Annotated in this window: 34 protein-coding genes and 1 tRNA gene; 20 read left to right on the top strand and 15 right to left on the bottom strand. The window is 65.5% G+C overall.

All coding sequences use genetic code 11. The features are described 5' to 3' along the window. Positions 1 to 121 precede the first annotated feature (121 nt). A complete protein-coding gene (locus V5A20_RS02990) occupies positions 122 to 3,130 on the top strand; it encodes a DUF748 domain-containing protein (RefSeq protein ID WP_332326677.1) in 3,009 nt (1,002 codons plus the stop codon). Positions 3,131 to 3,360: 230 nt separating this feature from the next. On the opposite strand, the gene V5A20_RS02985 is transcribed toward V5A20_RS02990, so the two are convergent. Further along, on the bottom strand, positions 3,361 to 4,503 hold the full coding sequence (locus tag V5A20_RS02985; protein WP_332326676.1) for a serine hydrolase domain-containing protein: 1,143 nt from the start codon (positions 4,501 to 4,503) through the stop codon (positions 3,361 to 3,363). 186 nt (positions 4,504 to 4,689) lie between these two features. Between V5A20_RS02985 and ggt the strand changes: the two genes are divergently transcribed. Next, positions 4,690 to 6,489: a gamma-glutamyltransferase gene (ggt, locus tag V5A20_RS02980; RefSeq protein ID WP_332326675.1), complete on the top strand. Its 1,800-nt coding sequence runs from the start codon at positions 4,690 to 4,692 to the stop codon at positions 6,487 to 6,489. A 216-nt stretch (positions 6,490 to 6,705) separates the two neighbouring features. Here ggt and purF read toward each other — a convergent pair whose 3' ends face one another. Together purF and V5A20_RS02970 are read right to left on the bottom strand one after the other, a co-directional pair. After that, positions 6,706 to 8,235 carry an amidophosphoribosyltransferase gene (gene purF, locus V5A20_RS02975; RefSeq protein ID WP_332314947.1) on the bottom strand — a complete coding sequence of 510 codons (1,530 nt, stop codon included), beginning with the start codon at positions 8,233 to 8,235 and terminating at the stop codon, positions 6,706 to 6,708. 222 nt (positions 8,236 to 8,457) lie between these two features. Continuing rightward, entirely contained in the window at positions 8,458 to 9,372 is a 915-nt protein-coding gene (locus V5A20_RS02970; RefSeq protein WP_332326674.1) for a carbohydrate kinase family protein, read from the bottom strand. 244 nt (positions 9,373 to 9,616) lie between these two features. Here V5A20_RS02970 and V5A20_RS02965 point away from each other — a divergent pair, with 244 nt between their 5' ends. Then, complete coding sequence (locus V5A20_RS02965; RefSeq protein ID WP_332314945.1) at positions 9,617 to 9,904, top strand: hypothetical protein; 288 nt, start codon at positions 9,617 to 9,619, stop codon at positions 9,902 to 9,904. A gap of 34 nt (positions 9,905 to 9,938) precedes the next feature. Here V5A20_RS02965 and V5A20_RS02960 read toward each other — a convergent pair whose 3' ends face one another. The 5 genes from V5A20_RS02960 to V5A20_RS02940 all read right to left on the bottom strand — a co-directional run bounded on the left by V5A20_RS02960 (position 9,939) and on the right by V5A20_RS02940 (position 15,009). Further along, entirely contained in the window at positions 9,939 to 10,418 is a 480-nt protein-coding gene (locus V5A20_RS02960; RefSeq protein WP_332326673.1) for a hypothetical protein, read from the bottom strand. A gap of 18 nt (positions 10,419 to 10,436) precedes the next feature. Further along, positions 10,437 to 11,807, bottom strand: coding sequence for a sodium-dependent transporter (locus V5A20_RS02955; RefSeq protein WP_332314943.1), 1,371 nt, complete (start codon positions 11,805 to 11,807; stop codon positions 10,437 to 10,439). Positions 11,808 to 11,949: 142 nt separating this feature from the next. Continuing rightward, on the bottom strand, positions 11,950 to 13,332 hold the full coding sequence (locus V5A20_RS02950) for a sodium-dependent transporter (RefSeq protein WP_332314942.1): 1,383 nt from the start codon (positions 13,330 to 13,332) through the stop codon (positions 11,950 to 11,952). A gap of 190 nt (positions 13,333 to 13,522) precedes the next feature. After that, on the bottom strand, positions 13,523 to 13,786 hold the full coding sequence (locus V5A20_RS02945; protein WP_332314941.1) for a hypothetical protein: 264 nt from the start codon (positions 13,784 to 13,786) through the stop codon (positions 13,523 to 13,525). Further along, the gene (locus V5A20_RS02940) at positions 13,786 to 15,009 is read right to left on the bottom strand and encodes an alanine dehydrogenase (protein WP_332314940.1); all 1,224 of its coding nucleotides are present in this window, start codon (positions 15,007 to 15,009) and stop codon (positions 13,786 to 13,788) included. Before V5A20_RS02940 ends, V5A20_RS02945 begins: the two co-directional genes overlap by 1 nt. Positions 15,010 to 15,289: 280 nt before the next feature. Here V5A20_RS02940 and V5A20_RS02935 point away from each other — a divergent pair, with 280 nt between their 5' ends. The 3 genes from V5A20_RS02935 to lysS all read left to right on the top strand — a co-directional run bounded on the left by V5A20_RS02935 (position 15,290) and on the right by lysS (position 18,678). Then, positions 15,290 to 16,219 (top strand): Rossmann-like and DUF2520 domain-containing protein, encoded by a 930-nt coding sequence (locus V5A20_RS02935; RefSeq protein ID WP_332314939.1) that lies wholly within the window; start codon positions 15,290 to 15,292, stop codon positions 16,217 to 16,219. Positions 16,220 to 16,389: 170 nt separating this feature from the next. Next, entirely contained in the window at positions 16,390 to 17,007 is a 618-nt protein-coding gene (locus tag V5A20_RS02930; protein WP_332314938.1) for a hypothetical protein, read from the top strand. A 126-nt stretch (positions 17,008 to 17,133) separates the two neighbouring features. Continuing rightward, positions 17,134 to 18,678, top strand: a complete 1,545-nt coding sequence (gene lysS, locus V5A20_RS02925) for a lysine--tRNA ligase (protein WP_332326672.1) — start codon at positions 17,134 to 17,136, stop codon at positions 18,676 to 18,678. 280 nt (positions 18,679 to 18,958) lie between these two features. Here the strand turns inward: lysS and V5A20_RS02920 are convergent, their stop codons facing one another. Both V5A20_RS02920 and rpsT read right to left on the bottom strand, forming a co-directional pair. Next, positions 18,959 to 19,933, bottom strand: a complete 975-nt coding sequence (locus tag V5A20_RS02920; RefSeq protein WP_332314936.1) for a PKD domain-containing protein — start codon at positions 19,931 to 19,933, stop codon at positions 18,959 to 18,961. Between the two features lie 323 nt (positions 19,934 to 20,256). After that, positions 20,257 to 20,511 carry a 30S ribosomal protein S20 gene (gene rpsT, locus V5A20_RS02915; protein WP_332314935.1) on the bottom strand — a complete coding sequence of 85 codons (255 nt, stop codon included), beginning with the start codon at positions 20,509 to 20,511 and terminating at the stop codon, positions 20,257 to 20,259. A gap of 291 nt (positions 20,512 to 20,802) precedes the next feature. Between rpsT and V5A20_RS02910 the strand changes: the two genes are divergently transcribed. From V5A20_RS02910 to V5A20_RS02850, 13 genes are all read left to right on the top strand, one after another. Continuing rightward, positions 20,803 to 21,654, top strand: coding sequence for a M23 family metallopeptidase (locus tag V5A20_RS02910; RefSeq protein ID WP_332326671.1), 852 nt, complete (start codon positions 20,803 to 20,805; stop codon positions 21,652 to 21,654). 96 nt (positions 21,655 to 21,750) lie between these two features. Further along, positions 21,751 to 22,206, top strand: coding sequence for a bactofilin family protein (locus V5A20_RS02905; protein ID WP_332314933.1), 456 nt, complete (start codon positions 21,751 to 21,753; stop codon positions 22,204 to 22,206). Between the two features lie 51 nt (positions 22,207 to 22,257). Then, entirely contained in the window at positions 22,258 to 22,569 is a 312-nt protein-coding gene (locus tag V5A20_RS02900; protein ID WP_332314932.1) for a hypothetical protein, read from the top strand. Positions 22,570 to 22,816: 247 nt separating this feature from the next. Then, the gene (locus tag V5A20_RS02895) at positions 22,817 to 23,080 is read left to right on the top strand and encodes a hypothetical protein (protein ID WP_332314931.1); all 264 of its coding nucleotides are present in this window, start codon (positions 22,817 to 22,819) and stop codon (positions 23,078 to 23,080) included. Positions 23,081 to 23,135: 55 nt separating this feature from the next. Continuing rightward, positions 23,136 to 24,368, top strand: a complete 1,233-nt coding sequence (atpB, locus tag V5A20_RS02890) for a F0F1 ATP synthase subunit A (RefSeq protein WP_332314930.1) — start codon at positions 23,136 to 23,138, stop codon at positions 24,366 to 24,368. Between the two features lie 99 nt (positions 24,369 to 24,467). Continuing rightward, positions 24,468 to 24,698 carry an ATP synthase F0 subunit C gene (atpE, locus tag V5A20_RS02885; RefSeq protein WP_011403674.1) on the top strand — a complete coding sequence of 77 codons (231 nt, stop codon included), beginning with the start codon at positions 24,468 to 24,470 and terminating at the stop codon, positions 24,696 to 24,698. Positions 24,699 to 24,960: 262 nt separating this feature from the next. Next, the gene (atpF, locus tag V5A20_RS02880; protein WP_332314929.1) at positions 24,961 to 25,470 is read left to right on the top strand and encodes a F0F1 ATP synthase subunit B; all 510 of its coding nucleotides are present in this window, start codon (positions 24,961 to 24,963) and stop codon (positions 25,468 to 25,470) included. 58 nt (positions 25,471 to 25,528) lie between these two features. After that, positions 25,529 to 26,101, top strand: a complete 573-nt coding sequence (gene atpH / locus V5A20_RS02875) for an ATP synthase F1 subunit delta (RefSeq protein WP_332314928.1) — start codon at positions 25,529 to 25,531, stop codon at positions 26,099 to 26,101. 59 nt (positions 26,102 to 26,160) lie between these two features. After that, positions 26,161 to 27,822, top strand: a complete 1,662-nt coding sequence (atpA, locus tag V5A20_RS02870; RefSeq protein ID WP_332326670.1) for a F0F1 ATP synthase subunit alpha — start codon at positions 26,161 to 26,163, stop codon at positions 27,820 to 27,822. A 454-nt stretch (positions 27,823 to 28,276) separates the two neighbouring features. Beyond that, positions 28,277 to 29,203 carry an ATP synthase F1 subunit gamma gene (atpG, locus tag V5A20_RS02865; RefSeq protein ID WP_332314926.1) on the top strand — a complete coding sequence of 309 codons (927 nt, stop codon included), beginning with the start codon at positions 28,277 to 28,279 and terminating at the stop codon, positions 29,201 to 29,203. A gap of 85 nt (positions 29,204 to 29,288) precedes the next feature. After that, positions 29,289 to 29,378 (top strand) — tRNA-Ser (locus V5A20_RS02860). Between the two features lie 96 nt (positions 29,379 to 29,474). Further along, positions 29,475 to 30,953, top strand: a complete 1,479-nt coding sequence (locus V5A20_RS02855) for an NAD(P)H-binding protein (RefSeq protein ID WP_332326669.1) — start codon at positions 29,475 to 29,477, stop codon at positions 30,951 to 30,953. A 69-nt stretch (positions 30,954 to 31,022) separates the two neighbouring features. Further along, positions 31,023 to 32,288, top strand: coding sequence for an ATP-dependent DNA helicase (locus V5A20_RS02850; RefSeq protein ID WP_332314924.1), 1,266 nt, complete (start codon positions 31,023 to 31,025; stop codon positions 32,286 to 32,288). Between the two features lie 74 nt (positions 32,289 to 32,362). Here the strand turns inward: V5A20_RS02850 and V5A20_RS02845 are convergent, their stop codons facing one another. Then, positions 32,363 to 33,586 carry a dipeptidase gene (locus V5A20_RS02845; protein WP_332314923.1) on the bottom strand — a complete coding sequence of 408 codons (1,224 nt, stop codon included), beginning with the start codon at positions 33,584 to 33,586 and terminating at the stop codon, positions 32,363 to 32,365. Between the two features lie 74 nt (positions 33,587 to 33,660). Then, positions 33,661 to 34,467 (bottom strand): helical backbone metal receptor, encoded by an 807-nt coding sequence (locus V5A20_RS02840; RefSeq protein ID WP_332314922.1) that lies wholly within the window; start codon positions 34,465 to 34,467, stop codon positions 33,661 to 33,663. A 135-nt stretch (positions 34,468 to 34,602) separates the two neighbouring features. Between V5A20_RS02840 and V5A20_RS02835 the strand changes: the two genes are divergently transcribed. Further along, positions 34,603 to 35,673, top strand: a complete 1,071-nt coding sequence (locus tag V5A20_RS02835) for a cobalamin-independent methionine synthase II family protein (protein ID WP_332314921.1) — start codon at positions 34,603 to 34,605, stop codon at positions 35,671 to 35,673. A 1-nt stretch (position 35,674) separates the two neighbouring features. On the opposite strand, the gene V5A20_RS02830 is transcribed toward V5A20_RS02835, so the two are convergent. The 3 genes from V5A20_RS02830 to V5A20_RS02820 all read right to left on the bottom strand — a co-directional run. Then, on the bottom strand, positions 35,675 to 37,153 hold the full coding sequence (locus tag V5A20_RS02830; RefSeq protein ID WP_332314920.1) for a UDP-N-acetylmuramate--L-alanine ligase: 1,479 nt from the start codon (positions 37,151 to 37,153) through the stop codon (positions 35,675 to 35,677). 30 nt (positions 37,154 to 37,183) lie between these two features. Continuing rightward, on the bottom strand, positions 37,184 to 38,371 hold the full coding sequence (locus V5A20_RS02825) for a CNNM domain-containing protein (RefSeq protein WP_332314919.1): 1,188 nt from the start codon (positions 38,369 to 38,371) through the stop codon (positions 37,184 to 37,186). Between the two features lie 223 nt (positions 38,372 to 38,594). Then, positions 38,595 to 41,291: efflux RND transporter permease subunit (locus V5A20_RS02820; RefSeq protein WP_332326668.1), on the bottom strand; the 2,697-nt coding region annotated here is incomplete at its 5' end.

Raw genomic sequence — 41,291 nt, 5'->3', positions numbered from 1 at the left:
CGCTCGCCTGGCGCAGACGGGGTCGGATCGGATGTCTGTGTAGTGGGTTTTAGAGAGCCCGAGTGCACGTCTCTTCTGTGCCCTGCCTCTTTCTTCACGCGAGGGTCCCCGTCCACCCATCATGTCTGACTCCAGTCCTGACGCCTCTTCGCCGCGCGCCGTGCCCTCTCGTACCCGGCGCGCCCTCAAATGGGGCGGGGGGCTTCTGGGTGGGCTCGCCGTTCTGGTTCTGGTCGCGGCCCTCGTGCTGCCCCGCCTCTTCACGTCCGAGCAGCTGAAGGGATACGTGGTCCCGCCCCTGGAGGAGGCCACCGGGCGGCAGGTGGAGATCGACACGATTGGGCTGCGCGTCCTGCCCACGCCCGCCGTCCAGGTCACCGGGTTTCGCCTCGCCAACGCCGAGGGCTACGGGCCCGCCCCGGCCGTGGAGGCCCGTGCACTGAACGTGAACGTGGCCCTCTGGCCCCTGGTGCTGCTGAACATCCGGCCCACGGCGGTGGCCCTGGAGGCGCCGGTGGTGCGCTACGAGGTGGGCGAGGACGGGGCGACGAATTTCGACGACCTGGGAGCAGCCGACACGACCGCGACGGCAGACGAAGAGTCTCCACTGGCGGGCATTCCGGTGTCCAATTTTGGCGTGTCCGAGGCACGTCTGCGGTACACCGACCGGTCCAGCGGGCAGGCCCTCAACGTTGACTTCGACGCCCAGCTTAACGCTCTCCCCGACGGGGCTGCCCTCACGAGCGCGGGGACGGTCGACCTGCGGTCTGTACGGGCGCTGTTGCCCAGCGTGGGGCCCGACACCCTTGTCGTGCAGGAGGCAGAGGCGAGCTACGATGTCCGCCTGGATCCCGCCGCCGGCCGGCTTGACCTCCGACGCCTCGAGCTCGACACGGCGCCCCTGGTGGTGTCGGTGGATGGCACCGTCTCGGGACTGAACGCACAGCCAACGGTCGACCTCACGTTTGAGACCGGACGCACCGACCTGGCCGAAATCGCGGGGTTCGTGCCGGCTGCGGCGGTAGAGGGGCTGAATCCGCAGGGATCCGTGGCGCTGGAGGGGAGCCTCTCCGGCCCGCTCTCCGAGACGATAGATGGGGCGGAGGGCCTTTCCCTGACAGCCACCGGGCAGCTCGCCGAGGCCGGCGCGGATTATGAAGGGACGGCCCTGCTTCGAGACTTGAGCGCCGACCTGTCGCTCGGGCTCGACTCGGTGGCCGTCCGGTCGGTCGATGGGCAATTGCTCGGGGCCTCCCTGGCCGGCGGCCTGTCGGTGCGCGACCTTGGAGCGGAGCCGCAGATTGCCCTCCAACTCAAAACCGGAGCGATGAACGTGGCGGACCTTGCGGCCTTTGCGCCGCCGGAACAGGTTGGGGAATACGCCCCACAGGGCACCCTCCAGCTCGATGCGTCGGCCCGGGGGCCGCTGCCCTCGGATGCGGCTGCACTGCAGGCCCTCACGATCAACGGGGCCGGCCGGCTTGCTGGGGTGGGCGTTGACTACAAGGGAGAGGCGCTCCTTCGCGACCTTCGGGCGGGGCTCGGGCTTTCGGGCACGGCAGCCTCGGTCCAGAACCTCGACGGCCAGCTTCTGGGCCGCTCGGTCTCGGGGGCGGTCCGTGTACGCGACCTCTTTGGCAGTCCGCAGGTCGACGGGCAGCTGGCCGGAACGGCGGACCTGCCCCGGCTTGTGGCCCTTGCGGGAGATGAGGCCACGGCGAAATCGGTGGAGGGAGAGGCCGACTACGACGTGCGCTTCGAGGGTCCGATTGACGCGCCCGACGCCATCCGGCCCACCGGGACGGTCCGCCTCACGGATGCGCAAGTGCCGTACGAATCATTCCGGGCCCCTGTCGAAATCCCCGACGCGACCGTACAGCTTACCGGCACGGGCCTCTCGATGGACCGCTTTGCCGTCCGCTCCGGCTCCGAAACCGTGACCCTCCAGACCAGGATGCGGGACCTGTTTCCCGTGTCGACGGGCCTGGCGGAGTCCGATCCGGCACTGTCGGCCACCTTCACGCTCACCAGCGATCGCCTCGATCTAGTGGCCCTCTACCCGGAGGCCCAAGACTCGGACGTGACGTACTCGCAGCTCTTTGCCGCCCACCTGTCCGGGTCGAGCATGGACGGCACCTCGCCCGAGGACGTGGCGGAGACGCTCTACGGAGATGTCGATCTCCCGGCCTACGCCGTGGACGGACGCGTCGAGATTGGGACCCTGCTGAACGAGCCCCAACGCTTCGACGATCTCGCGTTCGACGTGCAGATGGACGACCGGCGGCTGGACGTGCAGAACCTGACGGCCACCACCTACGGCGGCACCCTGGCCGGCTCACTGACGCTCGATCAGCGCGGGACAGCCTCCACGTCCGCGGCCTCGAACTCCGAATCCGTCTTGCTTGCCTCCAACGCGCTCGGCCAGGCCCCCCGGGTCGCTGCGCCCGCCTCCGCGCTCACGTACGACGTGGAGCTCCGGGAGGCCGAGGCTGGAGCGGTGATCGACGACTGGACGACGCTGGGGCGCCTCGTGACGGGCACGCTCACCCTGGATGCCGACGGCGAAACCGCCCTCACGGAAGGACTCTTGCCCCAGGCGGACGCCTTTACCGCGATCGGGCAGTCGCTCGTGGCCGACGGCGGGCTCTCGCTCAATGTGGGGCCGGCCCAGGCGCTTGTGGAGGCGCTGAATCTGCCCTCGGCGTCGTTGAAGCAGTTTGAGCGCCTCGGCGGGCCGTTTGCCATTGAGAACGGTCAGTTCCGACTGAAGGCGTGGGACTTCGGAGGGGCCCGATTCGACGGGACGCTGGACGGGGCGCTGGGCCTGGGCGGCGGGGTGGACTTAGAACTGAGGCTGGAATTGCCCCTTTCGGTGCTCAACGACTCCGGCGTGCCTGCGCGTCTGAGAGGGGGCGACGGGCAGCTTGGGTCTCTCCTCAGTACGCTGGCGGGCGGCGACGCCGGCGCCGAGGCCGTGCCGGTGACGGTCCGGCTGAGCGGCACCATGCGCGAGCCCGCCGTCAAAATCCTCAATAAAGACGCCATCACCTCGAAGATTCAGTCGATGGCCAAAGAGGAGGGCCTCAACCGCCTCCGAAATCTGTTCGGGGGCGACGGGGAGGGAGGGTAGCTCAGGCATGCAGAAGCGATGCCCAGTGCAGCGTCAGTCGTGAATGTACGGGTGCGTGCGACCTCAACATTCGATTTCTGTCGCGTCCTCCTGAGTGAAAGCGAACGATCTCTTCGGGAAAACCGCCGTCGTCGAAGAGGCTCTTCGCCTACGCTCAGAGCGACCTGCCTTGACATGTTGAGGTCGCACTGGAGGCGCACAGCTTGAGGATTGACAGTTCACTAAAGTGCCTACCACCCAAATACGGGCCGAGGCACGGAGGGCCACGCGATGGAGCCGGGCGGGCCTTGCGCGGCGGGGATGATGTGCTCCGCCAGCAGCCGCAGGAGCTGCTCGTTGTGGTCGTTTCCGCCCGAGGGGCGGGTCCGAAGCGACGAGGTGCACACCACCACGAGGTCGAGCCGCGGGACGACGAAGATGTACTGCCCGCCGTAGCCCCAGGCAAAGGCCACCCGCGCCCCGCCAAACGTGTGCGTGAACCAGAGGTAGCCGTACTGGTGATCGCGATACGTGGAGCGCACGTAGGTGCGCCAGGAGAGGTCGATCCAGTTCGCCGGCACCACCTGCTGTCCGCCGAAGCGTCCCCCATTCAGGTACATCTGGCCGAACCGAAGCATTCCGCGGGGCGTGAGGGCCAGGTTGTTGCCGCCGAAGTAGCGGCCCGCGGGAGACTGCTGCCAGCTCCGGATGCGCACGCCGAGCGGGTCAAAGAGCCGCTCCTGCGCAAATGCGCGGAGCGACTGGCCCGAGGCTTCGGCCAGGACGGCGCCGAGGATGTGCGTGGTCCCGGTGCTGTAGATCATCTCGCCCCCCGGGCGGTCGACCATGGGGCGCCGCAATGCATCGGCCACCCAGTCGGCGCTGGAGACCCACGCCCCGTAGTTGTCGAAGCTCGTCGACTCAAGCCCTGTCTGTTGCGTGAGCAGGTGGTCGACCGTGATGCGCCGCTTGCGGGGGGCGTCGGCCAAGAGGGTGGGGAAGAAGGGGCCGATGGGCTGGCTCACGCCGTCGAGAACGCCATCTGCGAGGGCGATGCCGGCAAGGGCGCTCAGCACACTCTTGCTGGCGGACTTTAGGTTGGCGGCCTGGTTGGGGCCCCGTCCGTTGAAGTACGCCTCGGCCACAGTCGTTGAGCCGCGGGCCACGATCAGGCCGGTGAGGGGCGGGGCGAGGGCCCTGGCCCGGTCCACCGCGTCGGCGAGCGCAGCAGCGTCGAAGCCGTGGGCGCCGCCCGGATGGGCCCGCCACGTGACCGTCGTCGCGCTGGCCTGTCCGTACGTTGGCCCCCTGGGCAGGAGGAGGCAGGCCATCACGATGGCGCAGGCGGCAGGCAGGGCCCCGGTGTGGGCATGCGTTCCCGTGAAGGTAGGCATCGTGGCAAGAATCAGTGCATGGGTCCGACGACGTCCGCGTACTTTCCCGCCGAAATCGTGTTCGCCGTCCCCCTCTCTCCCGCAGTCCGGATCAGGAGACCGTGCGCAGCTGGGTGGGGTTGCCATTCGCAGGGGAGACACCTACGTTTGGAAACGCCCTTATCCTTGTCTCACCCCCACCGCTCCATGCCGCTCCGTTCAAAGGCTCGTGCCTTCAGCCTCGCGCTCCTGCTCACGATCACGGCCGTCGGCCTTTCGGCCTGGACGACGGCCCCGTCTCCGTCCCCGGCTGCCGAGTCGCCCCCGGCGTCCGCGACGGCGCCCGTCCCCGAGTACGCCGAGAACGGGATGGTGGTGGCCGCCAAGGAGCGGGCCGCCGAAGCCGGTGTGGCCATGCTGGAAAAGGGCGGCAACGCCGTCGACGCCGCCGTGGCCACCGGCTTTGCACTCGCCGTGGTGCATCCCTGGGCCGGCAACATCGGCGGGGGTGGATTCATGGTGATTCGCCAGCCCGATGGGACGGTGACCACGATCGATCACCGCGAGGACGCCCCCAGCGGGGCGACGCAGGACGTGTACCTCGACGATGAGGGCAACGCCGTGCGGGCTCGGAGCCGGCGCGGCCACCTCGCCTCCGGTGTGCCCGGGACCGTCGCGGGCCTGCTGAAGGCGCTTGACGAGCACGGCACGCTCGACCGTGCGACTGTGATGGCCCCGGCCATCCGGCTGGCCCGAGACGGCTTTCCGCTGCATCCGTCCCTGGCGCAGGACCTGAACGAGAGCTACGACGATTTCGCGGCGTTCCCGATTACCAAAAAGTACTTCACCAAGGGCGACTCGACGAAGACGTACCGGCCGGGGGAGCGGTTCGTGCAAGAAGACCTTGCTCAGACGCTGACGCGCATTCGCAATCAGGGGCGAGACGGGTTCTACGAAGGCGAGACGGCCGCGCTCATCGCCGATCAGTTTGCAGAGAACGGGGGGCTGATCGACGAGCAGGACCTGGCCGAGTACGAGGCGGTGGAGCGCGACCCGGTGAGTGCTACCTATCGGGGCTACACCGTGCACTCGATGGGCCCACCGTCCTCCGGGGGCGTCGCCATCGCGCAGCTCCTGAACGCCGCCGAGCGAAAGCCGATCGGCCAGATGGGCTTCAATTCCAGCCGGACGGTCCACTACCTCGGCGAGGCCATGCGCCGCGTGTACGCCGATCGGGCGGAGTGGCTTGGGGACCCCGACCACGTAGACGTGCCCACGGACGGTCTCGTCCGAAAGGACTACATGCGGAACCGCATGGCGTCGTTCGATTCTATGCGCGTCACGCCGAGCGATTCGGTGAAGGCCGGGCAGCCGGTGCTGGCGTCCGAATCGATGGAGACGAGCCACTACTCCGTGGCCGACAGCAGCGGCATGGCGGTGAGCGTGACCACCACCCTGAACAGCGGCTACGGCTCGAAGGTGGTGGTCGACGGGGCCGGCTTCTTCATGAACAACGAGATGAACGACTTCGTGCTGAAGCCGGGCGTGCCCAACATCTACGGCCTCTCTGGCACGGAACAGAACCTGGTGGCGCCGGACCGCCGCATGGTGTCGTCGATGTCGCCGACGATCGTTGAGGACCCGCAAGGGCGTCCGTTCATGGTCATCGGGGCGCCGGGCGGCTCCACGATCATCACGACCACCTTCCAGGTCATTACGAATGTCATCGACCACGGCATGAACATCCAGGAGGCCATCGCGGCCGGGCGCATCCATCACCAGTGGAAGCCGCGTGTGCTCAGCTACGAGAAGAACACGCTCCCCTACGACGTGCGCTGGAACCTGCGGGCCCGCGGCTGGGAGGTGACGCAGGGCGTCTTTGGGGGCATCCCGCAGTGGGGGCGGGCCCAGGGCCTCCGGGTCAAGCATCCGAGTCGACCGGATCAGACGTTCACCTTTCGGGGCAGCTCGGACCCGCGGGGCACCGGAGCGGCGGTGGGGTTTTGATCTTCAGGGGCCGAGCTTTCAGGATAGATCCATGCTCGGCGTCGGGACAGGCGCCAGTCTACGCTGAATCGTGATGCGTGATGAGTGATGCGTGAGGACGGTCGTTTCTGACGATCACGCGTTACGCATCACAATTCACGTATAACGCTTCACGCTCCCAGAGACACCGCCGATTCTCCACCGGGCAGGGAAGTTTCGGAAGGGGGAGGCGTGGGCTTACGCCCGCGGCGCCGGCGCCTGCCAGTCGAACTCTTCCTTGCTCATGTCCTCGTCGACCGGCACCGGGTAGTCGCCCGTGAAGCAGGCGTTGCAGTAGCTCAGGTCGCTGTGGTTGGCCCGCTTCACGGCCTTCATCAGTCCCCCCACCGACAGGTACGCCAGCGAGTCGACCCCCAAATAGTCGCGCATCTCGTCGATGCTGTCAAACTTGTTGGCGAGCAGTTCGTCGGCGTCGGGAAAGTCCATGCCGTAGAAGCAGGGACTGATGACCGGGGGAGAAGACACGCGGAAGTGGACGCTCTTGGCCCCGGAGTCGCGCAGCATGCGCACGAGGTAGCGCGCGGTGGTCCCCCGCACGATCGAGTCGTCGAGCACCACGACCGTGCGGTCCTCCAGGAGGCCCTGGACGGTGTTGAACTTGCAGCGCACCTTCATCTCGCGGCGGTCCTGGCCGGGGGCGATGAAGGTGCGGCCCACGTAGTGATTGCGGATGAGGCCGAGGTCGAACCGGCAGCGCCGCCCCATGTCCTGGCATTCCTCCGCGAAGCCGAGGGTGGAGGTGTTGGCGGAGTCGGGGACTGGCACCACGATGGGCGTCTTCTCGTCGTCCTCCGCTGCCTCGGGGATGGGGGCCTCGTGGGCCAGCTGCACGCCGAGCTGGCGCCGCACCTTGTCGACCATCTCCCCGAAGATTTGGGAGTCGGGCCGCGAGAAGTAGACGTACTCGAAGACGCACTGGCTGACCCCGTGCTTCGTCGGAATCTCGTGGCTTTCAAAGTCGCCGCCGTTCACGCAGCCCTCCCGGTCGATCACCAGAATTTCCCCGGGTTCGATGTCGCGCACGTACTCCGCGTCGATCATGTCGAAGGCGCACGTCTCGCTGGCCACGCAGTAGGCGGGGCCCTCGTGGCGCTCCGGCGTCTCGAGGCGGCCCAGCGCGAGCGGGCGAAACCCGTTCGGGTCGCGGACGGCAATCATGTGTTCGTCCGTCATGAGGAGCAGCGAGTAGGCGCCCTCGATCTGCATGAGGGCGTCGACGATTTGATCGAGGTGATTCTGCCGGCGGCTCTGCGCCGTGAGGTGCAGGATGAGCTCGCTGTCGCTGGTGCTCTGGAAGAGGGTCCCGCGCTCGCTGAAGCTCTTGCGGAGCTCTTTGGCGTTCGACAGGTTGCCGTTGTGGGAGAGGGCAAGGTTGCCCTTTCGGTGGTGCACCACGAGGGGCTGAATGTTGTCCCGATTGGCGGAGGCCCCGCTTGTGGAATACCGGTTGTGGCCGATGCTGGCGTCGCCCAGCAGCTTCTTGCTGAAGAGGGCCGGGTCGTCAAACACGTCGAGCACCAGCCCGAAGTCCTTGTGGACTGGCATCACCGGCTCCTCCCGTTGCTCGTCGTAGGTGGAGGTGACGATTCCGGCGGCCTCCTGGCCCCGGTGCTGCAGGGCGTGCAGGCCGTAGTAGGTGTGCCGGGCGGCCTGGGGATGATTGCAGATGCCGAAGATGCCGCAGTGCTCTTGGACGGCGTCGCTCATGGGGCAGGGGCGAGGGCAGGCCGCAGACGGGTGGGACGGGCGCTGAGTACCGACGTTTCGCGACCAGCACGGGCCCGATGGTCGCGTTCACCGAAACTAGGGATGGACCCGGATGATCCCAACCTTTCGGGGCCGGTGGGGTCTAGTTCTCAAAATTCTCGCCTGACAGCTCGTCGTTCGTCCCCTACGTCGGCCCTGTGGGGGACAAGGGGGCCGTCGTCGTTACTCTGTCCGCGAGTGGTTACGCCTCTCGAGGTCGAGGTGGAGGAGTCCGTCCAGCCCGTCAAAGTTGTAAGACGGAAAGGCCCCGGCGCGCGATGACACATAGGCGCCGAGCCGGTTCGCAAGGTCAAGGAGCGCATCGCCGGTCCGCTCCTCCAGAAATCCGGCGAGAAAGGCCGACAGGAAGGCGTCGCCCGCGCCCACCGTATCCGCGACGTCCACGGCGTAGCCGGAATGGTGCCAGCACTGCCCCTCGGCCCACAGCCGGGCCCCGTGGCCGCCCCACGTTACGCACACCGCCCGGCACCCAAACGCGTCCGCCAGGTCGGCCATCGCGCCCTCCGGAGCGTCCCTGAGCCCGAACCACGCTCGCATCCGCCGCAGCTCCGCGTCGTTGAGCTTCACCACGTCGGCCGCCCGGAGCGACGCCTCAATGACGCCCCGATCGACGTATGGGGGGCGAAGGTTCACGTCGAATACACGCAGGCCCACCGCTTCGCAGAGGCGCTGAATGGTCTGCCGGGACGTGGGGGCGCGCTGGGCGAGGCTGCCGTACACGAGGGCCTCGGCGTGATGGGCGTGTTGGGCGAGGGCGTCAGTGAAGGCGATCGCGTCCCACGCTGCGGGCTCGAGAATGTCGTAGTCCGGCTCGCCGGGCTCGCCGGTGTCGACCTGCACGAAGCCGGTGGGGAGTGCGTCGTCGACTTGTACCGGGTCTGTGGCCAGACCACGAATCTGTGCGCGCCGGAGCGCCTCCTGCCCGAGCCGATCGTGTCCCACGCGGCTCGCAAAGACGGGGGACCGCCCCAGGGCCTGGAGGTGAGAGGCCACGTTGAAGGGGGCGCCGCCGAGGAAAAGCCCGTCGGGCAGGGCGTCCCAGAGAACCTCGCCAACACAGAGAATCTCGCTATTCATCGGACGCGTGAGGACTTAAAGACACTCGGGTTTGTTTTTTTTGAGGACCCCGGAGAAGACAGCCATGAAGACAAAAAGGGGCGGGCCTGTCGTCCACTCACAGTGTTGCCGCGTCGCGCCGAATGGGGAGCGCGAGAGGTCATGGCGTTGCTCTACAGCGGCGACGAAATCGGTCAGCTCCACGACTTTTCGTACCTGACCGACAAGAAAGACCGACGACAATCGATGGGCATACCGTCCGCCGATGGACTGGGACCGAGCCCTTCTTCGGTACAAAGAAGAACGGATCGAACAGCGCCTGTTTGACGGCGTCCAGCAGCTTGCGGAGGTCCGGAAGCGACTCGACGCACTCGGTCCCCTTTCGGCCGATGGCTATCCGGTTTGGCGAACAGAGATCGACGTGCCGGAGGGGGCGTACTTCGGGTTTCGGTGGGTCAAAAAACGAGACGGACGGGTCATCGAGTGGGCCCCGCATCTCTACGCCGCTCGGGCCGGAGACGGCGTTCTGGGTCCGGTGGGGACATCCGGCTGAGGGGCATGCCGCGGAGGGCCGCTGGCCGGACCCGTCACAGCAGAACGACCCCCACGGCCAGCCCAATCCCCACGGCATCTGCCACGAGGTCTTTCCCGCTGGCCCGCCCGTCGACGCGGGACGCGTCGTACAGCTCCTTCGTGATGCCCAGGGCCCCACTTGCGGCCGCCGAAAGGGGAAGCGCGTCGCCCTGGGACCAGTCGGCCTTGCGGACGAGAACGTACTGCGTCGAGAGCGTCCAGAGCCCGCTGAACACGACGTGCCGGGCCTTGTCACGGGCCCACCACTGATCGCGAGGGCGAGGAGGCCGCTCGGGCGAGCGGCCCGGCGGCACGAGAATCTCGACCCGGAGCGCCGTGAGGGTGGCCGGGAGGTCGGCGGAGGCGAGAGAGGTCGAATCCGTAAGGAGAGCAGCGGCCCCTTGGGCGTCGGCGGGGACCGCAGACATCCCGAGCAGCACGAGGGCCAGTACGCCGATCCGAAGCCGGAATGCCGAGAGACGCGTGGAGGCCATTCGTCGAACGGGAACGTGTTACAGCGTGCCGGTCAGGTACCCCATGACGATGCCAAAGACGACCACCGGGATCACGTACCGCATGCCGAAGATCCAGACCCGCAGGACACCGTCGGACAGGGTCGTGCTGCCCTCACGGAGCTCTTCGGCCGCCCGGTCAGCCCCCCACACCCACCCAATGAAGATGCTCAGGAAGAAGGCGCCCACCGCCAGCCCGGCACTCCCGATGAGATAGTCGAGGACGCCGAGCACGTTGGTCTGGCCGAACAGGCCGCCCTCCCCGAAGAGATAGGTCAGGTCGCTAAACGCGCCCACCGCCCCGAAAGACAGGGCCGAGGGGATCGCCATGAGGAACGTGATGGCCCCGATGATGAGGACCGACTTGCGGCGAGACCAGTCCGTTTCGTCCACGAAGTAGGAGACCACCACCTCCAGCAGAGAGATGCTGGAGGTGAGCGCCGCGATGGAGAGGAGGACGAAAAACAAGAATCCGACGATGCCCCCAAGCGGCATTTGGGCAAACACTTCGGGCAGTACCACGAACACCAGGGCCGGGCCGGTGGCCGGGTCGGCGTCCATCGCAAACAGGGCCGGGAAGATCATGAACCCGGCCATGAGGGCAATCATCGTATTGAACAGGACCACGTAGGCTCCGGACACAGCGATGTCTTCCCGCTTGGGCAGGTACGAGCCGTAGGTGATCATGGCCCCCATCCCGAGGCTGAGGGTGAAGAACGCCTGTCCGAGGGCGGCAATCACGAGGTCGAAGCTGATCTGCGAGAAGTCGGGCACCAGGTAGAAACGAAGCCCCTCCGCGGCCCCCTCCAGGGTGACGGCCCGGACGATGACGAGCAGAATCAGCACGAGCAGGACGGGGAGCAGGATCTTGGCCCACCGCTCAATGCCCTGCTCCACGCCCCCGACCACCACGAGAAGCGTGAGCAGCAGAAAGAAGGACAGCAGTCCGATGTTGAGCCAGGGAGCAGCGGCAAATTCTTCGAAACCCATGGACGGGGCAATGACGTCCTTCACCGCGTACCCCACGGCCCAGCCGGCCACGACGCTGTAGTAACTTAGAATGATGAACCCGGCGAGCACGCAAAAGCCGCCCACCAGAATCCAGGCGGAGCCCCCCCCGGTGATGGATTTGATGGCGCCGACCGGGTTGCGTTGACTGTTCCGGCCGAGCGACAGTTCGGCGAACAGGTAGGGCATCCCGATGAAGAGGATGCACAGCAGGTAGATGAGCACGAACGCCCCGCCCCCTCCCTCGCCGGCCAGGTAGGGAAAGCGCCAGATGTTGCCCAGCCCGATGGCGGACCCGGCGGCGGCAAAGATGAACCCGATCCGGGACGACCACTGCTCACGGTCGGTCGAGGTCGTACTCATGGAAGGCGTCGAGGGGCTCGTGGGAGGAAGAAAGAGGGCTCGGCCCGCGGAAACGGACCTGTCACGATACACATCGCCCGAAGTTAAAAGGTGACGGACGTGATCGCAATTCCCACCTGCCGGGGCACAAGGAGCGGCCGCGTCACAGCACGTCGTAGAGAAGGTCGATGACCAGTACGGCCAGAATCGTGATGGGGAAGGCGTACTTGATCGCGGCACACCACACCGGTCCGGCCACGCGCCCCACCGTGTGTCCGGTGCCGGATCGCAGCTCCGTGAGGGCCTTCTCGGCGCCCCACACCCACCCGACGAACAGGCTCAGGAGGGCGGCGCTGAGGACGAGGGCCACGCTCCCCCAGAGGAAGTCCATGACGTCGAGCATGCCCGGGCTGGGCCCGAAGAATCGATCCCCAACGAGCCACGACAGGTCACTGAGGGCCGGTACGGCGCCCTGCGACAGGGCCGACGGCAGGCCGAGAGCAAACGCGAGCCCGCCGGCGCCCCAGGCCGCCGCGCGGCGGGACCAGGGCGTCTCGTCGACGAGATACGAGACGAACACTTCCAGCAGCGAAATGCCCGACGTAAAGGCGGCGATGGCAAGGAGGAGAAAAAAGAGGGTCCCGACGAACGATCCGAGTGGCATCGCCCCAAACACATCGGGCAGCACCACGAACACGAGTGAGGGCCCCTCCGCCGGATTTTGTCCCATCGCGAAGACCGCCGGAAAGATCATCAGGCCCGCCATGAGGGCAATCAGCGTGTCGAAGGCCGCCACGTATCCGCCAGAGACGATCAGGTTTTCGTCGTCGGGCAAGTACGAGCCGTACGTGATCATCGTCCCCATGCCGAGGCTGAGAGAAAAGAAGGCCTGGCCAAGGGCCTCTACGACCACGAGCCCTGACACCTTTGAAAAGTCTGGCGTGAGGTAAAAGTCGAGCCCGGCGCCCGCCCCGGGCAAGGTGACGGATCGAAAGATGATGAGGCAGAGAAGGACAAACAACACCGGCATCAGGATCTTTGCCCACCGCTCGATGCCTCGTCGAACCCCCCCGGCAACCACCCCAGCCGTGGCGAACAGAAAGCCCCCGAACAGGGGAACGACCCACAGCGGGTCGGCAATGACGCGGGCGAAGACCGCGTCGGGCGCCTCAGCAGCGACAAGATCCCGCAACACATATCCCACGGCCCAGCCGGCCACCACCGCGTAGTAGCTGAGGATGGCGAGGCCCGCCACGACACAGAGGCCGCCGACGAGCGGCCAGGGCGACCGGGCATCGATGGCCCGGATGGCGCCCACCGGGTTCCGTTTGCCGTTGCGGCCAAGGGCGAGCTCCGCAAACAGGTACGGCACGCAGAGAAGAACCAGGCAGGCGAGGTAGATGAGCACGAAGGCGCCGCCTCCGTTGTCCCCCGCCTTGAAGGGAAACCGCCAGATGTTGCCCAGTCCGATGGCTGACCCCGCTGCGGCGAGGACGAAGCCGAGCCGAGAGCTCCACTGCTCCCGCTCCGGGGAAGGAAGGGCCATTTCGAGACAGGCGGTTGAACGAACAGGGGAACCGCGCCGAGCACGGTCCAACGGCCGGGGGACGTCCGGTAGGGCGTGGGCAGTCAGACCGCGAAGATAAAAGGTGGGCCCCCTGAACACAACGACGCAGGTCGGGGAGGGCGGGCCTCACCGCGGAAAATCACGGAAAACAGAAACCGGTCCGAATGGGCTACGCGGTCCACGCGTCTCGGTCCGGGTACTGGTCGCGGTCATGATACGAATGAAGGCGAGGCACTCCCTGCGCGAGGTAGAAGGGCGGACGGGCCGGGAGGTCTTTGGCCGAAAGGCGCACCACCTCCACGTCGCCGGAGGCTTTGTACAGCTTCAGACGGCCAACCCTTGTGTCCGCGGCACCGAGATCGTAGAGGCAGTAGCGGGGGGTTGCGTCCACCTTCTGGAGGACGACGGTGAGGGCCATCGGGGCGGGGCGCACTAGATGCCGGAGGCGATGAGCAGTTCGATGTCGCGGTGGCTCATGCCGAACATCGACGCCAGGCTCTGCTTCGTGAGGTGTTGCCGGTAGACGTACGTGCCGTTGCGCAGCCCCTCGTCGCGCCACAGGGCCTCGTTGATGGAGCCGGCCTCGCCGATGCGGAGAAGGTAGGGGACGAGGACGTGCGTGAGGGCGTAGGAGGCGGTCCGGGCCGCGTTGGAGGGCATGTTGGGCACGCAGTAGTGAATGATGTCGTGCCGACGGTAGACCGGGTCAGAATGGGTGGTGGGGCGGCTCGTTTCGACGCAGCCGCCCTGGTCCATTACGGCGTCCACGACCACGCCGCCAGGGGACATGGACTGCACCATGTCCTCCGTGACGAGCAGGGGGGAGCGCTCGCCGCCAGTCACCATGGCGCCCACCACCACGTCGGACGAGTGAACGGCCTGGCGGAGGTAGTGGTCGCTCGCGACCGCGGTGGTCACGCTGCGGTCCAAGGTGTTTTCCAGGGTGCGCAGGGACCCGAGTTCCGTGTCGAGAACAATGACGTGGGCCCCGTACCCGAGGGCAGTGCGGGCGGCCCACTGGCCCACAACATCGGCCCCCAGAATGACCACGGTGGCGGGGGGCACGCCGGAGATGCCACCCAGCATGACCCCCTTGCCGCCCTCGTTGCTCTCCAGGTAGCGGCCGGCAATCTGAATGGCCATCGACCCCGTGATCTCGTGCATCATGCGCACAAGGGGAAAGGTCCCGTCCGGGTCCCGAATGAACTCGAACCCGATGCCTGTGATCTTGTGGCGCATCAGATGGTGTAAAAACTCGGGGGTCGTGCCCCCGAGGTTCAGGGCTGAGAGCAGAATCTGTCCCTCCTGTAGGAGGTCCCTCTCATCTTCGCCGGGTGGGCCCACCTTTACGACGAGATCGCTTCGATCGTACAGGTCTTCTGGGGCGGAGACGAGCTCGGCCCCGGCGTCGACGTACTCGTCGTTCTGAAAGTGAGCCTCGTGCCCGGCGCCCTCCTCCACGTATACCTCGTGTCCGTCGGCGACGAGGGCCCCCGCACCACTCGGGGCCAGGGCCACGCGCTGTTCTTCGTTGCCCACCTCACGGGGGACACCGATCCGAAGCGACTCGTGTTCGTCGTCCTGCGTCAGCGGCTTTTCCTGGGTCATCAAGCCGCGTTCGCGCTCGAAGCCCTGCTGTAGGGAAGGAATCTCCATAGAGACAATTGGGGTCCCGCAACGTACGTCCAGGTTGTGGCGTAGAAGCCCGAAAGGATGCGCGACGGGCACGCAAACACCGCAATCTATGAAAGCAACTCCGCTTTTGCACACTGGACCTCGTTCTAGAGGAAGAGAAGAGGGAATGTTGGGTGAAGAGAACGGGCCTGCGGCCCCGCGAAGCTCCTTGTCGCCGCGAGCAGAACGGTAGACCTTTTCCGGTCCGGCTCCTATGTTCGAACCGGTCACCTGTCCGTGCATCCATCCGCATCGTTCTCAAATGCCTGCCGCCTCTTCCCCCGGTCCGATCGCCATCATTGGGGCGGGGGCCGTCGGGACGACCCTCGCACGCAGCCTCACAGCGAATGGGCAACGCATCGAAGCCGTGGTGAGCCGGGATGAGGAGGAGGCCCAAGACTTGGCGGATCGGGTGGGGGCACCAGTGGCCGGGGCGACGGCCGCGGTGCTTCCGCCGAGCATCCGGTTTGTGCTGATCTGCGTTCCGGACGATGCAATTGCGGGGGTGGCCGAGGCCCTGTCGCGCCGTGACCATCCGTGGGAGAAGACCGTCGCCGCCCACACGTCTGGGGCGAGGCGGGCCGCTGTCCTTACTCCCCTTGACCAGCGGGGGGCCGCGACCATGAGCTTTCACCCGGTGCAGACGTTCACGCCCGAGACGCCTCCCGAAGCGCTGGAGGGCATCGCCGTGGGACTTGAGGGAGAGGATCGCGCCATTGCTGCGGGCACGGCCCTGGCCGAGGCGCTCGGGGCCCGCCCGGTCCGGCTGACCGCCGGGGAGAAGGCGCGGGTTCACTGTGCTGCGGCCCTCGCCTCCAACGGCCTCGTGGCCCTCTTGTCGGTCGTAGAGGAGGTGTTTGGGGCGTCGGAGGCGAACCTTTCTCAGGGGGCGGGGACGGATCTCGTCGCGCCGCTCGTGGAGCACACCTGGGCCAATCTCAAGGAGGGATCCCCGGAGGAGGCGCTGACCGGTCCCGTGAGGCGCGGCGACGTGGGCACGGTCCAGGCCCACCTCGATGCCCTGGATGACGAAACCCCGCACCTTGTGCCCTTCTACACAGCCCTGTCCACCGAGATGGTGCGCGTGGCCGTACGGGGCGGACACCTGTCCAGGGAGCAGGCAGAGGCGCTCCTGGCCGTCCTGCGAACCGCTGCGACCGCCTCGGAAGAAGCCGCTGGGGGGGCGCGTTGAATGTCTCGAAGACTGCCCCTTTCTTCATAAGTATGCAGAAAAATAAGGAACTCGTGCCTGCCCTGTAGTTTTATATCGGCCTGTTTCAAGCGTCCTCTGCGTGCTTGTGCGACGTGTTGCAGAGCCGATGCGTCCCCCCACCGCTGTCGTTTCATAACGCACTGTTCTGCATGAGTGACGAGGCTCGTGAGCGTCAAGCCGGATCGTCGGTCGCGAACGATGATCCGGATCCCGGTCCGGAGCAGTTTGCGGGGCGGTCGCTCCTCCTGGCGGACGACGACGAGGTGCCGTCCGAGGCGCCGAACCCGGACGTGGAAGCCCTCCGCGTCCTCGTCGAAGAGGCCAACTGCCAGTGCGCCCCGTACCAGTCGGTCGCCGTGGCCGCCGTGCAGATCTTGGAGAAGGCCCTTCGGTACGAGCAGCAGGCGGCGAGTGCGGCCCTGTCCCTCGGGCAGCAGAAGAAAATGGGGGCCATGGTGGAGACGGCAGAACAGGCCGTCACGGTCCTGCGCGACACGCTCACTGCGCAGGGGCACAAGGTGATGCACCTGTGCTCCAGCGAGTCTGCCTCCGGACTGGACCTGGCGTCCGACGACGCGGGGCAGCCCTGGTGGTTTGCACTGTCCAACGCGTTGGAGGTGTTGGAGCAAGGCACCGACCAGATGACGTCCCTAACGACGGGCCAGCCGTCGGGCAGTGCCGCCCGCGAGTTGAGTCAGCTCATCGCGCAGCTCCTTCGAAGCCACCACGATGCACTGTTGCTGGAGGCCGAAGAGTGGATCTCGTAGGGGCCGCTGTCGCCTTGTTTGGGAATGATGAAGAGGGCTGCAGTTCGGTCCCATGCGGGAGACGAGCACCGCCTGCCCTTCTTTCGTTTCCGTTCACTCTCTTCCATCGACGACCGCAGCTCCCGAATGTCCCCTGCCCCTTCAGAGCTCAGTGAGCAAGAACAGCGCCGGCGTGAGGAGCGCGAGGCGCTCGAGCAGCGCGGCCTCGACCCCTATCCCTACGCCTGGGACGTCGACACCCATGCCGCCGAGATTCTCGATACATTCGACGACGACCTGCATCAGCCCGAAGATGGGGAAGTGGGGGGGTACAAGGTGTCGATCGCGGGGCGCATTACCGGGCTTCGCGTAATGGGGGGCTCGGCGTTCTTCGACCTCCGGGACGAAACGGGCACGATTCAGGTGTACGTCCGCTCCCAGGACCTAGGGGAGGAGTTCTACGACGAGATCTTTACGGAGCTGTTCGACATCGGCGACATCGTGGGCGTCGAGGGATTCGTGTTTCGCACCGGGATGGGGGAGGTCACCGTCCGGGCGGCCGCCGACTTTCAGTTGCTTGCGAAGGCCCTGCGCCCACTGCCCGTGGTGAAAGAGACCGACGAGGAGACCTACTACGAGGTCACGGACAAGGAATTTCGATATCGCCAGCGGTACGTCGACCTCGCGGTAAATGAGGACGTGCGGGACGTTTTTCGGCAGCGGGCCGAGTTGATCTCGACGATGCGCTCCTTCCTCGACGAACAGGGGTGCCTGGAGGTGGAGACGCCCGTCCTCCAGCCCGTCTACGGCGGGGCGTCGGCCCGTCCGTTCAAGACGCACCACAACGCCCTCGACATGCCGCTCTACCTCCGCATCGCGGATGAGCTGTACCTGAAGCGGCTGCTCGTGGGGGGCTTTGAAGGCGTCTACGAGATCGGCAAGGACTTTCGGAACGAGGGCCTCAGCCGATTCCACAACCCGGAGTTCACCATGATGGAGTGCTACGTGGCGTACAAGGACTACCGGTGGATGATGGACTTCACCGAAGATCTTCTCCGTACCGTCACCACGGCCCTCCACGACACGCCCATAGTGGAGTTCGAAGGGCACGAGATTGACCTGGGGGGAGACTGGGCACGGGTTTCGTTCTTCGAGGCTATTGAAGAAGCGACCGGCGCCGATCTGTATCAGGCCGACGCCGAACGCGTGTACGACGTTGCCGCCAATGACCTTGAGCTCGACGAGGTCGCCCCCGACATGGACCTCGGGGGGCTCCTCGATGAGATTTTCAGCGAGACGGTAGAGCCGGAGCTTATCCAGCCGACGTTTGTGACGGACTACCCGGTGGCGCTGAGTCCCCTCGCCAAGAAGCACCGGGAGAAGGAGGGGCTCGTGGAGCGGTTTGAGCTGGTGGTGGCGGGCCGTGAGGTGGCCAACGCCTTCAGTGAGCTCAACGACCCGCAGGATCAGCGACAGCGCTTCGAGGCGCAGGCGCGACAGCGGGCCGCAGAGGTCGACGAGGACGTCGATCCGGACGACCTGATCGACGAGGACTATTTGCGAGCCCTGGAATATGGCATGCCTCCGGCGGCGGGACTGGGCATTGGCATCGACCGGCTCACCATGATCCTCACTGGGCAGGAATCGATCCGCGACGTCATTCTTTTTCCCCTGCTCCGGCCCGAGCAATAATCGAGCGCGCGGATCACACTGCGAGGACTCCTATCCTGCGGGCCCTGGGTGCGCAAGCGTCTGCCATCGAGGGAGGCCTCTTTTCTTCGAGCCCCCAGCGTTTGTCAGGTCTGCCGGGAAGGGGGCACAGCCCAGGCCACTTGCGCTCTGGAGCCGGCCGCCCACAGAAACCATGTCGGGGCCTCAATGGGCTCGTGTGCCGCAGCCCCTATAACAAAAACGGGCGGACCCCCAAAAGGAGGTCCGCCCGAAAGAGCTGTCCGGAATGAGGGTCGGACGTCTACATGCCGTCGTCTTCACGCTGCGGCAGCGAGTCGGCACGGCGGTACTGGCGCGTGCCCCCCTTCTTCGAGGTTACGCCTTCGACCTGGCCCTGTCCGCCCGTCATGATGCGGGACCCGGGCACACCGTTGTCCTGGTAGAAGCTGGACACAGCCTCGGCACGGTCTTCCGAAAGCGACTGCACGTTGCGCTCTCCCGGCGCGGCGAACCCTTCCACCTGAACGCTCAGGTTCGGGCAGTCGGAGAGAATGTCGGCGTTTTCTTGGAGGCTTTGCTCGCCCTCCTCCGTGAGCGTGCTGGAGTTGCGGTCAAAGAAGGCCGAGTTCATCTCGCTGACCGTCGTGCAGACCTCGGGAAGCACCCGATTTACACGGACGGTGACTGTGCGAGAGTCCTCGCCCACGTCGTTTGAGGTCTCCAGGCGCGCAGTGTACTGGCCCGGCTCCTCGTAGGTGTGAGAGGGAGACTGGCTCATTGATGAGGATCCATCCCCAAAGCTCCAGCTCCGAGAGATGGGCGTGTCCCCCTGTACGTTGCTGCTGAATCGGACCCTTTCGCCCTCGTCGACGGGGTTCGGCGTGGCGTTAATCGACGTGATGGAGGCGGGCTGGGGCGGTGGGACGACCCGTACGGAGATGGTGTCCGCGTCGGAGCCGCCCTCATTGCTTGCCTGAAACCGGATGGCGTACTGTCCGGTCGAGCTGTAGCTGTGATTCGTTAGGAGTCCGGATCCGGTGGAGCCGTCGCCGAATTCCCAGGTGTAGGTCAGAGGGTCGTCCGCCTCCTCCTCATTGATAGTGGCTTCGAACGTGCCAGTCTCGTCGGTCTCAAGGGTGTCGGGGCCACTTACCGACTGGACGACAGGGGCTGTCGATCCACAGCCGGCAAGGAAAAGCCCTCCGGCGATCAAGAGGACGGGGACCCAGAGTGATGAGAGAGGGTGCGCGTTCGAAGAAGGATTGGGGATCGTCATAGGGTTGAAGGTGTTTTGAGGGAAGCAAAGGCCGAGGAAAGGGAGATGGCGACTCTCCAGGGCTGTGGTTCCTGGAAAGGGCAAATTTTTCCGTACAATGAGAAAACTATAGAACGTGGTTCAGACACGCAATTTCTTCCTCAAGAATACGAGAATAAATGTCAGGGCGAAACGCAGCGTCCGATTGCTCTGCGCGGGGCCATAGACATCCTGCCAAGTGGCTCGTCGTCGTTGCGAGCTGCATCCGTCTGGGGAAGGGAAAAGTGTGGGGGGCCACGATGCGTATGCTGCGCTACATCGTACCGGGACAGAAGGCAGTAGCCCTACCCCAGAGTGTTCACGTGCTTTTCGAGCGTGCTTTTCCTGTTGGCGGCCTTGTTCTTGTGAATGATTCCCTTGGCGGCCAGGCGGTCTAGGTCGCCCTTCACATCGTTGAGCAGTTCCTCAGCTTCCTGCTTTTCGTCGAGGGAGCGAAGCTTCTTGATCTTGGTGCGGACGCGGCTCTTCTGCGACTTGTTGCGCTCCTGGCGCTTTTCGTTCTGTCGCATCCGCTTCTTGGCAGATTCGTGTCGGGGCATGGTCTGAAAAATGTACCGGTGAAGGGAGAGTGGGGATGGAAAGCAGTTAGGGGGCGGAGCCTTCGCCGGACCCGGTCGCCCGGTCCGGTTCAAGGGGGCCTCCGCCCCGAAAAATGGTGCGGGTTGTCCTGAGGGCGAGGCTCCACCCGTCTGGGAAGCGACGTAGAAACCGAAAATCCGCCGGTCCGTTCCTGCCTCCACTACATGCCTGTCACCCACTTTCGCGAGAAAAACCGTTTCCTGGCGGGGCATTTGCGAGATTCTCATTCCTCACGCAGCAGAGTCGGTGTCATGTGGTCGTTTTTTGCGGACCTCGTCCGAAACGTGGGCACCGAGCACACCATCGTTGTGATGGATGCAGAAGGGGTAGGCAAGACCCGGCGGTATCAGGTTCGCCCGTCGCGCATGATCACGATGTGGGGCGGCAGTCTGCTGGGGATCGGTCTGCTGGTGGTCCTTCTGGTCGCCTTCACGCCGCTGCGCACGCACATTCCGGGCTACGGAACGGAGGCGATGGAAGAGAGTGCGCGGCTCAATACCCTCCGCGTGCGGGCGCTCCAAGACTCACTCTCCGTGCAGCGGCAGTACGTCCGGCGGCTGCGCCGGCTCATCACCGGGCGGGTCGATTCGTTGCCTCCGTCCGAAGAACGAAGGGCGAGGCCCGAGACGGAGGCCCAGGCCGGGGCGTCCCCAAACATCCGCGGGCAGCCGGCCCTTGCGCCGACGTCCGAGCCGGCCTCCGGCGCTGCGGAGGCCCTTTCCGGGCTTTCGTTTCCCCTGTCGCCCCCGGTTGCGGATGGGTTTCCCACCCGTGATGTCGACGCAGAGGCGGGGCACTATGGCGTTGACGTGGCCGTGCCCGAGGGCGAGTACATCCGGGCGGTGGGGGATGGGTACGTTGTGTGGGCCGACTGGACGCAGGACGGAGGGCACACGATTGCGGTTCAGCACGCCGGTGGATACCTTTCAGTCTACAAGCACAGCAAGCGCTTGCTCAAAAAACTGGGCGACCGGGTCACGGCTCAGGAGCCCCTCGCAGTGAGTGGGGACACAGGCGCAGTAACAACCGGCCCGCACCTGCACTTTGAGTTGTGGCAACATGGCCTCGCCCAAGGGCCGAACGCCTACATCGCAGGCTGGTAGGCGATACTGAGACGACGGCCGCACCCTTCTTGGATCTCCATTCGTTGGTAAATGGGTCTCTTCGGAAACTCGCAAACGGACGACGCTTCCTCCTCCATGGCTAACTCTACAGGTACCGTTCAGGATCAAGTCAATCTCGTTGGTGAAGGCACCACCTTTGAAGGCACCGTGCGGGCAGAGAGCGATGTGCGTGCCAGCGGACGCATCGTGGGAACCCTTGAGGTTGAGGGCAAAACGATGATTGCCGAGGAGGGAGAGGTGGAGGGGGAAATCATCGCGACCAACGTTGAGATTGCCGGGCAGGTACAGGGAGACATCCGGGTTGAAGAGCGACTCGTGCTTAAGAGCACGGCTCGGGTGGACGGGACGATCGAAACGGATCGCCTGGTGGTGGAAGAGGGAGCGCAGTTCACGGGCGAGTGCGAGATGGGCACGACCCTTTCCGAAAGCAAGGTGTCCTCTGGTGGGGAGGGCCGGGAGCGCGATTCCGTTCGCTCCGAACGATCTGGGGCTGCGGATATGGGGTCGTCCGAGGAGGCGACTGAGGCGTAGGCACGGGCCTGGTCAGGGCCGTGCCGTACAGGCCATCGGTACACGTTGACAATGAATCATGCAGGAGACCGGGCTCACGCTGAATCGGGCGAGTCGTCGACCCCCCGCTCTGACGCTTCACAGTCCGACCAGAAAGATCCTCCGGAGGGGCCAGGGCCGTGGAGAAGCGCCCTTCGCGACATTGCCCCGTATCTCGACCTGGGCTGGCGCCTCATGGGGGTGGCCGCCTTTCCGCCCCTCATTGGGGCGTACGTTGACTGGCAACTCCAGACCGCCCCCTGGGGGTTGTTCGTCGGGGCGGCGATTGGGCTCGTGGGGTCTGGGCTTCAACTCCGACGGCTTCAGCAAGAATTTCACTCCTGACGTCGCAGCGGGGCGCCGTAACGAGCGCGTCAACTCCTGAGGCGCTCCTCCGAGATTCTTTCATGTACGATTCACTGCATCTCATAAGACCTGCACCGCCCCGATACGTAGCTTCAGGGCCTGTGTGCATAGATGAGCACACGAAAAGCCTCGTTTGCGATGAGACGCACGCCGTCCCCGCTCAGTAATCGATAAAACTGCGATGACGACCGGGGTGTGGCTGGGCCTTGGAGGGAGTGTGGCAACCATGGGACTCCACGCCGCAGCGCGCATGCTGACGCACTACGTGGCTCTGCAGGCCTCGAGCCGAAAGGCATTCGTGGTCGTCGAGCTGGGCGGGCTTGGAGGACGAATGGGCCTCGTCTTTGTGGTGATGATCCTGGTTCTTTTGTATGCCCCGGTGCACGTGCCGACGTACGTGGGGACACTCGTTTGCCTGCTGATCGCAAGCCTGGTGTTTGAGGTCTGGATGATCGTCCGACGGATGGAACGAGATGGCCTTGCGGCCTGAGGAAGGGGCCGCCTGCCAGGGCATATGTGATCGCTATCGTACAGACAAAGACCTTATGATTGGTCGGGTTCGATCTATTCGACTTGTTGTCCTCCTCGTGCTGGGGATGGGGCTGGCCGTGCCGGCCGCGCCCGCCACGGCGGCCGACGAAGAGGTGACGCTCGAGAGCATCGTCAACAACACCATCCTCGGGCACGCAGAGGACGGCTACTACCTCAACTTTAAGCCGTTTGCGCAGGTTGAACTCCCACGCATCATGCTCGTCCGCACCGCGGACGGAGCCCTGACCCTGGAGGCATATGGGAGTACGAAGGGGCTTCTCCAGAACGGACCGTATGGCCTGGCCGCTCACGGCGATGGGGGGGAGGGGCACGCCGATCCCATGACGGCGTCGGCGGAACTCACGGAGGCCATTGGGGCGAAAGAGCATCTGCACGGGTCCGTCGTTCGGACGAGCGGGGCGGTGGTCGCGGATCTCTCGATCTCCCGACACCTTATCTTTGGGCTGTTGGCGATGCTCATCGTGCTGGGAATCTTCATTGCCCTGGCACAGCGCTACGAGAAAGACCGCGACCGCCTGGAGGCCCCGCAGGGCATCTTTCAGAACATGATGGAGGTCCTGGTCGTCTTCGTCCGCGATGAGATCGCGAAGCCCAACATTCCGGACGGAAAGTGGCGCACCTTTTTGCCGTACCTGCTGACGGCCTTCTTCTTTATCCTCGTCGCCAATATCCTGGGCCTCGTGCCGTTTGCGGGGGCGGCCACCTCCAACATCGCAGTCACGGGGGTGATGGCCATCATGACGTTTTCCATCGTACTGCTCTACGCCTCGACCGACTACTACAAGGAACTCCTGACGGGCCCCCCGGACGCCCCCGTCCTCATCCGCATCATTCTGGTGCCCATCGAAATCATCGGTCTCGTGATGCGGCACCTCGCCCTCGCGATTCGTTTGTTCGCGAACATGATGGGCGGGTCGCTGATCATCTTCAGCCTCATTGGGCTGGTCTTCATGATGAATGTGATCATGGGAGAGGCGGCGGCCTGGTCGACCACCGTCATTAGCATAGGATTCACCGTCTTCATCTTGTTGCTCAAGCTGCTCGTTGCCTTCATTCAGGCATACGTGTTTACAATTCTCTCGGCCCTCTTTATCGGCATGGCCGTGGAGGAGCACCATTCCGACGGCGAAGAGGAGACCGAGCCCGGCCTCGACGGCCGGTCCGAAGAGCGCCTCGATGCCATCGAAGACCAGGTGGAGCAACGCACACAGCCGACGACGGCCTAACTCCGGCCGGGTGCTGGAGGACGTCCTGAGACTGTGTCACAGCACGACCCCTGCACGACTACTCGCACACTGTACTCATTACATTCGGACGAGAACACTATGGACCCCGCTGCTCTTGCATACCTCGCCGCCGGTCTCGGAGCCGGCATTTCTGCTGTCGGCGCCGCGATCGGAATTGGCCGGCTGGCCAGCTCCTCAATGGACGGAGCGGCTCGCCAGCCCGAAGCCGCCGGAGACATCCGCGGCCTGATGATCGTCTCCGCCGGTCTGATTGAGGGTGTGGCCCTGTTTGCCCTCATTATCTGCCTGCTACTGGTCCTCTTCGTCTAGGGGAACGTGTAGCATTTGCATCGAAGGAGCCTGCGCGCGGCGACCGACAGCCCCAAGGCCGTCCCCGTGCCCAATGCGCTTCATCCGGGCCGGAAGTGCCGGGGGGCGTGCCGCCGTCTTCCATCATGAGGCGACCTGAACGCCGGTCGCCTCCATGCCGGTGGGGCCAGAGCCGTCCGGGCGACGGAAAATGGTTCTGGAACCTCGACACGCTGTGCGTGCGCCCGCTCTCCAACATTGTCGTTCGGTTTGTCTTTTGCCCATGACTGCCTTGTTCGCCCAGAGCCTCGTCACCCCATCCGTGGGGCTCATTTTCTGGAAAACGGTTGCCTTCCTCATCTTTCTCTACATCCTGTACCGGTTTGGGTGGGGGCCGATTACTGAGTCGCTGGAGACACGGGAAGAAGAGATTGAGCATTCGATCCAGCGGGCTGAAGAGGCGCTCGAAGAGGCCAAGGAGATTCAGGCCGAGAACAAGCAGGCCCGCCGCGAGGCGGAGCAGAGGGCCCAAGAGATTCTCCGGGAGGCCCGCGATTCGGCCGAAGAGCTCCGCGAAGAGGAGAAGGCCAAGACCCGGCAAGAGATTCAGGAGATGAAGGAACAGGCCCAGGCTGAGATCAAGCGCGAGAAGCAGGCGGCGCTCCAAGAGCTCCGGGACGAGGTGGCCGACCTGGCCATTGAGGCGGCTCAAAAAATTATCGAGGAAGACCTCGATGCCGATCAGCACCGCCAGCTCGTGACCGACGCCCTCGACGACTTCCCGACGAACTGATGCCTGGGCCGGAGGCCGGTCCCGAATCCGCGTCTGACTCTCCATTCCCAATAGCCGTATGAGCCAGCGAACGGTCACCCGGCGGTACGCCGCCGCGCTGTACGAAGAAGCCGATGCCACCGGAGTGCTTCAGGCTGTCGACGAAGACGTCCTGATGCTTCGGGAAAGCCTGGACGCGAACCGGCCGCTGGCACGGGTCTTCGAAAGTCCCGTGATCCCGGAGGACAAGAAGGACACCATCGTCCGTGAGCTCCTGGAGACCCGGGCGGAGCCCCTCACGGTGCGGTTCCTTCGGCTTTTGATTCGGAAAGACCGTGAGACCCTGACGAAAGAGATCCTCGACCAGTACCAATCCCTCCGCGATGAGCAGCGCGGCATCGTGGACGCGGAGGTGACGGTGGCTCGGCCGCTGGCCGACGAGGACCGAGCGGCGCTGGTGAAGGCCCTCGAGGAGAAAACGGGCAACGACATTCGCCTGCACCTGCGCGAAGATCCGGACCTCATCGGAGGAATCGTGATTCGAATTGGGGATCGGGTGTTCGACGCCAGTGTGCGCAGCCAGCTCAGCTCCCTCCACGATCGGCTCCGCGACGCGACACTCTCGGACGACGCCCTTGACGCGGGGGCGTAGCCGGGCCCGGCCACGTCCCATCCCATTTGTTCTTCACGATTTGACTGCTCGACCTTCTCATGTCCAACGGTAGCATTCGACCCGACGAGGTCACCGACATTCTCCGCCGCGAACTTGGCGACTTTGAAACCGAGGCGGAAGAGTATGAGGCCGGGACCGTGCTGCAGGCTGGCGACGGCATCGCGACCCTCTACGGCCTCAGCAACGCCCAGGCCAGCGAGCTCGTGGAGTTTCCCGAGCAGGACGTGGAGGGCATGGTCCTCAACCTCGAGGAAGACAACGTCGGCGTCATCCTCTTCGGCGATGTTGACTCGGTGAGTGAGGGGGACGAGGCGCGGCGCACCGGCCGCATTGCGTCGGTCGGGGTAAACGAGAACATGCTGGGCCGCGTCATCGACCCGCTGGGCCGCCCCCTCGATGGCAAGGGGCCGATCGAAGGGGAGAAGACGGTGCTCCCGCTGGAACGAAAGGCGCCCGGGGTCATCTACCGAGAGCCGGTCGAGGAGCCGCTGCAGACCGGCATCAAGGCCATCGACTCGATGATTCCGGTCGGGCGTGGCCAGCGCGAGCTGGTCATTGGCGACCGACAGACCGGAAAGACAGCGGTCCTCACCGACACGATCATCAATCAAAAGAAGACCCACCAAGAAGGAACGGACAGCGGCGACCCGGTCTACTGCGTCTACGTCGCCGTGGGCCAGAAGGACTCGACGGTGGCGCAGGTGCAGCGCGATCTGGAGCGCAACGGGGCGCTGGAGCACACGGTGATCGTCAACGCGTCCGCGTCCATGCCGACGCCCCTGCAGTACGTCGCTCCGTTTGCCGGGGCCTGCATCGGCGAGTACTTCCGCGACACGGGCCGGGACTCGCTGGTGTGCTTCGACGACCTGTCGAAGCAGGCCGTGGCCTACCGCGAGATCTCGCTTCTGTTGCGCCGCCCGCCCGGTCGCGAAGCGTACCCGGGCGACATCTTCTACCTTCACAGTCGCCTCCTTGAGCGGGCCGCGAAGATCATCAGCGACGAGGAAGTGGCCGCCCAGATGAACGGCCTCCCTGATACGATGCAGGATCAGATCCAGGGCGGGGGATCGCTTACGGCCCTGCCGGTAATTGAGACGCAGGCCGGTGATGTGTCCGCCTACATCCCGACGAACGTCATCTCGATTACCGATGGCCAGATTTACCTGGAAACCGATCTTTTCAACGCCGGCATACGGCCGGCCATCGACGTGGGGGGCTCCGTCTCCCGCGTGGGCGGCTCGGCGCAGGTGGATGCGATGAAGGACGTGGCCGGCACGCTTCGGATCGACCTCTCGCAGTACCGCGAGCTGGAGGCCTTCGCCAAGTTTGGGTCTGACCTCGACCCCTCCACGCAGCAGCAGCTTAACCGCGGAGAACGTCTCGTCGAGATTCTGAATCAGGACGAGTTCTCGCCGGTGCCGGTCGAGGAGCAGGTCGCCATCATCTACGCGGCCATCAATGGCCACCTCGACGACGTACCGGTCGACGACATTGGGGACTTCGAGGAAGAATACCTGGAGCGCCTCCGCCTCCGCCACGAGGACGTGCTCGCTGAGATCCGTGAAACGGAGGAGTTGACCGATGCCGTGGAAGAGACCTTTGAGGCTGTTGCCGCGGACCTGGCGGACGTCTATGCCGAGACGGACGAGGAAGAGGAGGAAGATGTGCTTGCGGGCGACGAGGAGACGGCGATGTCGTAACGCGGGCCCCGGGCGCCCGGCGCGGCAACCCGGCCGGGCCTCGTCGGCGGAGGCCCTTTAACGATGGCCTGTGCTACAACGCAACGCATATGCGTCCCTCAAATTCAGCGCCTCCCAAGAAAAACAAACCCCTCGTCGCTGTGCGCTCGACTCAGAGCCCCATTGGCAATAGCCGAGGCCCTCTCCGTTGGTTGGATCGGCTCCACCCGAGCGAAGCGCTGTGACCGAAGGGAATCCCTGCTCTCGGAATGCGAGGGCCAAAGGGCACGCTCCTGCGGTGCCGACGAGGTAAATCCCGCCTGAAGCGACGACGGGCGTCGTTTTTTGGGCCTGCGGCAAGGAATACACATCCCGTACCATATGGCACCACGCACCCCAAGGAAGGAGGGCATGCCCCTCCGCTGATTGCTGGCCGTACCTACTCCCACTTCTGCACGACGCCCCTGCCTGATCCATGGCGAACCTTCGCGACATTCGGAACCGGATCGATTCGATCGAGAACACCAAGCAGGTGACGCGGGCCATGAAAATGGTGGCCGCGGCGAAGCTGCGGCGGGCCCAGGAACGAATTTTCGAGGCGCGTCCCTACGCGTACCGGATCGGGGAGCTGATGAACCACCTGAAGCAAGAGCTCGACCCCACGGCCCATCCGTTCTTTCAGTCGACCGAGGGGGCGTCGGGGACGTTGGTCATCGTCGTGACGGCTGACCGTGGACTCTGTGGCTCGTTCAACAGCGACGCCATCAAGACCGCGGAGCACCTGATCGAGACCTCCTACGCGGAGGCGCGGGTGAACGACGACCTGTTTTTGCTGTGCGTAGGAAAGAAGGGGCACAAGCACTTCCAAAAGCGGGACCACCGCCTGGTCGGCGACTACAAGGGAATCTTCGACGGGCTCAACTTTGATGTGGCCCAGCAGATCGTCGAGGATGCCGTAGAGGGCTTTGAGCGCGGCCTCTGGGGAGAGGTCAAGCTCGTCTACAACGAGTTCAAGAACACCATTGTCCAGAATCAGATCGTGGAGCCTCTGCTGCCCATCCCAGAGGAGCGATTCGAGACCCCGGTGATGAAAGAAGAGACCGACGGGTTTGACCTGCCGGAGAACGGTCAGGCCATTGACTATATTTTTGAGCCGGGGGCCCGTGATCTTCTTGATGAACTCGTCCCGCGCTACCTGTACTACCAGGTGTGGCGGGCGCTGCTCGAATCGAACGCGGCCGAGCAGGGGGCGCGAATGGTGGCGATGGACAACGCGACGTCCAACGCCGAGGACCTCATCGAAGACCTTACGCTCGAATACAACCGGGCTCGGCAGAGCGCCATTACCCGTGAGTTGCTGGACATTACCAGTGGAGCAGAGGCCCTCGAAGAATCCGGGTGAGGGAGCGGGCCCACCCCCTCGTGTCCAGTCGGAGGGGACCCGTGCAACATTGTCCGCGGCGCGACATATCACAGGACTAGAAGACGGAGAGGTGGCCGAGCGGTCGAAGGCGCTCCCCTGCTAAGGGAGTAAACGGTGATAAGCCGTTTCGGGGGTTCGAATCCCCCCCTCTCCGCTGCCTGCGCCGGTCCCGAATCCTTCGGGACGGGCCTTTTCTTTTTAGGGCCTTTCTCGCTCTGTGTGGGCTTGCTCTTCACGACGCCGCTCTCCGATGGCTGAGTCCATGTCCAGTCCTCCCACCGTCGCCATCGCCGGGGCCACCGGCTTCGTGGGGACGGCGCTCCGAGAGGCGCTTCGGGACGAGTATGCGTTGGTTGGGCTCACGCGATCTCCGGTGCGGGCTCGTGTGAACGCGACCGGGAGGTCCAGTGAGGAATGGCGGCACGCCGACCTCTTCGACCCCTATGCGGTGCGAGAGGGATTGGAGGGGGCCGACTATGCCATCTACCTCGTGCACTCCATGCTTCCGTCTGCCCGGCTCACGCAGGGACAGGCGGCCGACCTCGACCTTCTACAGGCCGACAACTTTGCACGAGCGGCCGAAGCGGAAGGCGTCGAGCAGATTCTCTACCTTGGGGCGCTAGTTCCAGAAAACAAAGGGCCTCTGCCGCGCCCGCTCCGCCGTCGGCTGGAGATGGAGCAGGTCCTTGGCTCCACGTCCGTGCCCCTGACGACGCTCCGGGCTGGGCTGATCGTGGGCGCGGGCGGCACCTGGCTGAGCATGTTGCTCAACCTGGTCCGGCGGCTCCCCATTATGATCCTGCCGTCCTGGACCCGGGCCGAGACCCAGCCCATCGCGCTCCGCGATGTGGTGCGGGGACTGGAGAAGAGCCTGGGCAATCCGGACACCTACGAGGCGACGTACGACGTGGGGGGGCCGGACGTGATGAGCTACCGTGAGATGCTGCTCCGCACCGCCGATGTGCTGGGGCTCCAACGTCGGACCACGACGGTGCCGATGGAATCGCCCCGTCTCTCGAAGCTCTGGGTCTGGCTCTTTGGCAGTGTGCCCTGGGCCCTCGTGACGCCCATGATCGACAGCCTGCGGTTTCAGGCGCGCGTGCAGCCGAATGAGATGCACCAGTGGCTCCAGAACGATGCCCTCTCGTTTGAGGGTGCCTTGGCGGCCTCGGTGGATGAGGGCGGCCATCCGTTGCCCAACCCGCGGGACGACCTGCGGGAGCAAGAAGACGCCGTGATCCGGGACCAGAGCGTGGTCCGCTCGGTGCAGCGCATGCCGTGCCCGCCCGAGTTCACGGCGCGGGACGTGGCCAACGAGTACCTGCGGTGGCTGCCGCGCCTGGGGTGGCCTGCGCTACAAGTGCACGTGGAGCACGGGCGGGTTGCGCACTTTGAGTTGCGCCCGGTGGGCACCCTCCTCAAGCTCCGGTTTGCGGCCGACCGCAGTCCGAAGGGACGGCAGCTCTTCTTTGTGACGGGCGGGTTGCTGGTAAAAGGCGAAGGCAAGCGGTCCGGACGGCTCGAATTTCGGCAGGTGCTGGGCGGGAAGGCCGTGCTGGCCGCCATACACGACTTTTCGCCCCGGCTGCCGTGGTACGTGTACAACAGCACACAGGCACTCGCCCACCTCGTGGTGATGTGGGGCTTTCGGCAGCACCTGGAGCGCCTCACGGCCCAGCAGTCCGAAACGGCCTCCGTCTCGTCTGCCCTCCACGGGCCCTCCTCGTAGGTCGCGTCCGCTCTGCTCTGTTTCACGAACCCTGTCCTGCCCGATCTGGTCGGGCTGCATTCCCCCGCAATGTCTACCTTTGCCGACGCGCCGTTTACTGAAGATCAGGAGGAGGCGTACGACCACGTGTACGACCGCCTCGCCCAGGGAGACCGATTTACGGGGCTCCGCGGGTATGCGGGGACCGGAAAAACGTATCTCGTGAGCCGACTCGTGGAGCAGCTGCTGGATGAGGACTGCGCGGTCACCGTCTGTGCCCCGACCCACAAGGCCGTGCAGGTGTTGAGCGACGAGCTGGGGGACGCCCCCGTGCAGATGCAGACGCTTCACTCGTTCCTGGGGCTCCGGCTCCGGCCGACGGAGGACGGGGAGTACGAACTGGTGGCGGAGGAGGAGCGCGACTTTGCCGAAGGGGTCGTGATCGTGGACGAGGCCTCCATGATCGGCCGCGAGGAGTGGTCGCACATCCAGGACGCCCCCTTCTGGGTGCAGTGGCTCTTTGTGGGCGACCCGGCCCAACTCCCCCCCGTAAACGAGGAGCCGTCGCCCGCGCTCGACGTGCCGGGGCCCACGCTGGAGACGATTCACCGCCAGGCGGCCGACAATCCCATTCTCGAACTCGCAACCAACATCCGTACCGGGGCCGACGGCCGCTTCGGGAGCACGTTCGAGGACGGACAGGGCGTCGCCGTGACGCGCAACCGCGACGAGTTTTTGGACAGCATTCTCCGGGCCTTCGACACCGAGGCGTTCGCGGAGGACGCGACCCACGCCCGCGTGCTGGCCTACCGCAACAAGACAGTGCGCCGCTACAACCGCGAGATCCGCGCCGAGCGGTACGGGGCCGATGCGGACCGCTTCGTAGAGGGAGAGTGGCTGGTGGGCACGGAGACCTGGTACCACGACGGCGTGCAGCGACTCACCAACAGCGAGGAGGTGCGCGTCAAAAAGGCGAGCGTAGAGACGTTCGAGGCCGACGATCAGAGCGAGTGGACCATCTGGGAGTTGAAGGTGCGCACGCCGGGCCGGGGCCTCACGCGCACGGTCCATGTGCTCCACGAAGACGAGGCCGAGCGGTACGAGAACGCGCTGGAGCGCCGCCGTGAGAAGGCCCAGGACGACCCATCGATGTGGGACCGGTTTTTCGAGCTTCGAGAGCGCTTTGCGCGCGTCGACTACGCGTACGCCACCACGGTGCACCGGGCGCAGGGGTCCACCTACGATACGGTGTTCGTGGATCACCGGGACCTGCGCGTGTGCCGCGGGGAGGAGCGAGAGGCGCTCCTCTACGTGGCCGTCACGCGCCCCGCCCGCCGCCTTGCCCTGCTGGTCTGAGCCTCCGGAGGGACGCCGCTGGTCCGTCCTTCCCGGGGCGCTCGCCGGGACGCACCGGCACGCAGTGGGGCCTCCTACTCCTGGAGCTGCTCCGCGGTGGCCTCGACCTCCCTCCACACGCGGAGCGCGTTCTCGCCGAGAATCTGCTGAAGCTCCGCGTCGGTGTAGCCGCGACGAAGGAGCGCGGCGACCAGGGCGGGGTAGCCCGATGCGTCCTGCAGGCCCTCCGGCAGGGCAAAGACGCCGTCGAAGTCGGAGCCGAGGCCCACGTGTTCGGGCCCTACGAGGTCGACGGCGTGGTCGATGTGGTCGGCCACGTCCTGCACCGTCCCGATCGGGTGGGCCCGGCGGGTCTTCTGCTCGTAGACGACCGCCTCGCGGGAGTCCTCCGCCCAGCCCATTGAGTCGACGTGGGCGTTCATCTCGGCACGAATCGGGTCGTCCTGCTCTCGGTATTCGTTGCGCAGGAAGGAAGACCCGAACGTGATCATGACGACGCCGCCCGTGTCGGCCACCTCTTGAATGAGCTCGTCGCTGATGTTGCGCTCCCAGCCGGGCGTGAAGTGCCGGCAGGAGGAATGGGAGGCGATGACGGGCGCCTCCGACGCCTCGATCGCGTCCAGGGCCGTCGGGTCGGTGACGTGAGAGACGTCCACCATGAGGCCGAGGCGGTTCATCTCGGCCACGACGTCTTCTCCGAAGGGACTGAGCCCGTTCCACCGCGGCTCGGCGTCGTCGTAGGAGGAGTCGCCGAGCCGGTTGTGTGTGCCGTGCGTGAGGGTGATGTAGCGAATGCCGCGGTCGTAGAAGTGCTTCACGTTGTCGAGTTCGCCCCCGAGGCCGGCGCCGTTTTCCATGCCCATCGGCAGGGCGACGGCCTCCGTCTCGGCAGCGCGCCGCACCGCGGCCGGGGAGGTCGCGAGCACAAACTCGTCCGGGTGCTCTGTGGTGATCTCCTCCACAAGGTCGATGAGCGCGTCGGCCCGGTTCGACGCCGCGGCGGGGTTGCTCTGAAGGTGCGTGGGGATGTAGATCGACATGAAGGGGGCGTCGAGGCCGCCGGCCCGGGCCCGTGGGTAGTCGAAGTCGCCCCCCACCGTCGGCCCGGCTGGGTTTTCGTAAAAGTCATTGAGGCGGTAGGGAAGGTCGACGTGGCCGTCCACGAGAAGCGATGCCTCGACGAGACTGTCGGCCCGGGCCTCAACCGAAGAGGTGGGTTGGGCCTCGGCGGATGAGGACCCAGCGAGAAGGAGCACGAGAGAGACGAGAATGAGTGAGACGTCGGTTGGGGGCGGCATGGTGGAAGCAGGAGACGATCGAAGAGGGAAACGTCCTGAAGAGACGGCCGCAGCCGTACAGGCCCCCCCGGCCTTCAGCCCTGCGGCGCCGGGGTTGGGAGGCGCTCCCGCAGGGAGGTCAGGTAGGAGGGCGTGGTGAGGAGCCGCGGGCCGTACCACGAGAACGGCTGTCCGTCCACGGTCTCGACGGGCGTATCGGGCAGTGCATCGCGAAGGTCGGCCGTAAACGCATCCTTCTCGTCGAATGGAAACGGCTCACTGGAGCAGAGGACAACATCCGGGTTCTGCTCGGCCAGGTCGCCGACCGTGACCTCCGGATACCGGCTCTGGTCACCGTAGATGTTTTCGAGCCCGCCCCACTGCATTGCGTCGTGGATGAACGTATCGCCGCCGACGGTCATGTAGGGCTCACGCCAAATGAGGTAGGCGGCGCGGAGCGGGGCGAAGTCGGGCAAGGACTCGAAACGAGAAATGATTTTCCCCACGAGCGTGGAGGTCCGGTCGGAGGTGCCGGTAAGGCGGCCGACTGTCCGGATCATGTCGAGGGCCTCCTCGACGGTCTTGACTTCCGTGACGAACACGGGAGCGATCTCGTCGAGGGCCGCAACGTCTTCAGCCGTGTTCTCCTCGTGGTTGGCGAGGACGAGGTCCGGGGCCAGATCGCGAACAGTGTCGATGTCCACCTGCTTCGTGCCCCCGACGATGGTCTTTTCCGAGCGCCAGTGCTCGGGCCGTTCACAGAACCGAGTAATCCCGACGACCGCGTCGTACAGGCCCAGATGCGCCAAGAGTTCGGTCTGGCTGGGCACCAGAGACACGATGCGGCTGGGGGACGCATCCATAGAAATGGCCTGGCCGCGGGCGTCGGGGACAGTAGGCATTGCGGGAAGAAGCTGTGAGAAAACGAGCTCTGTAGAAACGACGCTTCGTTTCGGGTTGGTTCCGCCCGGAAGGAATCGTTTCCGTTTGCGTGGCGTGTGGGAGGTCCATTCTTCGTTCCCCACGTGCTCCGCCCCATGCCCCTTCCCACCGAACCCATCGGCAGCATCCCCCGCCCCGAAGAGGTCATCGAAGCCCTGGCGGCCCACCGCCGCGGCGACCTTAGCCAGAATGCCCTCGACCGGGTGTATGATCGGGCCCTCCGGGCCACCGTCGGGGCGTTTGAGGACACCGGCGCGCCCGTCATCACGGACGGCGAGCAGATCAAGCCCAGCTTCCTTACCTATCCTGTTGCGGGAAGCGATATCATGGAGCCTGGAGGCGTCGAGATCCCCTTTGAGGCCGGTCACACCCGCACCCTGCCGCGGCTCACCGACGGGCCGTTTCGGTACGACACGTACGCCGTGGAGTATCTGAAGCGAGCGCAGGAGCACGCGAGCGTGCCGGTAAAGCAGAGCGTCATCTCCGCGTCGGCCCTCAGTTTCTTGTATCCGGAGGAGGGCATCGACGGGTATTCGCGGGACGCCTTTCTGGACGACCTTGTTGGCGAGGTGGAAACCGACATTCGCCGGTGCCTGGATGCCGGGGCGCACGCCGTCCAGATCGACTTTACGGAAGGACGCCTCGCGGTGAAGCTTGATCCGTCGAAGGACCTCCTCCGACAATTCGTCGATCTCAACAACCGGGTCCTCGATCGCTTTTCCGATGAGGAGCGACAGAAAATCGGGGTGCACACGTGCCCGGGGGGCGACCGCGACTCCACCCACAGTGCGGATGTGGACTACGCAGAGCTGCTGCCCTTGCTCTTCGAGATGAATGCCGGTCGCTTCTACATGCAATTTGCGAGCGAAGACGATCCAGGGCGCGTGCTTGACATCGTGAGTGAGCACAGCGGCGACGACCAGACCATCTTCCTCGGCGTCATCGACGTGAACGATCCGGAGATCGAGTCGCCGGAGGACGTGCGCGACACGGTTCTACAGGCGGCAGAGCACGTGCCGGTCGACCGGCTGGGGACCACCGACGACTGCGGCTTTTCCCCGTTCGGGGACGACCGGTCGACGGCCCGACGAACGGCCTTTCGCAAGATCGCGGCGCGGGTGGAGGGGACGAGGATGGCGAGCGAAGAACTCGGGGACGACGAATAGCTCACCCCGCCTCGGCCAGGGCCCCTGGGAGGCGTTCCGGAAGGCCCCCGAAGCTGCCGTTGCTCATGAGGAGTGCCACGTCACCGGGCTGGAGGGTGTCGACCAGCGTGGGAAGGACGGCGTCCACGTCGTCGAAGGTGTCGGCAGGTGTGCCGCGGTCGCGGATGGTTTGGACGACCGCATCGGGGTCGAGCATCGCGTCGGCGTCGTCGTTGTGGCGCACCGGTGGGGCCTTCAGAAAGACGCGATCGGCAGCGTCGAAGGCCGTCCCGTAGTCGTCTTCGAAGCGTGTGCGCCGGCTCGTGTTGGACCGGGGCTCGAAGATGGCGACGAGCCGCTGGTCCGGATGGGTCGTGCGGAGGGCCTGCACGGTGGCCTCGACGGCGGTGGGGTGATGGGCAAAGTCGTCGACCACAAGAATGTCGTTGGGGCGTCCGCGCACCTGCTGGCGCCGCTTCATGCCCCCGAACGACTCCAGCCCCGCCGCAATGGTGGAGGGCGACACCCCCTCGTGCCGGGCGAGCAGGGCGGCCCCCAGCGCATTTTGCACGTTGTGCCGGCCCGGAAGGGAAAGGTGGACATTCTCGTCGTGCCGGCCCAGTCGCAGCGTGAACGATAGGCCGCCATCGGTGGGCGCCAGGCCCTCGGCGTGGACGTCGTTGTGGGCGGCCAGCCCATAGGTGCGCACCGACGCGCTCGTGTGGTCGGCGAGGGCCCGTACGGCGGGGGCGTCGCCACAGAGGGCCAGGTGCCCGTTGCCCGGAAGGAGGCCGACGAAGGCCTCGAAGGCGCTGCGGTAGTCGTCCCGGTCCACGAAAATGTCCGCGTGGTCGAACTCCAGCGACGTGACGATGGCCGACTGGGGCCGGTAGTGCCAAAATTTGGGCCGCTTGTCGAAATATGCACTGTCATATTCGTCGCCCTCCACCACGAAGGGCGCGTCCGATCCCAGTGCGTAGCTCTCCCCGGTCTTCTCCATCACGCCCCCGATCAGAAACCCGGGATCGAGACCGGCGTGGCGGAGGAGGTGCACGAGGAGGCCCGTCGTCGTGGTCTTTCCGTGCGTGCCGGCCACGACGAACGGGCGCCGGGCGTCGGTGAGAAAGGTATGGGCCAGCGCCTCCGGAAACGATTGTTGCGGAAGTTGCTCTTCGCGGGCATGACTGGCCTCCGGATGCGTGGGGGGACAGGCATTGCCGACGACCGTCAGATCGGGGGGTGGGTCGAGGTGAGCCGGGTCGTAGCCCTCCTGCACCGGAATGTCACGCGCGGCGAGGTGGGTGCTCATGGGCGGATACACGCCGTCGTCACTTCCTCGAACCGTCAGGCCGGCGTCTTGGAAAAGACCGGCCAGGGCACCCATCCCCGTTCCACAGATCCCAATGAGATGGACCTCCTCGATCTCGCCGGGTGGGGGGACGTCGGGACGAGGAAATTGCCGGAGCGAGGCGTCCGGCAGAGCATCGAGGGGGCGCGGCATACAGGGTGGGGGCGCAGACAATCGGTCGGGCTACTCATCCGCCGGAGACTCCGGCGACGAACGACGGGACATCTTGGCGGCCGCCTGGGCCTTCTCTTCAGCGGTGGGGTCGCTCTCCAGGACCGTTTCACTGCGTGCCTCCGAGTCGGCACCGGTGGGGGCCTCGAGGGCCTCATCGGACACCATGCCCAGCTCGCGGGCCCGCTTGAACCACTGCTTTCGGGCGAGGGCCTGCATGTCCTCCACAGAGTCGGCCTCGTCGACGATCTCCAGTCCCAGAAGGGTTTCGACCACGTCTTCCATCGTGACGACGCCCGCGACCCCGCCGTACTCGTCGACCACGAGCGCGATGTGCTCCAGTCGGTCGAGCAGGCGCTCCAGCAGGTCCGGAAGGGGGAGGGTTTCGTGCACGACCAGGATGTCGCGGGCAATCTCCGACAGAGACACGTCAAACTCCTCCTGCGCGGCCCGCAGCAGCATTTCGTCCTTGAGCACATACCCGGTGATGTCGTCGGGATCGTCCTCGTAGACCGGGATGCGGGAGAACCGGAACTCGTCGTGCTCCTCCACGATGTCGCCGATCGTCTTGTGCTCCGGCAGCTGGAAGATGACCGTGCGGGGCGTCATCACATCCTTCACCCGCAGGGAGTTGAAGCGGAAGAGGTTCCGCAGGATGCGGGACTCTTTCTCCTCGAACACCCCTTCTTCCTCGCCCAACTCGGCCATCGCCGTAAACTCTTCGCGGCTAAAGGCGGCTTCGTCTTCGTCCGACGAGAGCAGGTACGTCAGCCCCTGTGACAGTTTCACGAGGGGCCACATCACGATGATCGTCGCCGTGAGGAGGCGAACGAGTGCCGGGGTGAGCGTTCTCCAGTAGACCGCCCCGAGGGTCTTCGGAATGATTTCCGAGAGAACGAGAATCAGAAGGGTGAGGACGCCCGCGACGATGCCGGTGTAGGCCTCCCCGAAGACGATGGCGGCCTGCGCCCCCACGCCCGCCGCCCCCACAGTGTGGGCGATCGTATTGAGGCTCAAGATGGCCGCCAGGGGGCGATCGACGTTCTCCTTGAACTGGTGGATGCGCTTGCCGACCGCGCTCCCCTCGCGCTCCAGCGCCGCCACGTACGAGGGCGTCACGCTCAGAAGGACGGCCTCCATGATAGAACAGAGGAAGGAGACCCCAATCGCCAGCGCAACGTAAAGGAGGAGTAAGCCCATTCGCAATCAACGGGGAGCTCTAAAACATACAACTGGACGGGATGGGGGTCGCCCGAGGGCCCGCAGAGTATTTCAAGACGCATGCCAGACCATCTTCCAAACGGAGTTCCAATAAATGCGGGCGGTCCGGTTCGGTTTCTTTAGGGACAGAAAGTGGATCGTCGCGGACGGGGAGGTTCGGCGAGAGCGCACACGTCCGACGGCCGTTCGGGGGGCAGCGGGGTTACGATGAGGAGTCTGCCGCTGGAGCGGAGAGCTCATCGGGCCGGCCGTTCCCGCCCGGCAGGTCTGGATCGGGGGAATCGGCTTGGTCCGGGGCCGAGGCCGTGCCGCCCTCGGTCGTGACGGCGTCCGTCACGATGCTGCCGGCCTCGGGGGCTGCGCCGAAGAGGGCCGCCACCCGTGCCGACACGGAGTCGAACGTCGAGTACATCACCGGGACGACCACGAGGGTGAGAAACGTTCCGAACGTGAGCCCGGCGATGATGGCCGTGCCCATCGGGCCCCAGAACTGTGTGTTTTCGCTGCCGAATTGAAAGTTGGGCGCAAAGTCGGTCAGCAGGCCCACGAAGTCGATGTTGATGCCGAATGTGAGGGGCACGAGGCCCAGGATGGTGGTAAAGGCCGTGAGAAGCACCGGGCGCAGGCGGGTAGCCCCGCCCTCTACGATGGCGGCCTGCTTGTCGGTGCCCTTCTGCCGCAGCTGCATGATGTAGTCCACCAGCACGATGTTGTTGTTCACGACGATGCCGGCCAGGCTAATGACGCCGATGAAGGTGAAGAGGCTGAACGGCGTGCGGGTGAGGATCAGGCCCAGCAGCACGCCGATGAGGCTGAGGCCCACGGCGGCCATGATGATAAAGGGGGCGCTCACCGAGTTGAACTCGGTAATCATGACGAGGAGGATGAGGGCCACGCCGATGGCGAGGGCCGTAAAGAGAAAGCCGAAGCTCTCCTGCTGGTCCTCGTTTTGTCCGGTGTACGTGAGCTCGTACCGTGGGGAAAGGCCCTGCTCGTAGTCGCTCAGCTCCCGCTGCACCTGTTGGAGCACCGCGTTGTCGTTGTAGCCGGGGGCGGCACCGCCCTGAACGGTCACCACGCGCTGCTCGTCGAGCCGCGTGATGGACCCGAAGCCGCTGGTCTCCCGCAGGTTCGCCACCGACACGATCGGAATCTGGTCGCCGGACGGGGTGGCGAGGGTCAAGTTGCGGAGGCTCTCAAGCGTCTGCCGGTCTTCTTCTTGCAGTCGCACCGTGATGTCGTATTCGTCCTCCCCGTCCCGGAAGGTGCTGGCCTCCTGTCCTTGGATGGCGGCCCGCACGGTGGAGGCGACTTGTTCGGTCGAGAGGCCAAACTGGTTGGCCCGCTCGCGGTCCACGTCCACCTGAAGCTCGGGCCGGCCCGCGTTCAAGTCGTCGGTGATGTCGACAAGGCCGGGGATGGTGCCGTTGCTAGCCGCTTGGTTGAGGCGGGCCTTGATTTCGCGACTGATCGAGACGATGCGGTCGAAGTCGGGCCCGGACACCTCGATGTTGACGGGCGGGCCGGTGGGCGGGCCCTGCGTCTCCTGTTGGAAGTCAATTTCGGCGCCCGGAATGCCCTCGAGCTGGCTGCGCAGCCGGTCCAGGGTGCGGGTCGACGACTCGGCCCGGTCTTCGTAGTCGACCATGTTGAGGCTCAGTCGCGCGCGCTCCTCGCGGTCGGCCCCGCCCCCGAACTGGGAGTCGCCCCCAACCCCCACGTTTGTAAGGATGTTTTCGATGTTGGCCGCGACGCTGGAGGCCTCCCCCATCAGCGCGTCGAGGCGGTCCTCGGCGGCCTGGGCCGTCCGGTTGGTCGTCTCGACGTTGGTCCCGACGGGGTTGTCGAGAATAATTTGCACGCGGTTCGGGTCGGTCGACGGGAAAAAGGAGACCCCGGTGGGGGCGAGGGCATAAAGCCCAGCAATGAGGAGAAGAGTTCCGAGGACGCCATTGAGGAGGAGGGCACGCCGGTCGGTGAGGAGCAGGTGCTGCCGGTCGCCCCGGGCGACCGCGCCGGCGATCCCGACGAGGGCAATGAGGACCGGGGCCGCCATCATGAGCGCGACGGTGGAGGGCGCGATGGCTCCCGACCAGAGGGCGATGCCCAGAAACAGGAGCATGAGGGCGCCCAGCAGTGCCCCGACCCATATGCTGGCCCGTCCGCCCAGGTACGTCCCCTCAACGGTGTGCACCACGATGCCCAGGATGCCTACGGCCAGGAGCAGGCCGCCGGGCACCAGCAGCACGGCGGCGGCGGTGAGCGACGCGAGGGCCACGACGATGCCGCCGAGGACGCACAGAGCGACGCCGGCCGAAAACGCCCCGAGGGCGCCGGTGTTGCGGAGCATGGCCCAGGGGCGCGAGTAGTCCCGCTCCAGCATGAAGGTGAGGAAACTGCGGTACCACGCGATAATTCGGGGCAGTCCCTCCTGTGCAAACCGGTCCCCGATGGGCTTGAGCAGGTACGTGTGGAGGGCGTAGAGCGTAGGGACCGCCACGGCCACCACCACGAGGGTCTTCCAGTTCGCCAGGCCCAGCACGAGGCCCAGCACCAAAATGCCAGCGCCGGCCAGGTACCGGGCGGCCGTCGAGCCCGACTCAGCCCCTGGGTCCGCCGCGCCGTTCTCCTCAATTTGAATAAACATGCCCGACACCACCGGATTGATGACGAGCGCCACGAAGAGGGAACAGGTGAGGGTGATGATCAGCGTGAGGGGCAGGAAGCTCATGAACTCGCCAATCACGCCGGGCCAGAAGAGCATGGGGGCGAAGGCCGCCACCGTCGTCGCCGTCGCCGCCACCACGGCGCCGCCCACCTCGGCCGTGCCGCGCTTGGCGGCCTCCCACCGCGAGTAGCCCGCCTCCATGAAGCGGTAGATGTTCTCCACGACCACCAC

Source organism: Salinibacter sp., from assembly GCF_036626415.1.
Classification (GTDB): Bacteria; Bacteroidota; Rhodothermia; order Rhodothermales; family Salinibacteraceae; genus Salinibacter.
Note: the sequence above shows the minus strand (reverse complement) of the source record. Positions and strands in the feature narration are given on the sequence as shown.

What these genes read in the sequence shown, in the direction of transcription:
- V5A20_RS02990 (WP_332326677.1), top strand. Translation starts at nt 122, where the DNA reads ATGTCTGACTCCAGTCCTGACGCCTCTTCGCCGCGCGCCGTGCCCTCT.
- V5A20_RS02985 (WP_332326676.1), bottom strand. Translation starts at nt 4,503, where the DNA reads ATGCCTACCTTCACGGGAACGCATGCCCACACCGGGGCCCTGCCTGCC.
- ggt (WP_332326675.1), top strand. Translation starts at nt 4,690, where the DNA reads ATGCCGCTCCGTTCAAAGGCTCGTGCCTTCAGCCTCGCGCTCCTGCTC.
- purF (WP_332314947.1), bottom strand. Translation starts at nt 8,235, where the DNA reads ATGAGCGACGCCGTCCAAGAGCACTGCGGCATCTTCGGCATCTGCAAT.
- V5A20_RS02970 (WP_332326674.1), bottom strand. Translation starts at nt 9,372, where the DNA reads ATGAATAGCGAGATTCTCTGTGTTGGCGAGGTTCTCTGGGACGCCCTG.
- V5A20_RS02965 (WP_332314945.1), top strand. Translation starts at nt 9,617, where the DNA reads ATGGACTGGGACCGAGCCCTTCTTCGGTACAAAGAAGAACGGATCGAA.
- V5A20_RS02960 (WP_332326673.1), bottom strand. Translation starts at nt 10,418, where the DNA reads ATGGCCTCCACGCGTCTCTCGGCATTCCGGCTTCGGATCGGCGTACTG.
- V5A20_RS02955 (WP_332314943.1), bottom strand. Translation starts at nt 11,807, where the DNA reads ATGAGTACGACCTCGACCGACCGTGAGCAGTGGTCGTCCCGGATCGGG.
- V5A20_RS02950 (WP_332314942.1), bottom strand. Translation starts at nt 13,332, where the DNA reads ATGGCCCTTCCTTCCCCGGAGCGGGAGCAGTGGAGCTCTCGGCTCGGC.
- V5A20_RS02940 (WP_332314940.1), bottom strand. Translation starts at nt 15,009, where the DNA reads ATGGAGATTCCTTCCCTACAGCAGGGCTTCGAGCGCGAACGCGGCTTG.
- V5A20_RS02935 (WP_332314939.1), top strand. Translation starts at nt 15,290, where the DNA reads ATGCCTGCCGCCTCTTCCCCCGGTCCGATCGCCATCATTGGGGCGGGG.
- V5A20_RS02930 (WP_332314938.1), top strand. Translation starts at nt 16,390, where the DNA reads ATGAGTGACGAGGCTCGTGAGCGTCAAGCCGGATCGTCGGTCGCGAAC.
- lysS (WP_332326672.1), top strand. Translation starts at nt 17,134, where the DNA reads ATGTCCCCTGCCCCTTCAGAGCTCAGTGAGCAAGAACAGCGCCGGCGT.
- V5A20_RS02920 (WP_332314936.1), bottom strand. Translation starts at nt 19,933, where the DNA reads ATGACGATCCCCAATCCTTCTTCGAACGCGCACCCTCTCTCATCACTC.
- rpsT (WP_332314935.1), bottom strand. Translation starts at nt 20,511, where the DNA reads ATGCCCCGACACGAATCTGCCAAGAAGCGGATGCGACAGAACGAAAAG.
- V5A20_RS02910 (WP_332326671.1), top strand. Translation starts at nt 20,803, where the DNA reads ATGTGGTCGTTTTTTGCGGACCTCGTCCGAAACGTGGGCACCGAGCAC.
- V5A20_RS02905 (WP_332314933.1), top strand. Translation starts at nt 21,751, where the DNA reads ATGGCTAACTCTACAGGTACCGTTCAGGATCAAGTCAATCTCGTTGGT.
- V5A20_RS02900 (WP_332314932.1), top strand. Translation starts at nt 22,258, where the DNA reads ATGAATCATGCAGGAGACCGGGCTCACGCTGAATCGGGCGAGTCGTCG.
- V5A20_RS02895 (WP_332314931.1), top strand. Translation starts at nt 22,817, where the DNA reads ATGGGACTCCACGCCGCAGCGCGCATGCTGACGCACTACGTGGCTCTG.
- atpB (WP_332314930.1), top strand. Translation starts at nt 23,136, where the DNA reads ATGATTGGTCGGGTTCGATCTATTCGACTTGTTGTCCTCCTCGTGCTG.
- atpE (WP_011403674.1), top strand. Translation starts at nt 24,468, where the DNA reads ATGGACCCCGCTGCTCTTGCATACCTCGCCGCCGGTCTCGGAGCCGGC.
- atpF (WP_332314929.1), top strand. Translation starts at nt 24,961, where the DNA reads ATGACTGCCTTGTTCGCCCAGAGCCTCGTCACCCCATCCGTGGGGCTC.
- atpH (WP_332314928.1), top strand. Translation starts at nt 25,529, where the DNA reads ATGAGCCAGCGAACGGTCACCCGGCGGTACGCCGCCGCGCTGTACGAA.
- atpA (WP_332326670.1), top strand. Translation starts at nt 26,161, where the DNA reads ATGTCCAACGGTAGCATTCGACCCGACGAGGTCACCGACATTCTCCGC.
- atpG (WP_332314926.1), top strand. Translation starts at nt 28,277, where the DNA reads ATGGCGAACCTTCGCGACATTCGGAACCGGATCGATTCGATCGAGAAC.
- V5A20_RS02855 (WP_332326669.1), top strand. Translation starts at nt 29,475, where the DNA reads ATGGCTGAGTCCATGTCCAGTCCTCCCACCGTCGCCATCGCCGGGGCC.
- V5A20_RS02850 (WP_332314924.1), top strand. Translation starts at nt 31,023, where the DNA reads ATGTCTACCTTTGCCGACGCGCCGTTTACTGAAGATCAGGAGGAGGCG.
- V5A20_RS02845 (WP_332314923.1), bottom strand. Translation starts at nt 33,586, where the DNA reads ATGCCGCCCCCAACCGACGTCTCACTCATTCTCGTCTCTCTCGTGCTC.
- V5A20_RS02840 (WP_332314922.1), bottom strand. Translation starts at nt 34,467, where the DNA reads ATGCCTACTGTCCCCGACGCCCGCGGCCAGGCCATTTCTATGGATGCG.
- V5A20_RS02835 (WP_332314921.1), top strand. Translation starts at nt 34,603, where the DNA reads ATGCCCCTTCCCACCGAACCCATCGGCAGCATCCCCCGCCCCGAAGAG.
- V5A20_RS02830 (WP_332314920.1), bottom strand. Translation starts at nt 37,153, where the DNA reads ATGCCGCGCCCCCTCGATGCTCTGCCGGACGCCTCGCTCCGGCAATTT.
- V5A20_RS02825 (WP_332314919.1), bottom strand. Translation starts at nt 38,371, where the DNA reads ATGGGCTTACTCCTCCTTTACGTTGCGCTGGCGATTGGGGTCTCCTTC.